This window comes from Gemmata obscuriglobus (assembly GCF_008065095.1).
GTDB lineage: Bacteria > Planctomycetota > Planctomycetia > Gemmatales > Gemmataceae > Gemmata > Gemmata obscuriglobus.
This window is the reverse complement of the sequence record NZ_CP042911.1, coordinates 283,077-339,526: the sequence shown is the minus strand read 5'-3', so window position 1 is coordinate 339,526 and position 56,450 is coordinate 283,077. Positions and strand designations below refer to the sequence as shown.

At 68.2% G+C, this 56,450-nt stretch carries 48 protein-coding genes (1 of these 48 only partly in view); 24 read left to right on the top strand and 24 right to left on the bottom strand.

Annotated elements, in window-relative coordinates:
• Positions 1–13 precede the first annotated feature (13 nt).
• Complete coding sequence (locus GobsT_RS01470; protein ID WP_109571352.1) at positions 14–3,112, bottom strand: sigma-70 family RNA polymerase sigma factor; 3,099 nt, start codon at positions 3,110–3,112, stop codon at positions 14–16.
• 691 nt (positions 3,113–3,803) lie between these two features.
• On the opposite strand from GobsT_RS01470, the gene GobsT_RS38575 reads away from it, so the two are divergent.
• Positions 3,804–3,965, top strand: a complete 162-nt coding sequence (locus tag GobsT_RS38575) for a hypothetical protein (RefSeq protein WP_157506887.1) — start codon at positions 3,804–3,806, stop codon at positions 3,963–3,965.
• A 432-nt stretch (positions 3,966–4,397) separates the two neighbouring features.
• On the opposite strand, the gene GobsT_RS01465 is transcribed toward GobsT_RS38575, so the two are convergent.
• Entirely contained in the window at positions 4,398–5,234 is an 837-nt protein-coding gene (locus GobsT_RS01465) for a polyprenol monophosphomannose synthase (protein WP_232068320.1), read from the bottom strand.
• A 223-nt stretch (positions 5,235–5,457) separates the two neighbouring features.
• Here GobsT_RS01465 and GobsT_RS01460 point away from each other — a divergent pair, with 223 nt between their 5' ends.
• A complete protein-coding gene (locus tag GobsT_RS01460; protein WP_029601122.1) occupies positions 5,458–6,186 on the top strand; it encodes a zinc ribbon domain-containing protein in 729 nt (242 codons plus the stop codon).
• 100 nt (positions 6,187–6,286) lie between these two features.
• Complete coding sequence (locus tag GobsT_RS01455; protein ID WP_010045214.1) at positions 6,287–7,825, top strand: YifB family Mg chelatase-like AAA ATPase; 1,539 nt, start codon at positions 6,287–6,289, stop codon at positions 7,823–7,825.
• Positions 7,826–8,656: 831 nt separating this feature from the next.
• Here the strand turns inward: GobsT_RS01455 and GobsT_RS01450 are convergent.
• From GobsT_RS01450 to GobsT_RS01435, 4 genes are all read right to left on the bottom strand, one after another.
• Positions 8,657–9,109: a DUF6428 family protein gene (locus GobsT_RS01450; protein WP_010045215.1), complete on the bottom strand. Its 453-nt coding sequence runs from the start codon at positions 9,107–9,109 to the stop codon at positions 8,657–8,659.
• 187 nt (positions 9,110–9,296) lie between these two features.
• Positions 9,297–10,847 (bottom strand): DUF11 domain-containing protein, encoded by a 1,551-nt coding sequence (locus GobsT_RS01445; protein WP_010045216.1) that lies wholly within the window; start codon positions 10,845–10,847, stop codon positions 9,297–9,299.
• 221 nt (positions 10,848–11,068) lie between these two features.
• On the bottom strand, positions 11,069–12,391 hold the full coding sequence (locus GobsT_RS01440; RefSeq protein ID WP_010045217.1) for a hypothetical protein: 1,323 nt from the start codon (positions 12,389–12,391) through the stop codon (positions 11,069–11,071).
• Positions 12,392–12,682: 291 nt separating this feature from the next.
• Entirely contained in the window at positions 12,683–12,865 is a 183-nt protein-coding gene (locus GobsT_RS01435) for a hypothetical protein (protein WP_010045219.1), read from the bottom strand.
• A 550-nt stretch (positions 12,866–13,415) separates the two neighbouring features.
• On the opposite strand from GobsT_RS01435, the gene GobsT_RS01430 reads away from it, so the two are divergent.
• Together GobsT_RS01430 and GobsT_RS01425 are read left to right on the top strand one after the other, a co-directional pair.
• Positions 13,416–14,411, top strand: a complete 996-nt coding sequence (locus GobsT_RS01430; RefSeq protein ID WP_010036248.1) for an IS701 family transposase — start codon at positions 13,416–13,418, stop codon at positions 14,409–14,411.
• A 260-nt stretch (positions 14,412–14,671) separates the two neighbouring features.
• On the top strand, positions 14,672–15,472 hold the full coding sequence (locus tag GobsT_RS01425; RefSeq protein ID WP_148087572.1) for a type VI secretion system accessory protein TagJ: 801 nt from the start codon (positions 14,672–14,674) through the stop codon (positions 15,470–15,472).
• 362 nt (positions 15,473–15,834) lie between these two features.
• Here the strand turns inward: GobsT_RS01425 and GobsT_RS01420 are convergent, their stop codons facing one another.
• Together GobsT_RS01420 and GobsT_RS01415 are read right to left on the bottom strand one after the other, a co-directional pair.
• The gene (locus GobsT_RS01420; protein ID WP_010045224.1) at positions 15,835–16,392 is read right to left on the bottom strand and encodes a DUF1802 family protein; all 558 of its coding nucleotides are present in this window, start codon (positions 16,390–16,392) and stop codon (positions 15,835–15,837) included.
• Complete coding sequence (locus GobsT_RS01415) at positions 16,389–17,387, bottom strand: NAD(P)H-dependent glycerol-3-phosphate dehydrogenase (RefSeq protein ID WP_010045225.1); 999 nt, start codon at positions 17,385–17,387, stop codon at positions 16,389–16,391. The genes GobsT_RS01420 and GobsT_RS01415 overlap by 4 nt, the downstream gene beginning before the upstream one ends.
• Before the next feature lie 230 nt (positions 17,388–17,617).
• Between GobsT_RS01415 and GobsT_RS01410 the strand changes: the two genes are divergently transcribed.
• Complete coding sequence (locus tag GobsT_RS01410) at positions 17,618–17,842, top strand: PIN domain-containing protein (protein ID WP_010045227.1); 225 nt, start codon at positions 17,618–17,620, stop codon at positions 17,840–17,842.
• 73 nt (positions 17,843–17,915) lie between these two features.
• On the opposite strand, the gene GobsT_RS01405 is transcribed toward GobsT_RS01410, so the two are convergent.
• Entirely contained in the window at positions 17,916–19,127 is a 1,212-nt protein-coding gene (locus GobsT_RS01405; protein WP_010045229.1) for a lysophospholipid acyltransferase family protein, read from the bottom strand.
• Positions 19,128–19,268: 141 nt separating this feature from the next.
• Between GobsT_RS01405 and rpmB the strand changes: the two genes are divergently transcribed.
• Positions 19,269–19,529, top strand: a complete 261-nt coding sequence (gene rpmB, locus GobsT_RS01400; RefSeq protein ID WP_010045232.1) for a 50S ribosomal protein L28 — start codon at positions 19,269–19,271, stop codon at positions 19,527–19,529.
• A gap of 216 nt (positions 19,530–19,745) precedes the next feature.
• On the opposite strand, the gene GobsT_RS01395 is transcribed toward rpmB, so the two are convergent.
• Positions 19,746–20,141, bottom strand: coding sequence for a hypothetical protein (locus tag GobsT_RS01395; protein ID WP_148087571.1), 396 nt, complete (start codon positions 20,139–20,141; stop codon positions 19,746–19,748).
• A gap of 194 nt (positions 20,142–20,335) precedes the next feature.
• Between GobsT_RS01395 and GobsT_RS01390 the strand changes: the two genes are divergently transcribed.
• Positions 20,336–23,359: a hypothetical protein gene (locus GobsT_RS01390; protein ID WP_010051194.1), complete on the top strand. Its 3,024-nt coding sequence runs from the start codon at positions 20,336–20,338 to the stop codon at positions 23,357–23,359.
• 378 nt (positions 23,360–23,737) lie between these two features.
• On the opposite strand, the gene GobsT_RS01385 is transcribed toward GobsT_RS01390, so the two are convergent.
• Entirely contained in the window at positions 23,738–25,915 is a 2,178-nt protein-coding gene (locus GobsT_RS01385) for a YXWGXW repeat-containing protein (RefSeq protein WP_010052155.1), read from the bottom strand.
• Between the two features lie 314 nt (positions 25,916–26,229).
• Between GobsT_RS01385 and GobsT_RS01380 the strand changes: the two genes are divergently transcribed.
• Both GobsT_RS01380 and GobsT_RS01375 read left to right on the top strand, forming a co-directional pair.
• A complete protein-coding gene (locus GobsT_RS01380; protein WP_010052158.1) occupies positions 26,230–26,472 on the top strand; it encodes a hypothetical protein in 243 nt (80 codons plus the stop codon).
• The gene (locus GobsT_RS01375) at positions 26,460–26,906 is read left to right on the top strand and encodes a hypothetical protein (protein ID WP_029601342.1); all 447 of its coding nucleotides are present in this window, start codon (positions 26,460–26,462) and stop codon (positions 26,904–26,906) included. Before GobsT_RS01380 ends, GobsT_RS01375 begins: the two co-directional genes overlap by 13 nt.
• A 77-nt stretch (positions 26,907–26,983) precedes the next feature.
• Here GobsT_RS01375 and GobsT_RS01370 read toward each other — a convergent pair whose 3' ends face one another.
• Positions 26,984–28,021 carry a hypothetical protein gene (locus tag GobsT_RS01370; RefSeq protein ID WP_109571354.1) on the bottom strand — a complete coding sequence of 346 codons (1,038 nt, stop codon included), beginning with the start codon at positions 28,019–28,021 and terminating at the stop codon, positions 26,984–26,986.
• A gap of 395 nt (positions 28,022–28,416) precedes the next feature.
• Here GobsT_RS01370 and GobsT_RS01365 point away from each other — a divergent pair, with 395 nt between their 5' ends.
• Both GobsT_RS01365 and GobsT_RS01360 read left to right on the top strand, forming a co-directional pair.
• Entirely contained in the window at positions 28,417–29,976 is a 1,560-nt protein-coding gene (locus GobsT_RS01365; RefSeq protein WP_010045552.1) for a DUF2271 domain-containing protein, read from the top strand.
• A gap of 171 nt (positions 29,977–30,147) precedes the next feature.
• Positions 30,148–30,831, top strand: a complete 684-nt coding sequence (locus tag GobsT_RS01360; RefSeq protein WP_010045553.1) for a PepSY-associated TM helix domain-containing protein — start codon at positions 30,148–30,150, stop codon at positions 30,829–30,831.
• On the opposite strand, the gene GobsT_RS01355 is transcribed toward GobsT_RS01360, so the two are convergent.
• From GobsT_RS01355 to GobsT_RS01345, 3 genes are all read right to left on the bottom strand, one after another.
• The gene (locus GobsT_RS01355; protein ID WP_010045555.1) at positions 30,813–31,472 is read right to left on the bottom strand and encodes a DUF4291 domain-containing protein; all 660 of its coding nucleotides are present in this window, start codon (positions 31,470–31,472) and stop codon (positions 30,813–30,815) included. The two genes, GobsT_RS01360 and GobsT_RS01355, sit on opposite strands and share 19 nt — an antisense overlap.
• Before the next feature lie 6 nt (positions 31,473–31,478).
• On the bottom strand, positions 31,479–31,901 hold the full coding sequence (locus tag GobsT_RS01350; protein ID WP_010045557.1) for a hypothetical protein: 423 nt from the start codon (positions 31,899–31,901) through the stop codon (positions 31,479–31,481).
• A gap of 336 nt (positions 31,902–32,237) precedes the next feature.
• Positions 32,238–33,374: a pyridoxal-phosphate-dependent aminotransferase family protein gene (locus tag GobsT_RS01345; RefSeq protein WP_010045561.1), complete on the bottom strand. Its 1,137-nt coding sequence runs from the start codon at positions 33,372–33,374 to the stop codon at positions 32,238–32,240.
• Between the two features lie 223 nt (positions 33,375–33,597).
• Here GobsT_RS01345 and GobsT_RS01340 point away from each other — a divergent pair, with 223 nt between their 5' ends.
• Entirely contained in the window at positions 33,598–33,999 is a 402-nt protein-coding gene (locus GobsT_RS01340) for a ribosome-binding factor A (protein WP_010045564.1), read from the top strand.
• Positions 34,000–34,116: 117 nt separating this feature from the next.
• On the opposite strand, the gene GobsT_RS01335 is transcribed toward GobsT_RS01340, so the two are convergent.
• Positions 34,117–34,761: an ABC transporter ATP-binding protein gene (locus GobsT_RS01335; protein ID WP_010045566.1), complete on the bottom strand. Its 645-nt coding sequence runs from the start codon at positions 34,759–34,761 to the stop codon at positions 34,117–34,119.
• An 80-nt stretch (positions 34,762–34,841) separates the two neighbouring features.
• Between GobsT_RS01335 and GobsT_RS01330 the strand changes: the two genes are divergently transcribed.
• Positions 34,842–35,999 (top strand): AAA family ATPase, encoded by a 1,158-nt coding sequence (locus tag GobsT_RS01330; protein ID WP_010045569.1) that lies wholly within the window; start codon positions 34,842–34,844, stop codon positions 35,997–35,999.
• A 65-nt stretch (positions 36,000–36,064) separates the two neighbouring features.
• Here the strand turns inward: GobsT_RS01330 and GobsT_RS01325 are convergent, their stop codons facing one another.
• Positions 36,065–36,511: a hypothetical protein gene (locus GobsT_RS01325; RefSeq protein WP_010045571.1), complete on the bottom strand. Its 447-nt coding sequence runs from the start codon at positions 36,509–36,511 to the stop codon at positions 36,065–36,067.
• A 201-nt stretch (positions 36,512–36,712) separates the two neighbouring features.
• Between GobsT_RS01325 and GobsT_RS01320 the strand changes: the two genes are divergently transcribed.
• The 3 genes from GobsT_RS01320 (at position 36,713) to GobsT_RS01310 (ending at position 40,620) form a co-directional block, all read left to right on the top strand.
• A complete protein-coding gene (locus GobsT_RS01320) occupies positions 36,713–37,318 on the top strand; it encodes an RNA polymerase sigma factor (protein ID WP_010045572.1) in 606 nt (201 codons plus the stop codon).
• A 70-nt stretch (positions 37,319–37,388) separates the two neighbouring features.
• Entirely contained in the window at positions 37,389–39,794 is a 2,406-nt protein-coding gene (locus tag GobsT_RS01315; protein WP_010045575.1) for a WD40 repeat domain-containing serine/threonine protein kinase, read from the top strand.
• 418 nt (positions 39,795–40,212) lie between these two features.
• Positions 40,213–40,620, top strand: a complete 408-nt coding sequence (locus GobsT_RS01310; protein WP_010045577.1) for an Ig-like domain-containing protein — start codon at positions 40,213–40,215, stop codon at positions 40,618–40,620.
• Positions 40,621–40,809: 189 nt separating this feature from the next.
• Here the strand turns inward: GobsT_RS01310 and GobsT_RS01305 are convergent, their stop codons facing one another.
• From GobsT_RS01305 to GobsT_RS01295, 3 genes are all read right to left on the bottom strand, one after another.
• Positions 40,810–41,805: an ABC transporter permease subunit gene (locus tag GobsT_RS01305; RefSeq protein WP_010045579.1), complete on the bottom strand. Its 996-nt coding sequence runs from the start codon at positions 41,803–41,805 to the stop codon at positions 40,810–40,812.
• A gap of 165 nt (positions 41,806–41,970) precedes the next feature.
• Positions 41,971–42,849 (bottom strand): ABC transporter ATP-binding protein, encoded by an 879-nt coding sequence (locus GobsT_RS01300; protein WP_010045582.1) that lies wholly within the window; start codon positions 42,847–42,849, stop codon positions 41,971–41,973.
• Between the two features lie 280 nt (positions 42,850–43,129).
• The gene (locus tag GobsT_RS01295; protein ID WP_010047062.1) at positions 43,130–44,695 is read right to left on the bottom strand and encodes an RNA polymerase sigma factor RpoD/SigA; all 1,566 of its coding nucleotides are present in this window, start codon (positions 44,693–44,695) and stop codon (positions 43,130–43,132) included.
• 554 nt (positions 44,696–45,249) lie between these two features.
• Here GobsT_RS01295 and GobsT_RS01290 point away from each other — a divergent pair.
• A complete protein-coding gene (locus GobsT_RS01290; RefSeq protein ID WP_010047063.1) occupies positions 45,250–46,014 on the top strand; it encodes a CE1 family esterase in 765 nt (254 codons plus the stop codon).
• A gap of 60 nt (positions 46,015–46,074) precedes the next feature.
• On the opposite strand, the gene GobsT_RS01285 is transcribed toward GobsT_RS01290, so the two are convergent.
• Together GobsT_RS01285 and GobsT_RS01280 are read right to left on the bottom strand one after the other, a co-directional pair.
• Positions 46,075–48,246 (bottom strand): protein kinase domain-containing protein, encoded by a 2,172-nt coding sequence (locus GobsT_RS01285; RefSeq protein WP_148087570.1) that lies wholly within the window; start codon positions 48,244–48,246, stop codon positions 46,075–46,077.
• Between the two features lie 237 nt (positions 48,247–48,483).
• The gene (locus GobsT_RS01280) at positions 48,484–49,068 is read right to left on the bottom strand and encodes an RNA polymerase sigma factor (RefSeq protein WP_010047068.1); all 585 of its coding nucleotides are present in this window, start codon (positions 49,066–49,068) and stop codon (positions 48,484–48,486) included.
• 199 nt (positions 49,069–49,267) lie between these two features.
• Between GobsT_RS01280 and GobsT_RS01275 the strand changes: the two genes are divergently transcribed.
• Together GobsT_RS01275 and GobsT_RS01270 are read left to right on the top strand one after the other, a co-directional pair.
• Complete coding sequence (locus GobsT_RS01275) at positions 49,268–51,013, top strand: GAF domain-containing protein (RefSeq protein ID WP_010047070.1); 1,746 nt, start codon at positions 49,268–49,270, stop codon at positions 51,011–51,013.
• Between the two features lie 30 nt (positions 51,014–51,043).
• A complete protein-coding gene (locus GobsT_RS01270; protein ID WP_010047072.1) occupies positions 51,044–51,703 on the top strand; it encodes a hypothetical protein in 660 nt (219 codons plus the stop codon).
• Positions 51,704–52,294: 591 nt separating this feature from the next.
• Here GobsT_RS01270 and GobsT_RS01265 read toward each other — a convergent pair.
• Entirely contained in the window at positions 52,295–53,698 is a 1,404-nt protein-coding gene (locus tag GobsT_RS01265; RefSeq protein ID WP_010034508.1) for an IS4 family transposase, read from the bottom strand.
• A gap of 292 nt (positions 53,699–53,990) precedes the next feature.
• Here GobsT_RS01265 and GobsT_RS01260 point away from each other — a divergent pair, with 292 nt between their 5' ends.
• From GobsT_RS01260 to GobsT_RS01245, 4 genes are all read left to right on the top strand, one after another.
• Positions 53,991–54,230 carry a hypothetical protein gene (locus GobsT_RS01260; RefSeq protein WP_010047074.1) on the top strand — a complete coding sequence of 80 codons (240 nt, stop codon included), beginning with the start codon at positions 53,991–53,993 and terminating at the stop codon, positions 54,228–54,230.
• A 43-nt stretch (positions 54,231–54,273) separates the two neighbouring features.
• The gene (locus GobsT_RS01255) at positions 54,274–54,459 is read left to right on the top strand and encodes a hypothetical protein (protein WP_010047076.1); all 186 of its coding nucleotides are present in this window, start codon (positions 54,274–54,276) and stop codon (positions 54,457–54,459) included.
• 164 nt (positions 54,460–54,623) lie between these two features.
• Positions 54,624–54,812 carry a hypothetical protein gene (locus GobsT_RS01250; RefSeq protein WP_010047077.1) on the top strand — a complete coding sequence of 63 codons (189 nt, stop codon included), beginning with the start codon at positions 54,624–54,626 and terminating at the stop codon, positions 54,810–54,812.
• 103 nt (positions 54,813–54,915) lie between these two features.
• A complete protein-coding gene (locus GobsT_RS01245) occupies positions 54,916–55,323 on the top strand; it encodes a DUF2171 domain-containing protein (RefSeq protein WP_010047078.1) in 408 nt (135 codons plus the stop codon).
• 236 nt (positions 55,324–55,559) lie between these two features.
• Here GobsT_RS01245 and GobsT_RS01240 read toward each other — a convergent pair whose 3' ends face one another.
• A protein-coding gene (locus tag GobsT_RS01240; RefSeq protein WP_010051049.1) for a HAMP domain-containing histidine kinase crosses the window boundary here: on the bottom strand, positions 55,560–56,450 show its 3' portion. 132 nt of this gene lie beyond the right edge of the window; the window shows 891 of its 1,023 coding nt (coding positions 133–1,023); its start codon lies beyond the right edge, outside the window — the gene reads right to left on this strand; it ends in the stop codon at positions 55,560–55,562.

The following is a 56,450-nucleotide window of genomic DNA, read 5'->3' as shown; positions in this document are numbered from 1 at the left end:
GGGGCCGCGGCGGTCAGTCGCCCGGCGGTGCCAGCCGCCGGAGCGCGGCGCGGGCCTCGGCGGCAGCGGGGGCGTGGTCCGGCCCCCGCGCCAGGTCTCGTAGCAGTTGCAGCGCCGCGGGGGCGGGGGCGAGCCGTTCGAGGGCCGCGACACACCGGACCGCCTCCAGACGCCGGCCACGGGCCGGGCCGTCGAACGGCGCGAGCCGGCCCGCCGGCCGCTCGGCGTCTTCGGGTCGGCTCATGAGGCGGTCACGCAGCGCCGGGACCGCGGCCCCCGGGGCGGCGCAGAGCTGGCCGGCGGCGCGGGCCGCGGGTGCGGGGGCGGCCGTCGCCAGCACCTCGACCAGAGCCCGGGCGCCGGCCCCCGGCGCGCCCGGCGGCAAGGAACGATCGGGGACGGCCCACACGAGCGCCGTACCGTCGGCGCTGCCGGACGCGAGTTGTCGCCCGTCCCGGGCGAAGGCCAGGGCCAGGGCCGGCCCGCGGTGCCCGCGGTACGTCGCGACCGCCCGCCCGGTCTCGGGGTCGAACACGCGCACCACCCCGTCCCGGCCGGCGGCCGCGAGCCGGCCGTCGGGGGCGAACGCCAGCACCGTCCGCTCGTCGGCCTCCGCGTCGAACGTCACCGCGGGCGCCCACGACGCCACCTCCCACGAGCGCAAGCGGAACCCGCCCGCGTCGGCCCGCTCGACGGCCGCAACCCAGCGCCCGTCGGCGGACAGGGCGAGCGGCGGCCGATCCGGGTTGTTCTGCGTGAACGCGGTTTCCAGCCAGCACCGCTTCTGCCCGGTCTCGCTCGCCCACACGCCCAACCCGTGCCGCCCCGGGCTGTATGCCAGTACCGACTGCCCGTCGGCCGAGAACGCGAGATACGACGCGCCGGGGCACTCCGGGATGCTGGCAACCTCCCGACCGGTCGCGCGATCAACGACCGTGACCCGGTCTGCGCCCCCCCAGGCTTGCCAGCGGCCGTCGGCGGACGCGGCATACGGACGCGCCGCAGACGGCGGCGGCAGGGGCACCGCCACCGGGAGCCCCTCGGAACTCGCGCCCCGCGCGTCGTACCGCGTTAGGGCCCAGCCCCCGGCCGCCGTGGTGCTGCGCTGGAGCAGGTCGAACCGCGCCGCGCGGTCGCTCGCCCACACGTCGGTCGCCAGCAGGCCGGGCCGGTCCACCCGGACCTCCCGGCCGGCCGCGGTCGCGTCGATCGGCGTGAGGTGCAGTTGACGCAGCCGCGAGACCGTCGCCAGGGTCGTGCCGTCGCCGGAAAAGGTCACACCCGTGACCGGCCCCCGGGGGCCGCCGGCCGGCCCGACCGGCCGCCCCGTGTCCACCTCCCACAGCCCGACGGCTCCGTCCGCGACGGCGGCCACGAGCCGCCCGTCCGGGGACACCCGCCGCCCGGCGATCGCGGGCAGCACTTGAACGGGCGACAGCCCCTCGGCGCGGGCGGCGGCGCGGCACTCGCGGCCGTCCGCGGCCGCGCGGAACCGGACCGCCTCGCCCCCGCACTCCAGCAGCGTCCGGCCGTCAGAGGAGAAAGAGACGAACGCGTCCGGCGCGGCCGGCTCGCGGCGCCACACCTCCGCACCGGTCGCTCGATCCCAGACGCCGATCCCCGCCGGGCCGGCGACCGCCAGTGAGCGCCCGTCGGGCGCGAAGGCCAGGCCCCGGACGACCGTCTCGGAACCGTCGAGTCGGCCCCGCAGTGCCCCGGTCGCCACGTCCCACAGTTCCACCCCGCCCCACCGCCCGCAGGCGGCCAGCGCGGAGCCGTCCGGAGAGAAGACGACCTTGTGGGCGCACCCAGAGAGATTCCGGAGCACTTGCCCGGACCCGGCGTCGAGAACGGCCACCGGGTGACCGCCCGTCGCCACGGCGACGAGCCGGCCGTCGGGCGACACGGCGACACAATAGGCCGGGTACAGTTCGGGGCCGGGCGGGAGCCGGTGCTTCCAGAGCGGGAAGGCCGCGGCCGGGGGCAGGCCGACCGCCCAGACCTCGCGCGTGCCCCCGACAACCAGCGCGGCACCGTCCGGCGTGGCGGACAAACTGACGGCCCCTTCCGGGCCTTCGAGGCGCTCCAGTTCCGCCCCCGTGGTCGCGTCCCACAGGCAGATATCGCGGGTGCCGTGAACGGAGGCCACCGCGCGACGGGCGGGCAGGAATGCCACGTCACCGCCCCACCCCCAGATGCCGTGCCGCAAACGCACCGTACCCACGCGCAACACGGCCCCGTCCGGCAGCGGGTCACCAAAGGCGTCGTGCCGGGGCGGTAGTGCGGCAGTCGGTTGCGGCGGCGGCGGCGGCGTGGTCGGAAGCGCGGCGACCGACAGGCCCGCGGCGACGGCGACCAGCCCGAGCACCCACGCGAAGGGGCGGACACCAGGGGCCACGGCCGCGACGAGCGCCGCGACCGCCGGGGCGACCGGCCCGCCGGCGGCCGCCCGCATCGTGTCCGCGACCGCCCGGGCCGGCACCTCGGCCTCTAAAAGGATGCCCAGAAAAATCGGCAGCGCGACGCCCCGGCGGGCCAGGCGCTCGCGGAGCAGGTTCCGCGCCGTCTCCAGCCGGCGCTTGAGTGTGGCGACCGAAAGGCCCAGGTCCCGGGCCGCCTGGTCCCGGGTCTTCCCCTCGAAGTAGCAAAGGACGACCGGCCCCCGGAGGCGCTCGGCCAGGGCGTTCACCTCCACGTTGACCAGGGAGAACACCTCCCGCGCGGTCACCGGGTCGTCGCCGGCCGAGTCGCTGACCTCGGCCGGCGACGACCCGCTCGGGGCGCGCGCGACGCGGTTGGTTTGGCGCGCCGCGAGGCGCACCGCGACCCCGTGCAGCCACGCCGCGATCGCCGCCGGCCGGCGGATGCGCCCGGCGTGGCGGGCCAGGGCCAGGAACGTGGCCTGAAACACGTCCTCCGCGGCGTGCGGGTCCGGGGCCTGCCGGGTGCAGACGTTCCAGACCATCCGCCCGTGCCGGCGGAGCAGCTCCTCGAACACCCTCTCGTCGTGAGTGCGCGCGTACTCGCCCAGCAGATCCGCGTCCGACCGACCGCAAAAGCTGTTCCCGCCGGAGAGCTTGCAGATGTGAGACAGGATCAAGTTCAGGGTCATCGTGCCCTCGGCCGGCCGTCGATGAACGATCGATTACCTTCAATAGTTCCGCGTGAGATCGACGCGGCTCATATTTTTGTTCCTCACGAGCATGAAAAATGGGCTCGGAGCGCAGTAAGGCATTGCTGGAAAACGCGTTGAGGAAATTTACAAATCCTGCACGCGGTGCGCACAAGGTCTTCTCTTCTTGCGCACAGGCTGGGCGGATGAGCAACACGTGAGCGAGTAACGCGGCAACGCCGAGATCTGAAGTCGGCTAAACAGCACCTTGTGAGTCGTAACGTTTTGCCTTGTAAGATACTTATCGCCTTAGTGGCCGGTTGGGACGTTTGCCCAATCTGTCAGGAGCTAACATCGCCCGGACCTGAGTGGTTGCGGCGCTTGTCTGGACACGCCGCGACCGCCAAAGGGCGAGAGATGTGGCACCGCTCCTGCCAAGATGTCGCCCCGCCAGCCGGGGCGCCGAAGCCGGTCCAGAAGTGGGCACCCACGGCGTTGTATGTCAGTACGGACGCACGAACCGATACCACGGTCCGAAAAGGTGTCGATAGTGTCGCTCGCCCGGACCGGGCGGGACTTCCCGGTGGGCCAACCCGACGGTGTCCAACATCTCACTGCCGGTAACGAAGCGAACCTCCGACCGGCCTTCCTCTACCCCCTGTATGAAGAACAATCCGGTCCGTCCCGACCGATGATCCACCTCACCCCGCCGCGCCGCCTCAGCGCGAGCGCGGAGCGGCGCCTCACTCAACCAGACGCGTGCGACGAGCCCCCATTCGGTCATGGCCAGCACTGCCACTACAAGGACGGCGGGCGGAAGCGACCACCACACCCGCCCGCGGCGGACCTGTGAGCGGAGCGTTACGGCCCCCCAGGCGACCGTAAGAGCGAAGCCCGTGAATAGAAGTGCGAAGCCGAGGTCCATACTCGTGTGCGTGTTACTCACGCCGGCGAGAGCCACGGCAACCCAAACACAGCCCGCAACCAGGATCACGACACGCAACGCCAATCTCCTTTGCGATGCAAAGTTGATAGCGTAATGCTCCGGCGTGGGCAAGTCCGTCCTGGCCCGCCCCCACGCTTATTTTGTTGCTCGCATCACAAGCTCAGTGCCGGCCCACCTCACAGATAGTTGGGGAGGGTGATACTTCACGTCCGGTAAGACGTGCCCCGCGTCCGGCGAACGACAAATTAATGACGTGATGCGCCGGCGAGTCGACAAAATGCCGAGCTGGCGCAAAGGTGGATGACAGAGGCCCGGTCCGGAAAAGGTCGCGTGCGGGGCTCAGCCCCGCCGCTGTTCGAGGCCGAAGACGTTCCGCAGCCCAATGTAGAGGATCATGCTGATCGAGCGGACCGCTTCCGCCTTGTTCACCTTACTCACGCCCGCCCGGCGGTTCTCGAACAGAATCGGGTACTCGCCCAGTTTGGCCCCGGACTTGTGGCACCGGAACAGCACTTCCTGCTGGAACGAGTACCCGCGGGACCGCACGCGATCCAGTTCGGCGTTGCGCAGCATGCTGACGCGGTAGCACCGGAACGCGCCGCTGGCGTCCTTCACCGGCATCCGGAACGTGAGCCGCACCAGCATGTTCACGCTCTGGCTGATGAGCCGGCGGGTCAGCGGCCAGTTCTCGGTCGCGCCGCCGCGGGTGTACCGCGAGCCGATCATGAGGTCGTGCTTGCTCATCCCGGCGAGGATGCCGGGCAGGTACCGCGGCGGGTGGCTGAAGTCCGCGTCCATGTTCAGCAGGAAATCGTAGTCGCGGGCCATCGCGAACTTCATCGCGGCCAGTGTCGCGGTGCCGAGCCCCAACTTCCCGGGCCGGTGGAGCACCTGCACCCGCGGGTCGGTCTCCGCGAGCCGGGCCGCGATCTGACCGGTGCCGTCGGGCGAGTTGTCGTCGATGACGAGCACGTCCGCGTGCGGGGCGACCTTGTGGATCTCCGCAATCAGGGCCTCGACGTTCCCCGCCTCGTTGTAAGTCGCGAGCGAAATGAGCAGTTTCGGTTCCCCCGGCCGCCGGGCCGGTCCCGCGTCGAGACGCACGGCCCGGGGAGGGGGCGTCTCAGGAGCCACCGGCCCCGGAAAAGACTCGTCGGGCGTGAGCGCGGAAATCACGGGGGGCTCGAGAGTGGCTTGCGGCACGACGGTCACCTGCCTCCGGTTGGCGGCACCGAATCCGGGCAGGACCCCTGGTGAAGTGCCGCGCGGATACGCTATTTTCTAGGATACTGATCCCGATGCGTCTGGTTTTATGCCCGGTCCGGCCGGGTTTTTGCCATTGATGCGCCGGAAAAAGGTGAACCACGACTCGCGTAGCGCCCCGAAAGGGATCGACCTTATGGCGACCGTTAACGAGATCGCGTGCCCGAGTTGCGACCTGACCCTCAAGGTGCCGGAAGCGGTTCTCGGCAAGAAAATCAAGTGCAAGCAGTGCGGGCACGCGTTCGTCGCGGAGGTGCGGGCCGCGAAGGGGGGCGGGCCGTCCAAGCCCAATGCGGCGCCGAAGTCGCCGAAGGCGGCGGCAAAACCCGAGCCCAAGAAAGAGGAGCCGGCGCCGGCGAGCGCCCCGTACAAGTTTCAGGACGACGATGACGACGGGGACGGCGGGGCCAAGCCCAAAGCGATGGGACTGATCGCGGAGGAGGACGTGCCCCGGTGCCCGTTCTGCGCCCAAGAGCTGGACCCGCCGGACGCGGTCGTGTGTCTGCACTGCGGGTTCAACAACGTGACCCGCACGCGGGCCGAGCAGAAGAAGGTGTGGGCGCCCGACGCGAGCGACTGGATGAACCACCTCGGCCCCGGGGTCATCGCGCTCGTGATCTGCGTCGGCCTGATCGTGCTCGACATCATCTGCCTGCTGAACATGCGCGAGTGGATGACCGGCACGTTCCTGGAGTCGGAGCAGCCCGACCCGACGGACCCGTCCCGGAAGGCGATGATGGTGAAGCCCGGCGCGTTCATCGTGCTGATCTGGGCGGCGACGATCATGCCGATGCTCCGGACCGGCCGGTTCGCCGTCAAACGACTGGCGATCGACAACAAGCCGCTGGAGAAGGTGAAGAAGTAGCGGGCGCTGGGCGGTGAACGGCGGGCAGAATACAGAACATGGGGGCGGGTGTTGCGCACGTTGCGCGCCCGCCCCGGCGACCGTCCGCCCGAGGTGCCCCATGCTCGCCCAACTGAACACCTTCGCCCTGCTCGGCATCGACGCCGTTCCGGTACAAGTCGAAGTCGACACCTCGCCGGCCCAGCAGCCGCGAACCGTGCTCGTCGGGCTCCCCGAGGCCGCGGTGCGCGAGAGCGTCCACCGCATCGAGCGGGCGCTGGTGAACCTCGGGTACCGGCTCCCGACCGGCCGCACGGTCATCAACCTCGCCCCGGCGGACCTCCGCAAGGACGCGGGCGCGTTCGACCTGCCCATCGCTCTCGGGCTGCTCGCTTCGATGGGCCAGATCGCGGCCGAACAATTGGAAACGTACGCGCTGGTGGGCGAACTCGCGCTCGACGGCATGGTGCGCCCGGTGGCCGGCGTGCTGTCGATGGCGATGGAGGCCCGGTCGCGCGGGCTCTCCCGGCTGATCGTGCCGGCGGGCAACGCCCGCGAGGCGTCGGTGGTGCGCGAGATCGAGGTGTACGGGGTCGGGTCGCTGGCGGAAGCCGTCGGCATCCTGACCGGGCAGGCGCCGCTGGACCCGTTCTCGCCACCCGTCGAGGACATTGAGGGGAAGCTCAACAAGTACGCCATCGACTTCGCGGACGTGAAGGGGCAGGAGTTCGCGAAGCGCGCGCTGGTGGTGGCCGCCGCCGGCGCGCACAACGTGCTGATGCTCGGCTCGCCCGGGTCGGGCAAAACGATGCTGGCGCGGCGGCTGCCCACCATTCTCCCACCGCTCACGCCCGACGAGAGCCTGGAAACCACCCGCATCTACTCCGCGATCGGCAAGCTCGCCCCCGGCGAATCGCTTCTGTGCACCCGGCCGTTCCGCAGCCCGCACCACTCGATCAGTAGCGCCGGCATGGTCGGCGGCGGCAGCGTGCCCCAGCCGGGCGAAATCTCACTCGCGCACCACGGGGTGCTGTTCCTCGACGAGCTGCCCGAGTTCAACCGCAATAGCCTGGAGGCGCTGCGGCAGCCGCTCGAAGAGGGGCGGGTGACCATCAGCCGCGCGGCCCATAGCACCACGTTCCCGGCGAACTTCGTCCTGTGCGCGGCGATGAACCCGTGCCCGTGCGGGTTCATGGGCGATCCGAAGAAGCCGTGCAAGTGCGCGCCGATGGCGGTGGAGAAGTACATGGGGCGGATCAGCGGCCCCCTCCTGGACCGCATCGACCTGCACATTGAGGTGCCGCCAGTCCCGTTCGAAGACCTGTCCAAGCCGAGCGACGGCACCAGTTCGGCGGCGATGCGCGAGCAGGTGTTCGCGGCCCGGGCGGTGCAGGCGGCGCGGTTCGGGGATAACGCCGGCGGACTGAACGGGCGCATGACCGCCAAGCAGATCCGCACCCACTGCGCACTGGACGCCGACGGTCAGGCCACGCTCAAGGAGGCGATGGACGCGCTGGGGCTGTCGGCCCGGGCGCACGACCGCATCCTGCGGGTGGCGCGCACGATCGCCGACCTGGCCGGCAGCGACCGCATCGGCCAGGACCACGTCGCCGAGGCCATCGGGTTCCGCGCCCTCGACCGCAAACTCTGGGAACGATAACCGGCGCCCAAATGCGAACCCGACAATCGCCTGAAAGCGACACCCACCGAGCCCACCACGACGAGCCGCCCCGCGCGGCTCACAGCACCGCGTTCCCGGCGGGCTTCGTCCTCTGCGCGGCGATGAACCCGTTTCCCGTGCGGGCTCATGGGCGAACGCAAGTGACTTAAACGTGTAGGTGCGTGAGGGCTGTTCCGGCGGGCCGCTCAAGGGGTATTATCAGGATTAATAAAAAATCTTCCCTGCTGGGACTTTCGACTTGGTTCATCTGTGAGGCCGATTTGTGAAGCCAACTCGATTTACAATCTGCGGTGCTGTTCGAATCAAGCGACTACGTGTCTGTATCGAGCCGAGGGACGAGTTTCTCTGGATTGAGTCGTTTGTTAATAATTGCAGGGCAATCTCGATTGTCGATGACGTAATCGACCACGTTAACGAAGGTATTGATGAAAAATCAGAATGATCATATAATTGCGACGATATAGTTGCATTTTATGCCCCTCTCACTTCGCTTGTTACAGCCTACGATTCATTCAGTGAGCTGACTCCTGAAACCCTGAGCAGAATACCGGTGGCCGATTTTCTACAAATACTAACCTGCTGGCGTAAAGAGCTTGCGAATTCGTGGAACCCCTGGGACACAGCGCAATTACGCCCACTACAAACATGAACCCCTGTGCGGAGACGTGCGTGATCCAAAGAAGGCATGCAAGTGTGCGTCGATGGCGGGCGCGTGCGAGCACGAACCCGGGACCGGTTACGGGCGGCCATTAAACGAGTGGTTGGCGCCCGCGATCGCACAACGTTTGCAGGCAGGACGCTACCGCAATCTCAACAGCACGCAGCACCGCCCGTTGCAGGCGCGCAACCGGTCACCCCGCACCGGTCCGGTGCGAGGCAGTCCGTGTGTTTGCTCCCGAGATGGAACAGCGTTCCCATCGGGGTCTGTTCCGCTGCCGCAACTGGGAACTGCGACACCGCGTCCCGCTCGTACTCGATCTCCACCGCCAAGTCGTCCGACTTCAGCAGGGGGGCGGCGAGCGCCAGAATGCCGGCGAGCTTCGCCGCGGTGAGGCGGTGCCCCGTATCACTGGCGACCCACACCTGAAGCAGGCACGTCGTCGCCGAGCGGGTGGTGCCGCCGCAGTCGATGAAGTCCTTTTGCACCCGGCCGACTTCGGTGACGTGGAAGTGCGCCGGAACGAAGTCGCCGTCGGGCAGCATCAGGTGGAGCGGTTGGTCCGGACTGGCAAGCAGCGCGGCGCGGAACTCGGCGACGGTCATTCGCGGTTCTCCGACGTGGTGGGGCACACCGTCACGATACCGGTGGCGCCTCAAGAGCCAAGCCGAGACCCGCCTCACAGTACTGCAAAGTCACAGCGGCTTGCCACGAGGCGGTGGGCTGGTGACCCGAGCCCGCCTCCCTCTCGCCACCCGCAGGGCGTCCTTTTCCCACGGGTGGCGTTTCGGCTCAGCGCACCTTCGCCCGGAACTTCACCATGCCGCTCTGGCCCGGCAGCAACGTGCCCGGCAGATCCCACCGCACCACCACCGAGCCGGCGTCGTTGTCCGCGGCCGCGAAGTTCGACGGCCGGTCCGACTGCGCCGAGCCCGCCACGTACTCCAGCCGCGGGCTCAGGCTGTCGCTGATGACCACGTCGTCGATCGCCTTCGCGCCGGTGTTGGCAAACTTGATCGTGATCGTCACGAACTCGCCCGGCTCCTTCGGCCCCGGCGGGTCCACGCTCTTGGTCACGGTGAGCGGGGCGAGGAACGGGAACGCGGTCAGTTGCTCCGGCTCCACCACCACGCCGACCACCTGCACGTTGTCCACCTTCGCGAACACCGCCGGGCGGCTGGTCCCGATGAAGAACGCAGTGCCCACCTTGCCCACGAACGCCGACGGCCGCACCCGGCCCTCGAACCCCGCCGGCTTGGTCAGCGCGACCTCGAGCATCGGCGTTTGGCGCTCGCGCAACTGGCCGGTGCCCTGGGCGGCGGTGTGAGCCACCAGCTTGTGCTGCTGGTCGAACCCGCTCGGCAGCACCTCGGTGCGCCGGATCATGAACCGCGGCGAGCAGATGCACACCACGTTCGAGGTCGTGACCTTGCGCCGGCCCCCGATCGTGTACTCGACGCCGACGTCCGTCGCGTCCAGCCCCCCGAGCCGACCGGCCGGGCCGATCCCCAGCGGGTCGCCCTTGTCGCCGCCGTCGACGAAGCACTCTTCCTTCGGCCCCTTGGGCCCCAGGAGCGGGTCGAACATCGGGTGGGCGTAGAACGGGAACACCGGCGGCGCGACCGGGGCACGCAAGTACTTCTCGCCCGGGAGCAGTACCGTGCCCTCGACCGCGTAAGGCTTGAGCTGGTCCGCGGTGGGCTTCAAGTTCCCCAGGCGCACGACCGCCATCAGCCGCCCGTTCTCGGTCGCGGCCTTGATCGCCGCGGCGTCGGTCGCGTCCGGCATCTCAACCGGGTTGTTCGGGCTCACTTCCGTCGGCAGCGCCTTCTCGGGGTCTTCGAGGTAGACCACCTTCGTGATCACCGCGCCCTTGAGCACGCGCTCGATGTCCGTCTGCGAGAAGGCGATCGGGAGCGGGTAGTCCATGTACTTCATGCCGGGGCGCGGCACGAGGGTCCCGCGGACCTCCACCTCCGGGTACAGCGTCTTCCCGGGCTGGTACGGCAGGTTCGAGAGTTCGAACCGGTACGCGTAGCCGGGGCGCAGCCCCATGACCGCCGGGGCGTCGTAGATGCGGCTGAGCGGCGTGCCCGGGAACGCGGTGACGCGCACGTCCTTCGGCACGAGGAACTTGACGGCCGCCAGCGGGGCGATGACGGGCGCGCCCGTCCCCGGTTCGAGCGGCCCCGCCATGCGAGGAGCACCCAGAGGACCGGCGGGCGGCACACCGACGCCGGCGACCCCGCCGACCGGACCCTGCGACGGCACCGGCACCGGCTGGGCGGTCAGCCCCTGACCGACCGCCAGCGCACCGACCAGCGTGAGCGCCTTGCCCTTCATGGCTACCTTCCGTGGATGTCCGTGTCGTCGGCACGGGGCCGCGCCCCGCACTACGGAAGCCGGCCCCTCGGGGGCGGAAGGACAAGCGCAAAGGCAAAAGTGCAAAGGCAAAAGGCAGCACCTCTTTTACCTTTTGCCTTTGCGCTTTACCTTGCGTCCCGCCCCGGAGGGGCCGGCGCGTTTGGCACGGGGCGGGAGCCCCGTGCGGAGTCAAGCGGTCGTTACTTCACCGGCGGCTTCGCCCCGGGACCGATCGGGGCCACCGGCAGCGCGGGCAGGTCAATCGGGGCCGCGATGCTCGCCCCGGAGGCCGGCGGCAGCGGTGCCAGCGGCAGGTTGACCGAGGCCGGCGGCAGGTCGGGCAGGGCCGCCGGCGGGCGGACGCTCGCGGCGCCCGGCGGCATGTCCGACTTCTTCGGCAGGGCCGGCGCGTCGGACTTCTTCGGCAGGGCCGGAACGCCCGGCGGCAGGGCGGGAGCGCCCGGGCCACCCGGCATGACCGGCACCGCGCCCGGCGGGATCGCGCCCGGGGGCAGCATACCGCCGCCCGGCACGGAGGTCATGGACGGAGACACGCGGTTCTCCAGGTCGATGTTACCCATGCGGACGATCGCCAGGATGGTGCCCATCCGCTGCGCCTCGGCCACCGGGTCGGCCCCCGGTTCGAGCTTGGTCGAGACCACTTCTTCGGCGTTCAGCACCGTGTTGAACGTCTGGTTGATCGGGTCCGGGAGGTACACCACCTTCACCACCAGGTTCCCGGCCTTCGCCTGGGCGAAGTCCTCGGCGGTGAACGTGAGCGGCACCGACGAGTGGCTCAGGAACACGAGGCTCTTCGGGTTCGCCGGCGCGATCTCGAGCGTCGGGTAGAACGACTTGCCCGGGAAGTCCGGGAGGATGCTGGTGAGCCGCAGCCGGTACACCGAGCCCTGAAGGAAGTTGTATTCCTTCGGGGCGGTCAGCGCGGTGGCCTCGTCGTTGAACGTGCCGTCCGGCAGTTGCCACGTCACCTTCATCCCGGCCGGGCCGGTGAAGTTGATCGAGGTGCGCCCGTTCGGCAGTCCCTGACGGGCCGCGGCCCCCGGCCCCATCGGGCCGACGTAGGCGACGGCGCCCGGAGGCCCCATCGTCGGCACCGGCACGATGCCCTTGTTGCTGTGCGGGCCGTACGGCCCCATCGCGCCGTACCCGTAGCCCGGGCCGGAGTCGCGGATCACGTTCCCGCCCACGCCCGGCACCGCGCAGTTGGTGCAGCCCTCGGCCGTGGTCACGACGTTCGGCCCGTCGCCCGACACCGGGCGGACGTACCCGTTGCTGCCGACCAGCGTGGTCGCCCCGGCCGGGCGCACGCCGCCCGGGGTGGGGCCGCGCATGGCCACCAACGGCTCGCCGCCCGGCCCCTGCACCCCGGGCACTTCCTTCGGGCGGGTGACCGTCCCGAACCCGCCCGGCCGTTGCGGCTGCTTGTTGGCCTGCGACTCGGGGCTCACGCACCCGCCGCCGAAGCCGGCCAGTAGCACTAGTGTGGTCGCGGTACGCTTCATGTTTCCCCCCGAAAGCCCAGCGACTCAATCCTGTTCAGAAAAGTCTTCGGCAAGGGCGCAACGCGAACTTTGATTAAACCCAGATTGTGCGGTGCAGACGCGATAACCGGATCGACCGGAGCGGTGAAGGTGGATACTCTGCGAAAGGGCGGGAAGTGAAGGAGCAGCAAAAAGAAGAAGCGGGCGGAACTCGCAACGGCGGGAGTAGACCGTTGGGTTCCGCCCGCTTCTCACGTTCCTCCTGTGTTACGAGGAAGTGCGGAGCGGATTGTGGGGGATCGGGCAGGACCGTCAGGCAACCAGAGCGCGGTCGGCGGTCGCGGGCTTGGGTTGGATCGGGGCGCGGTCGGCGGTCATCTCTTCCTTCACGCGACGGGTCAGCTTGAGGACGTAGGCCAGATCGCGGAGCAGCGTCTCGGCATCGGCGGTTTGGGCGATCGAGGCGGTGCGGGTGGCGGTGGTGTTCGGGGTCATCTTTATGCTTCCTTGCGGTTGAGTTTCGTTCGATGAGAGGTTGAAAAGCAGACCGCGTGCCACTCGCGACATTTTTCCGGCACCAAGACGCGAAGTGCTGGGATTTCAAGCCTTTTGTGGCTTCGAGGTGTGTCCGATGTGTGCCATCGCCACCCGCGAGACCGTTGTAACCGTTTCGACTTAACAGAAAGTCTACATTCGCACGGGGAGGGAATTACAACCGGCTGTGAAGGTGGAAAAGCATCGCGAACTGGGCGCTGGAAGCTTTTACACCGCAGGAGTGCGGCCGCAAAAAGTGCCCGCCCCAAGGCAGAACGGCGAGCCCAAAGTTCATTGCCGACTGCGCGTCGGCGCGGCGAGATGACGGGTTAAATTGCCGCTCTTGCCGCAGCGTGTTTAAAGCCGCCCGTTGGTGCAGTGTCACTTAAGAAACGGTGGCCGCAGCTTCGCCCCGTCCCACGCGGGCCTCGTGTACGAAGACATATAGGACTTACGCAGTTGCGCTGGCGCAGGATTTGCGCATGGTGTGTTGTTGGTCTATGATCGGGCCATGAACGCACCACGTGCGAGCGCCGAGGACTACATCCAATTCCTGATCGCCACCCCCAAGGTGGCGTCGGCCGCGGAAGCCGCGCGAGCCCAACCGGACCATCCGACGGCGCCCGCGCATGATGCGTTCACCCGACTGCTGCACCGGTTGGAACCGGACCCAGCGGCGTTGTGGGACGAAGCCCGGTCGTCGGTCCGCCCGGGCGGTGCCGTGGTGCTCGACGACTCGGTGCTGGACAAGCCGTTCGCCCGGCACATGGGGCTGGTGCGCCGGTGCTGGTCCGGGCGGCACCGCCGGGTGGTGAGCGGGATCGGGCTGGTGACCCTGCTGTGGACCGACGGGGCCGCCCTGGTACCGTGTGATTACCGGCTCGCCGACCCGGCCCGAGCCGAGACCAAGAACGACCACTTCCGAGCCATGCTGGCGGTCGCCAAGGGACGGGACCTGTCGCCCCGGGTGGTACTGTTCGACACCTGGTACTCGGGCAAGGACAACCGGAAGGCGGTGCGGGCCCTGGGGTGGCACTTCCTGACCCGGGTGCGGAGCAACCGGCGGGTGAACCCGGATCGCACGGGCAATCGGGCCATCGAGGGGTGCCCGATCGGGGCCGCCGGTACGGTGGTGCACCTGGAGGGGTTCGGATTGGTGAAGGCGTTCCGGATCGCCACCGGTGATGGGGGCACGGAGCATTGGATCACCAACGACCTCGACATGGACGAGGCCACTCGTGCGGTTCTGGCCGGGCACGCGTGGGGCATCGAGGAGTATCACCGGGGCCTCAAGCAGCATTGCCACGTGGACCGGTGCCAGGTGCGCATGAGCCGGGCCCAAGCGGTCCACATCGGGCTCGCGATCCGCGCGTTCCTGCGGCTCGAGTGGCACCGGCTCAAGTCCGGCGTCAGTTGGTTCGCGGCCAAGACGGCCATCGTGCGCGAAGCGGTGCGAACCTACCTCGCCGCACCTACATACCTACTTACCCAAAAGTCAACTACGTAAGTCCTAGACATATTTTGACAGGATCGACAGGATTCACCGGATGGAGACGGATCGATTTAAAATCCTGTCGATCCTGTCAATCCTGTCAAAATCGCTTTAACCCCATCCACCGCGTGTTGGTGCGACCCATCAGCGCCTCGGGCCGCCGTGTTAACCCGATCGGGGTTCATTCCGCCACCCGTTCGACATCCACTTGAGCGCCATTGGCGCCAGAGGCCGAAGCTCAGACCCGCCCTTCTTGTTGCGCGGGCGGAAGGGCGATGTACACTGTCGGTATGGAACCGACCGCACACGACCTGCTCACCGACGGCCGGCTCGCGGACGCGGTCGCGCTCCAGCAGGCCGCGGTGGCGAGCCGGCCGGACGACCCCGCCGCCCTCCGCCTGTTCGCGGACCTGCTCGCGTTCGCGGGGCGGCTCGACGAGGCGGGCGAACACATCGCCCGCGTCCACACCGACGCCCCTGAGTGGCCCGAGACCGAACGCGGCTTGCACCGGCTGTTTCGCAGCGAGCGGTTGCGCACGATCGAGGGGCGCGAGCCGACGATCGTTCCCGAACCGCCGCCGGACCACGCGGCGCGGCGCTGGAAAGCGGTGAAGCGGCTCCGGCGCGCCGAACCCGAGCGGGCGGTGCGGGCGGTCGACGCGGCCGACCGCGTGAGCCCGGTGGTGCGGGGGTTCATCGACGGGCGCGAGTTCGACGGGCTTCGCGACGCCGACGACCGGTTCGCGTCGGTGCTCGAAGCGTTCCGCGGGGGCGAATACCTGTGGGTGGCGTGGGAGGCGCTGCGGAAGGTGCGGCTCGCACCCGCCGAGGCGCTGCTCGACCAGCTCTACCGGCCCGCCACGCTGACGCTCCGGGACGGGACCACCTTCGACGTTCACCTGCCGCTCGTGTACCCCGCCTCGTACCGGGCGGACGGCACCTTCGCGCTCGGGCTCGAGACCGATCACGTCTGCCCGGACAACGGGCCGACGCGGTGCGTCGGGGCGAAGCTGCTGCTCGTCGGCGACGAGGACGAAATCCCGCTGTCCGAGTGCCGCCTCATTGAGGTGAAGTGAAGGGGCGAGTCGGCCGATGGGATGCGTTCCGCGATCCGCCGGTTGGGCGGGAGGACATCGGCGGAGCAGTTCCGCAACAACGTCGGCGGCGCGTTGGCCGGGAGCCGTTGGTAACGAGCGACCAGATGCCCCCCGGGGCGTGTCAACGGTCGCCGGCCCCATCGGCGGGCGCGCGTTGGATGCGTCCGGATCGAGCAGGTGACGGACGCGCTGGAGCACTTCGCGCCGGATCGGGCGTAGCGATAATCAGCGGTTCACACCGGGAGGAGTGAAGGCACTCAACCCGGCGCAAATCCCAAGCCCCAACCACACGCCCACCCCAGAATCAACTCAGTAAGTCCCATTGGGCCTCCCGCGCCGCGCTACCCCGCAACCGGTTCGGCCCCTTCGGTGCTCACCGGTGCGTCGAGTTGCACCCACGTCTTGCACCCCGCGTACTCGGGGCTCTCGAAGACTTCCGCCGGCCGCGCGAGCTTGAACGCGCGAACGCTCAGCACGTACAGCCCCGGCGCGCGGTAGTTGAACCGCTGCTTCACCACGTCGGGCGTCCAGGCGTGCCGAGGATCGAGCGCGAGGGCCGACTCCAGATCGGTGACGTGCGAAACGGACTCGACCTTCACGAAGTGTGTGAAGCGAACCGTACCGGCCTTGGGCTTTGCGGCCTCGGCGCGTCCGAGGAGGGGAAGGAACTCCGGCTTGATACCGGCGCGGTGCTCGTGGAAGTACGTGGGGTAGAGCAGGAATTCGGCGTGCTCCGGGCGGAACTCGCCGTTCTCTTCGGATATGCCCCCCTTCCGCAGGATCAGCGCCTGGCGCCCCTCCGCGAGCGCTTCGCAGATCACCGCCCACTCCTTGAACGCGATCGACAGCATCTCGAACGTCCCCGTAGTTTGGCCGGCCCCGCAGAGCGGACCGTTCACCCGCGTTCGTGCTTCAAGCTTCGCGACATGAGGTCTTGTACCGCGGCCAGCGGCGGCTTGCCGTTGTGCAGCACTTCGTACACCCCGGTCATGATCGGGGCCTCAATGCCGCTCCGCACGACCCGCTCGTGAACGCTTTTCGCGGTGAGCACGCCCTCCGCAACTTGCGGGCCGGCCAGCACCTCGGCGAGCGGCTCGCCCTTCCCGAGCCGATACCCCACGCGCCGGTTCCGCCCGTGCGGGCTGAAGCACGTGGTCATCAGGTCGCCGATCCCAGTCAGGCCCGAGAACGTTGCGGGCTCGGCGCCGTGGGCCACCCCGAACCGCGTCATCTCGACCAGCCCGCGGGTGAGCATCGCGGCCTTCGCGTTGTCCCCGAACCCGAGCCCGTCGCACACGCCGGCGGCGATCCCGATCACGTTCTTCAGCGCGCCGGCCAGTTCGACGCCGACCAGGTCGTTGTTCGTGTACACGCGGAACCGGTCCGTCCCGAACCGCTGCTGCACCCACATCGCGAGCCCGCCGTCGGGCGCCGCCACCGCCAGCGACGTGGGCATCCCGCGCGCGACCTCTTCCGCGTGGCTCGGGCCGCTCAGCACCGCCACCCTCTCGGTGCCCAGCACGTCGCAGATGATCTCCGACGGCCGGCGGAAGGTCGCGACCTCGAGCCCCTTCGTGAGGCTCACCACCGGCACGTCGGGGCGACACAGCCCCGAGAACCGGTGCAGCGTGGCGCGTAAGTAGGCCGTCGGGACCGCGCTGACCCAGCAGTCCGCACCCGCAACGGCTTCTGCCGCGTCGAACTCGACGCGGAGCGCGTCGGGCAGCTTCACGCCCGGGAGCAGCCGCGTGTTCTCGCGGGCCGCGTCCAGCAGCGCCGCGTGTTCCGGGTGCGCGCTCCACAGCCGCACCCGGTGGTTCGGGTGCTGGGCGAGCAGGCACGCGACGGCCGTCCCCCACCCGCCGCTACCGAGAACCGCAAACGTGATCGACATGGTACATATTTCCACCTACGGAGATGGCGCGGGCGTTCGCCCCGGTACATCTTATCTACTCGGGCACTCAATCCGCCGCCCTTCGCAGGTCGCGCTGAAGTTGCCCGCATTCGCTGGCCGATTAAACAGGCGAGAATCCGCTCGGGTTACCGGCGCGGGTTGTGCGGGTTGGGGAACCTGTGCGACCTACGGGGGGACCGGTACCGTGCTCTCTCGCTATGGAGGATGACATGGCAACCCGACTGAAACTCTACACTCCCGAGCCAGAAGAGACCGTCTGCACCACCGAGCCCGACGTGCGCGTGCGCCTCGGCGACCTGCTGCCCGTGATGGCTATGGCCCAGCGCATGAATTTCATATGGCTCAAAGACTTCCTCGACGACGAGGTGGTCGTGAGCACCGACCTGTACGAAGTGATGCAGGCGTTCCGCAGTAACCGCCCCACATCGGCATGAGCGGCGGGTTCAACGTTCAGGCGGACCCCGGCCGCACGGCCGGGGCGCCCGACCCCTTCAACCGCACAGCCCGTCACACTTCTCCCTCCGCTTCCACTTCTTCCGCTTTTGCCGGCAGGTCGAACGACGCGAGCGGTTCCACACCCGCGTGGCTCCGGGCGGCGCTGACCAGATTCATCAGGTGCGTGCGCGTTTGGAGGTGCCCTTCCAGCACTCCCGACGGAACCGTCACCGCGGCGAGCATCCCCACGTCAATGCGGCGCCGGACGTCCGGTTTCTTGTTCCGGGTCGGTGCGCCGTTGAAGTGCGAGGTGTAGCTGCCCCAGCCGCCCTCGATCCACGCGGCGAACACCGGCGTGTTCGGGCGCTCCTTCAGGATCTTCCACACCCCCTGGCCGAACCGGCGCAGCTCCCGGTCGTTCGACCGGCGCAAGTACCCCTCCGGGAAAATCACCACGCACTCGCCGCGGTCCAGAGCCGCGATCGCCTCCTGGAGTTCGGGCGCTTCCTTTTTCAGCGCCCGGTCCGGAACTCGGATCACGCCGAACTTAACCATCAACGCGCGGATGACCGGGAGGTCGTAGAACCCCGAGGTCATCATCGGGGTGAGGGGACGGGGCAGCACCTTTACAAGAAAGATGGGATCGAGCCAGCAGGCGTGGTTCGCGATCACCAGGCACGGCCCCGTTCGGGGGAACTGGGCAAACCCCGGCCCGCGCCACCGGATGCGGTACGCGAGCCAGCACACCGGCTCCAGTGACACCTCGAACGCCGGACGGAACAGCCGCACCCACGACCACCCCACGAGCGCGACCGCGGCCGCAAGTACGAACCACTCCACCACGTCGTACGGCCGGCCGCGCAAGTCGAACGCCCGCGACGCCCCCACGCCGACGAGAACCGCGCCGGCGAGCAGCGCGGCTTCGGCCACCGGCTGTTTCCCGCGCTGCCCCCTGGCACAGGCCCCGACGACCACCCCCAGCGGGAACCCGTGCGCCCAACCGGGCCACTCGTGCCAGTACACGCCGTGCGCCGCCGCCGCGAGCCACGCCAGTGCGGCCAGGGAAACGAAGCCGAGTGCCCGGTACGGGTTCCAGTACAGGAACGGGAGCGCCGCCCCGGCGACGGCGGTGCCGGCCAGCCAGAACAGTTGTTCGGTGTGGCGGCCGCCCGGGGCGACGGAAACGAGGAATGCCGCGCTCGGAAGCGCCAAACACACGACAATAACCGCAACGAGCAGACTGCGCCGGTCCCGCACGACCTGGGGCGACTCGGATTCCGGCATCGGTTGCTCCCGGAGATGGATGCGGGCACGGTATATCAACCGGCCGGAATCCTTGCCACTGTCGGAGCGACCGCTATAGTAAGATTTTCGATTTCGCGTTCGGTCCCGGTCCCCGGGCCGAGGTAACTGGGATCAACGGCCATGGCCAAGACGTGCATTTTCACCGGCAAGAAAGCGGTCTTCGGGAACCGCAAGAAGTACCGCGGTAAGGCGAAGTACTTGGGCGGCGTCGGTAAGAAGATCCTCGGCACAAGCCGCCGCAAGTTCAAACCGAACCTGCAGAAGGTGCTCTGCGTGGTGGACGGCGAGGCGAAGCGGGTGTGGGTGTCCGCCTCCGCCATTCGTAGCGGCCTGGTCGTGAAGCCCGTGAAGGTCCAGCCTTTCGAGAAGGTTAACGTCTAAGCGAGCGGACAAGCTCAACACCCGAAGTGCCGCGGCGACGAGGACTTTTCCTCGTCGCCGCGGCACTTCGGCCGTTTAGTCGCTCCTCTGTCACATCCGATCGAACCGAACACGCCGAGATGTCACCCGCCTGCTGACGCAGGCGGGTGGCGAACTACGCTGCGACGAACTGGAAACGACTGGAATCGGATGCGGCCGAGGGGCCGGAGATCGAGATCACTTCTTGACTTTGTACTCGCCTTCGAGCACGTCCTTCGCGTCGTCCGCCCCCTTGAGGTCGGACAGCTTCGCGGCGCCGTCCTTCTCGACCCACGTGAAGCTGATCTTGTCGCCCTTCTTCGGCTTGCTGGGGAAGTTACCCTTCTCTTCCACCTCGGTGAACTCGGCCGTCACCGTGTCCTTTTCCCGGGTCAGCTTGGCTTTGACGACGACCCCGTTCTCGCCGACGAACACGTTGAACGTGCCCGCGTCTTTCCCAAACTCGAACTTCAGATCCACGCCGTTGCTCTCGCGAACCCAGGTGGTCGTCGCCTTCGGATCCTTCTTCTCGTCGGCGCCCGCGACGAGCGCGGCGACCGTGAGGACGAACCCGCTCAGGAGCAGTCGGAACATCGGAAACTCCATTTGTGTGTCCGGGACGTGTGACGGCAGGCCGTCGGCGCCAGAGTAGCGGAACGGGGCGCGCCCGCCCACCGGTTCACACGAAACACGCATTTCGGGGCGTCGCGGTTGGTCTTCCGCACGCCCGGCGGGCGGGGTATACGCTCCGGGTGGCTGCGGACCCGAACGCAAGGAGCGAAATCGCGATGCCGACACCCACGCGCCGCTATGTGCTGATGGTCGCCGTGCTGGTGCTGCTCGGGGTGGGATTCGCGCTTGTGCCGGCACGGGGCGAATCGATCTACCGGTTCCAGTTCGGCGGCAAGAACGTCGCGCTCGTTCGCGGCGACGCGAACATGAAGGTCGAGGAGAAAGAGCACAACATCTCGGACCGGTTCTTCAAGAGCCAGCCCACCAGTGAGCACCTGAGGCTGACCGCCGACGCCGCGACCGGGGACGCCGCGTTCCTCCACTACCACTACGACACGCCCCCGGCCCTCATCACCCCGGCGCTGTCCGCGGGCGTTTGGGTGAGGTGCACGCGCCCGGGGGTGCAGCTCCGCGCGCGGGTGGTTTTCCCGAAGGAGCAGGACCCCGCCCGGCCCGAATCGCAGCTCACCGCGCTCATCGTGGGGGACACCCACAACGGGGAGAACTGGCAGAAGCTGACGCTCACGGACGTGCCCGCGCTGCTGGGCAAGCGCCTGCCCATCCTCCAGACGCAGATCGGCCGGGCGGTGAACGCGGACGGCGCCTACATCGACCGCATCGTGCTGAACCTGTACACCGGCCCCGGCACCGCCGACATCTGGATCGACGACCTCGACATCGGCCCCGTGAAGGCGACCGAAGCGCCGGGCGGCGCGGCCGGCGAGGTCGTGAAGCGTCCCAAGCCGGGCGCGGGGCAAAAGGGCGCCCGGGGGCGGCTCTCCCGGCAGGAGGGCGGGCAACTGTTCGTGGACAACAAGTCGTTCTTCTTCCGCGCGGTGCGCCACACCGGCGCGCCGCTGCACGTCCTCCGGCAGGCCGGCTTCGACGCGCTCTGGGTGCCCGCCGACGTGCCCGCCGACGTGCTGGAGGAGGCGAACCGTGAGGGCTGGCTGGTGGTGCCGTCGGTGCCCACGGCCCTGCCCGCGGCGCCCTCGGCCAACAGCACCGCGGAGGCCGCCGCGCTCGACAACTACTACCGCAAATTCGCCGACAGCGACGTCCTCTTCTACGACCTCGGCGGCGGGCGGCAGCAGGAGCAGACCGGCGCCGTCGAGCGCACCCGCGACTACCTCCGGCTGCGCGACCCGAAGCGCCCGTTCAGCGCCGGCGTGTGGGACGGGTTCAAGGGCTATTCCGCGTTCCTCGACGCGGTCGGCACGTACCGGTGGCCGCTGTTCACCAGCCTCGACATGGACGGCTACCGCGGGTGGCTCACGCAGCGCATGAACCTCAGCTCCAAGCGGGCCGTATTCTGGACCTGGATCCAGAACCACGCCCCGGACTGGTACGTCGAGAGCGTCGCGAGCGTGAGCCCGGGCGGCGGGTTCGCCGAGCCCATCGGGCCGCACCCGGAGCAGGTGCGCCTGTTGGCCTACATCAGCGTGGCGTGCGGGTGCCGGGGCCTCGGGTTCTGGTCCGACCAGTTCCTGGCGGACAGCCACCACGGGCGCGGGCGGCTCCAGGGCATGGCCATTCTGAACTCCGAACTGGAGATGCTGGCCCCGGTGCTGCTCGCCGGGGAGCGCCAGCAGCCGCTGTGGCTCGACACCAACCACGAGCACGTGAAGGCTGCACTGATCCGCGGGAACCTGCGGGGGAACTACGGCGCGGTGCTGCTGCCGATCTGGCTCGGGCCGGGCAGCCAGTACGTCCCGGAACAGGGCGCCGTGAAGGACCTTCAGGTGACGGTCCCGCTGGTGGCCGACGGCGCCGACCCGTGGCGCATCTCCCCGGCCGGCGTGACGTGCCTGCGCAACGACGCGCAGAAGGTGCCCGGCGGCACCAAGCTCACGATCCGGGAGTTCGACCTGGTGACGCCGATCGTGTTCACCAACGACGTGAGCCAGAACGGGCTGGTGGTGTGGTGGCAGGACTACAACCGCAAGTACGGCCGCGTGGCCGCCCGGTGGGCGATGGACCTCGCCGCGGAGGAGTACGACAAGACGCTCGCGACGTACCGGAAGCTGGCGGAGATGGGCGTCCAGACGCGCGGCGCCGACTCGCTGTTCAAGCAGGCGGCGAAGCTACACGCCGACGCGCAGCGCAACTTCGCGGCGGAACTGTACGCCCAGGCGTTCGCCGACGCGCAGCGGGCGCTCCGCCCCTTGCGTGTGGTGATGTGGGACCACTGGAAGAAGGCCACCGAGACGCTCGACGTGCCGAGCGCGAGCCCGTTCGCGGTGAGCTACTACAGCCTGCCGCGGCACTGGGAACTGTTCCGCGAGATCCAGTCGTGTCAGGTGGGCGTGTCCGCTCTGCCGGGCGGGACGTTCGAGCCGGTCGGCGGGGGGCCGCTGCCCAAGGACGGCGTCTCGGTGAGCGAGCAACCGGGGTGGAGCGCCCGGTTCGGTACGCTCGACCGGGTGAAGGTGGCCGCGGGCCTCGTTCCGGCGGACCGGCTCGCGGACAAACCGGAGTTGAAGATACCGGAATATCAGGGGCAAAGGATGTTCCGCCCGAGCCGGGAGATCACGCGCCCGGGCGACGGGTACGAACCGCCGGCGCCGGAACTCGGGCGCGGGGTGCTGAAGCTGGAGGTGCAGCGGCGCGGCAATATCGCACCGGACGGCAAGCCGGTGGAGCAGAGCACAATGCCGCTGGAGCGGACGTTCCTGGCGGTCGAAAGCCCGCCGGTGAAGCTCCCGCCCGGAACCCTGGTGCGCGTCAGCGGGTGGATCAAGGTCCCGGGGGGGATCACCCTGACGGCCGACGGCGCGATGCTTTACGACAGCGCGGGCGGCGAACCGCTCGCGGTGCGGGTGACGAACACGAAGGACAGATGGAAGCAGTTCCACCTGTACCGCCGGGTGCCGGCGTCGGGCCAGATCTCGCTCACGCTGGCGCTGACCGGCGTCGGCGTGGCGTACTTCGACGACATCCGTATTGAGCCCCTGTACCCGACGGCCCAGGGGGCCGGGTACGGCGCCCGCCCGGGGCCGCGGGGGGGGGCGGTGGTGCCCGCCGGCGCTGTGCGCCCGACGGCCCCGGTCGTACCGGCCGGCGGCGTTCGACCGAGGTAAACGGGGGCGTGACCTCACCGAGCGTTTCCAGAGCGCGCTCGACTCCTGCGGGATCGGCCAAGGGGCACCGCGCAGACGTGAAACGTACCGGCGGCGTGTGGTCGGCGACTCGCTGACCACACGCCATTTTCGTCATCGCTTCGGACATCGAGTCAAAAATCGTCAGGTCAGCAAGTCATAAAGTCGCAAGCCTGATTGCCACTAGATCTGTGGCTTTACGACTTTCGACGATCGGACTTTTGACCCGAAGCCCTTACCGCCCGTGTGTGGACCTGCGGACGGCGGACAACGAACCGGGCAACAGTCACTGTGCGACGAATGGGATGCAAAACCACTTCGGGCGGGACGCCTCTTGGCGTCCCGCCCGAAGTGGGCCTATCAGTCTTTCTTCGGTTCGCCCTTTGGCGGCGGTGACGGTGGCCCTTTGGACTCAGCCTTCGGGGGCGGTGCCGGTGTCTTGGGTTGCGGGGCCGGAATCGGGGCTGGGTCTTTCGGCTTTGGGTCTACTTTCGGCGGTTGCGGCGCCGGCGTTTTGGGCTCGACCTTGGGCGGCTCTCCTTTCGGTTTCGGCTGTGGGGTCGGGTCTTTGGGCTTCGGGTCCACCTTCGGCGGGAGCGGCGGCACCGGCGTTTTGGGTTCGACCTTAGGCGGTTCGGTCTTGGGCGTGGGGAGCGGCACCGGCTCCTTAGGCTTCGGGTCCGCTTTCGGATTCGGAACGGGCTCGCCCTTTTTCGGTTCAACCTTGGACTTCGGATCGGGAAGTTGCTCCTTCGGCTTCGGCTCGCCCTTCGGACTGGGGTCGGCTTTCGGTTTCGGTTCAGCCTTTGGGGCGGTTTTGGGTTTGGGCTCGGCCTTCGGGTCCGTCTTGGGCTTCGGCTCAATTTTCGGTTCAGGCTTGGGCTCGACCTTCGGCTCCATTTTCGGGTCGATCTTGGGGTTCGTCTTCGGTTCGACCTTCGGATTGGGGTCCGTTTTCGGCTCGACCTTCGGATTCAATTTCGGGGTCGGGTCGAGTTTCGGATTGCCCTTCGGCTCGGCCTTGAACGCGGGCGGTGGCGGCACTTTCTTTTCGTCCCTCGTTTGCGTCCGCGCAACCACCTCCTTCGGCACGTCCAGCTTCAGTGTGCGTGGTTGCACGGTTGAAGGGGCCTTGGGGTCCGCGACTTTCGGGGTCGGTTGCTTCGCAACCGCTGCGGTTTCCACCTTCGTGCGCTGGACCGCAAAGTCGCGTGTCAGTCTCGCCGCCTGCGCTTCGGTTTTGCGGACCTCGGCGCTGATCGGTCGGATGCGCGCCTCGGGTTGCAGATCTCTTGCCAACCGGGCCGGGGCCACCATCGCCACATCGGTCACGTTCTGCTTGTTCACCGTGACGTTGTTGTTCACGACCGTGACGTTGTTGGTCACGTTGGTGACGTTGGTCTGCGTGATCTGGTTAATGACGGTGTTTTGCTGCGTGAGGCTCACCGGCGGGCGCGCCACGTTCCCGGTGTAGCGCCCCGTGTACAGGTCGTTGACGCGCGTGTTCCAGGCGCGGTTGTTGCGGTTGGCGGCCGCGTAGTGCGCCCAGAGCGGATCGTAGCCCCAGTTGCGGCCGGCTCCGAACCCGATCGTGAACGTGGTGTTAACTACCCGTCCAGCCCACGGGTTGTAGCCGCGGGTGACGTACCGCGGTTCGAAGTAGTCGCCGAAATAGTAGTGCGTGTGCCCGCGGCGCACGAACAGCGCGCCGACCAGCGCCGGCTCACTGACCACGTACACCGGGGTGTAGACGAACCCGCGGCGGGTGAGGACCGCTCGCGGAAACGTAACCGGCGCGTACAGCACGCCGCGCTGGGCCAGCGTGTAGTCCCAGTAGCCGTCCACGAACACGAACCCGACGGGCGTGCGGCAGAAGTGCGCCGGCACCCACACCCAGTTGGGGCGGTACTCGATCCACACCCCGGGGCGCCACACGTACTTGTTGCGCCACACCCACGACCCCGGCACGTAGAAGCTCGTTGCCGTGGGGGCCGCGACGCTCGGTCCGGCTTCCAACGATACCGGCGGCTCGGGCAGGTACTCGATTTCGGGTTGCGTCGGCTGCTCTCGGTTCGGCTCTTGCCAGAACCCTGCGACCCACTGCCAGCCGCCCCGAACTTCACGCCACGACCCCGGCACCCAGAGGCGCCCGGGAGGGGGATCGCGCCAGAACCCGCTCACCCAGAGGAACTGCTCGTTGTCCTCGTCCCAGCCCCAGTACCCCGGAATCCACTGAACGTTCTCGCCCTCGGGCTTCTGATCCGGCGGCAGCTCTTCGATCGGTTCCGGCGGCTGCTTGGTTACCACCGCCGCCGCGGCGGGCGCCTCGGCGGTTGTGGCAAACGCCTCGTGGACCGGACCTTTCGCGAGCACCTCCGTGCCTTCGGGGAGGGCGTTCGGATCGGGTGGGGCGTTCGGTTGCGCTCCGGGTGTGCGGAGCGGGATCGGCTCCTGAGCGGGTGAGCCGGCGAGCGCGACACAGACCGTTAACCCGCCGAGGAGAGCGGCGGGGAAAAGTCTCGAACCGGGGTACGGCATGACATCACCAAAGAGGGCGTATGGGCATCAAATAGGCGCTTCAGCTCGCAAATCTTGCGCCGGGCGGCGCGGCTCGCATCGCATGAGGGGCGGGCGATGAGTTCCGATGCGGTGACACGGACTTGTGCGCGACTGGCCGCGATCCGTGTTCGCTTTGGCGCGCTCGTGCGAGTCGTTTCGCCTGGGCCGGGTGGGTGAGTGCGGCGGGCGGGTGAAGTTGGGAAGGCCCGGGGCGTGCTCTTTTGTGTTCTGCGACGTTCGGCGAGAATGTCGAAAGAGGTTCCGCACTCTCATCAGTGGTAAAGTGAGCGGCTGTGGCACTCGAAAACGAACTGGAAACGTTCCGGCGCGAACTGTCCGCGCTCCTCACCGTTCCCGGCAACCGGGGGGCGTTCGCACTGGTTCACGGTGCTGTTGTGGCCGGGTGCTACCCGACGTTTGAGGAAGCGCTTGCGGCCGGATATGATCAATTCGGGCTGACCCCGTTCCTGGTCAAGGAAGTCACCGACCGCGAAGAACCGCGGTACTTCTCGCGGGCGCTGCGATGCCGTATGTGAGCGGGGCGCTGACCGACGGGTGGGCGATCGTGGACGTGCGCGTGGCCGTGAGCGACCGGCGCCGCGTCCTGCTCGAACGGAACGGGTTCCCGGTGCCCGCGCCGGTGTTCGTTCGCGCGCTGCTCGACACCGGCGCCTCGATCTCCGGGTTCGCCCCGCGCGTGTTCCGGGCGCTCGACCTGGCGCCCGTCTCGACCCTTGAGGTGGTGACGCCTTCGACGCCCGCACACGCCCCGCACGCGAGCGACATTTACGACGTGTCGCTCGCGCTGGTCGCGAACGGCTCGGCGCACCCGCTCGCGGACATGCGGGTCATGGCGGCGGACTGCTGGCACGCGGACGAGGGGCTCGAAGCGCTCCTCGGCGTGGACGTTCTGAGCCGCTGCTTCTTTCAACTCTTGGGGCCGGAGCGCCAGTTCGTGTGCGCCTTTTGAACGCCCCACTGCAAACGCGAGCCGGCCCGGAGTAACCTCCGGGCCGGCTCGCGTTTGATGCTACTTCGGACGTTGGCTTACGGCGAAACCGGACGCGGGAGTTCCGGCGGGAGCAATTCCGGGACCGGCAGGTTCGGCGTGGCCGGCTTCGCCACTGGCGTGCTGCCGTGTTCGGGCAGGTACGACGGGCGACTCGGCTCGCGGTCCGGCGTTGCGCCGCGGACCCGCACCGGCGCTTCCAGCACCGGCACCGCCGGCGCCGCCGACGTGCGGAGTTCGGTCCGCGGGCTCCGGGCGCTGGTCGGTTGGCCCGCGGGCGGGGTCGTGTCGCGAGCGACGACCCGCGTGGGCGGGGTCTTCAGGGACGTCAGCCACGCCTCTTCGAGTTCGTCCACCGACTCGAACCCGTACACCTTGTGAGCCGCGGCGTTCCAGCTCTCCGCGCTGTTGCCCTGCATCCCCGTGCCGAGGAACTGGAGGAGCTTCAGCCGCCCCTCGCGGCCGTCGCCGCCCTTGGCAACGAGGAAGTGCGAGACCGAGTAGCCCTGGGCGTACAGGACGATCATGTCCTTCGGGTACTCGGTCATGCGGAACAGCACCCGGCACCGGATGCCGCGGCCCGCGTTCAGCAGCTCCCGGCAGCGGACGTTGTGGTTGAACCGCTCGTCGTCGTTTTCGGAGAGCACGCTACCGCCCTCGTCGGCCCAGCGGGGCACCGGGCGCCCGAAGTAGTTCGCGAGGACCGTGTGGGTGACTTCGTGCGGCAGCACGCTGTTGAGGAGCTGGGTCGCGTCGCCGCGGATCTCCATGCGGATGCTCGTGACGACCGACCGGCCGCCTTCTTGACCGAAGGTGAACGTGGTCGCACCGCCCGCAGAGCCCTGGGTGATTTGCACCTGGAGCGGACAGCGGCTGGGCCACTGGGGCATCTCGCGCCCGGTCCACTCGAGCGCCTTTTCCCGGCGGTACTCCTCGGCTTTATCACCGAACTCCTTCGCCAGCCGCGCGGTCGGGGCTTCGGTGCGGAAGTTCACGGTGTCGTAGGTCGCGGCGGACGCGAATGCGGGTACGAAGAGCACCGCAACGAGCGCGCTGAGCTGCCGACGAAGAGTCATTCCCTTGACCTCCGTTGATAATGACGACCGGCCGTTCTCGTCTTGAGTCCGGCCGAAAAGCGAGCGAAGCAAGGGTCGTCAGAAGTCTAACCGCAACCGGTGTGCCGGGAATGTTCGGTGGCCGGTGAGTCGCGAAATGTCCGGGCGCAAAGTCCGGCCGTGACGGTGCTTCGGGATTCGGCACTTGGTGGGATTTGGTACGAGAGCCGCGCGTCCGGTGTAATAAGTACAAGCGGACCTCCCCAACAGCGGGGTGTAAAACTTACACACGTGACCGGCAGAGCAACACGAGCAGTTTGACCGGTGCGGCAATGAAACTTCGCTGAGAGTCTTCACCTCAAGCGAGGCGTCGTTTAAAAGAGACTATCCTCCACTTTTACCCGAGGGCATTCGCCATGAGCGTCGTCGCGCCGCGCGCCCGCGTGCTTCTACTACTGACCGCCGTGGCGGTTTGTGTTGCGCCGGGCGGTCACGGAGCCGACACCCGCCCCCGCGCCGCCGACGCACAGAACGTGATCGAGTTCGAGTTCCACCGCGACCACGTCATCGGCACGTCGCTCGACTTGTGCGTGGTCGCGCCGGACGAGCCGACGGCAGAAGCCGCAGAGCTGACGGTACTCAACGAGGTCGAGCGGCTGCGCACGATCCTGAGTACCTACGACCCCGCGACCGAAATCAGCAAGGTGAACCGCACCCGCGAGCCCGTGCCGGTGTCGCACGAACTGATCGAGGTGCTGAGGGCTTACGAGCAGTGGCAGTTGAAGTCCGGCGGCGCGTTTCACGGGCAGGTGGGTGACCTCGTGCGCGTGTGGAAGGAGGGCGAGCGGGCGGGGCGCGTTCCCGAAGCGGTCGTGCTCGATCGCATCGCTGCCGACCTCAAGAGGCCGGGTTTCAAGCTCGACACCGACGCGAGCACCGTAACGCGGCTCACCGACCAGCCGCTCAACCTGAACGCGGTGGGCAAAGGGTACATCATCGCGAAGGCCGCGGACGCGGTGCGAAAGGCGCACCCGGCGGTCACGGCGCTGCTGATCAACCTTGGCGGCGACATCCTCGCGTTCGGCTCGCCCCCGGGCGGCACGGGCTGGGCGGTGGGGGTGCAGAACCCGTTTATGGCGTTCGACAACGCCGCGCCGGTCGCGGGCCTCCGGGTGACGAATCAGGCGGTCGCTACCAGCGGCGACTACCAGCGGTTCTACACGATCGACGGGAAGCGGTACTCGCACATATTCGACCCGCGCACCGGACGCCCCGCGGAGGGCGTGAGCAGCGCGACCGTGGTTGCGAACAACAACGTGACCGCGAACGCGCTGGCCACGACCCTTTGCGTGCTGAAGCCGGAAGAGGGGCTGAAACTGGTGGCCGGTGTGCCCGGCGCGGCGTGCCTCATCATCACGTCGGATGGCAAACAGATCCGCAGCCCGGGGCTGAAGCTGTTCGAGCCGGCTCCGGCCCGCTTCGCGCTCCCGCAAGATAAGAAGGACGAGAAGAAGGCCGATCCGTGGCCCGCGGGTTTCCAGGTGACGGTTGCGGTGGAACTGCCCAAGGTCGAGGCGAAGCGCTACCGCAAGCCGTACACCGCGATCTGGATCGAGGACGATCAGGGCAAGGCCGTGAAGACGCTCGCGGTGTGGGGGAACGCACCGAAGTACCTGAAGACCCTGCGCGACTGGTGGAAGATCGGGAAAGGCGACGGCGATCTGGTGAAGGCGGTGGCGCGTGCGACCCGCGGCCCCGGGAAGTACGACCTGGCGTGGGACGGCAAGGACGACAAGGGCAACCCGGTGTCGCAGGGCAAGTACGTGGTGCGGGTGGAGGTCCACCGCGAGTTCGGAGACGACGTCACCCAGCGCGGCGAGATCGAGTGCAAGGACAAGCCGGCGGTGGTGAAACTGGACAAGAACACCGAGGCCGCGGAGACGGTGGTGGAGTTCAAGAAGGTCGGAAAGAAATAAACACGCGATGAAATGGCCGCGGCGAAGCACAAAAGGTGCAAAAAGAGGCAGAGAACGAAAGAGTGAGTTCAACCCAACTCTGTTGTCTTCGTCTTCTGCTCCCTTGTGTGCTTTTGTGCTTCGTTGCGGCCATTGTTCTTGTTGTCTTCCTGCCCCACCGACGCATCACACATGTCGCGATTCCAACGCTGGCTGCTCAAGACCGCGCGCACGATCCACGTGTACCTCACGCTGTTCGGCTTAACGCTGATCCTCTTTTTCGCGGTCACGGGCTTCATGCTGAACCACACGGAGTGGTTCCTGCCGAGCGACGCGCGGCTCGAGGCGCAGACCCGGCGCGAGACCCGCACGCTCCCGCTCGACAAGATGCCCGGCGGGAAGATGCCGGCTCCGTCCGAGGACCGCGACGAGGCGACCGGGGACGAGAAACTCGCGGTGGTGGAGGCGCTGCGCAAGGAGTTCGGCATCAGCGGCGAGATGAGTTCGTTCCTGTTCACGAAGGACGACGACAACAGGCCTCAAATCAAGGTGGAGTTCAAGCGGGCCGGCGGGGAGGCGGTTGCGACGATCGACGCGGAGACCGCCCGGACCGAGGTGGTGTCGGTGTACCAGGGGTGGGCCGTCCTGCTGACCGACCTGCACCGCGGCAACCGCGGCAACATGAGCAACGAGGTGAAGCGCACCGGGATGGTGTGGAGCTTCGTGATCGACGGCACCTGCGTGATGCTGCTCGTCATCTCCGCGACCGGGCTCATCATGTGGTGGTCGCTGAAGAGCCGCGGCAAGAAGGGCGCGGTCCTCTTTGTGCTGGGCACCCTGCTGACGGTCGGGGTGTACTACTGGTTCGTGCCGTGAGGCGGAACCGCGAGTCGTAACTGCGCGGCAATCGCCGGATCCGTCGGCGAGTACACCCGCTCGCGGGGTGTTATTAGCGCGGACGTGCCCCGCGCCGCGAGTAGCTCGCGTTGCTGGGCAACGAACTCGGACAGGTCGATCACTTCGAGCAGTTCCGTCGTTCCGAACGCTTCGAGTACGCGCCCGCGCAGGCCGAGTTGGATCGCCCGGCGGTCGAGCTTCGCGCCCGACGGGTGGTGGTCCGGGTCCCACTGGAGCCGCACCGCCGAGCGGCCCACCGCCCGCGACCACTCTTCGAACGTGGCGAACAGGTCGCGGTCCCAGGTCGAAGGAACCGCTTCCGCGAGGAGCGACTCAAAGAAGGCCCGCCGCAACCGGAGCGCGAGGGTGACTTCCTGGTTTTCTTTCGTGCCCCAACCGGAGCGGTACATCATCCACAGGAAGTTCGGCTTGATCCAGCTCATGCGCTCGAAGCTGAAGGCACCGCCGAAGCGCCCGTGCTCGATCGCGTACCGGCCGATGGCGGGGCTGTACGCCTGGTACACGACGACGCTGTCGTGGTCGAACTGCGCGAGAATGTGACGGCCGTCCTTGGGCCACACCTTAACCTGCTCGGGGTAGGGTTCGAAGACGAGGGGCATTGCACGTCAACTCGTGTGCGCCGCGGAAACCGTCTCGGTGAGATCGGTCGCAGCAACTCGCCAAGACGGTTTACCGTTCGCGACGAGCGCACGATCGAGGGCCGCTTCCGTTGCGGCTTGCGCGTCACCGGACGGGAACGTCCAGACCGGTACCCAGTACGGCCGCCGCGGGCCGAGGTGCCGTTCGAGCAACTCTGTGACCTGGTCGAACGTGTCGGCGGGCAGCGGCGTCAGCTCGTATGTGCGGAAGTCGAGACCGTCCGGGTTGCGCTCCTCTTCGACCATCTCGAACGTGTAAGCCGAGCCGTCAACCGTTTTCAGCAGACCGGAAACAAGACCGTCGCAGTAATCCAGCCCGATGACGTGCGTGACCGGCGAGGGGTAATTTTCACCTTCAACGAAGTTCTTAGGTCGTGTGGCGGTTTCCATGTCACTCGCTCCGGCCGAAAAGCCTGTTGAATCGGTCCGCAACCTCCGGCGTTACCGGCTTCGGTAATTCTACCGTTCGGTGCTGCGGGTCTCTGCGCGAAGGCGTGTTGTGTACCGGGAAGTGCTTTTCGACTTCCGACCGGGGAGCGACCCCGGCCGGGGCATTCGTATCGCGTGCCGTCACCGAAACGCCGTGAATACCGAGTACCGTTTCGGCCGCTGCGGCCTGCTGTGCGAGCCGTTCCGCTGACTCGGCGGTCGTACCGAAGCGCTTGAGTTGTTCGTCGGCCATCGGCGGGCGCCCGTGGGTCGAAATTCAAGCGTTCGGCGCCACGGTCACTTCCCAGCGGCGTAGGCCTTCTGGAACGCGGCCACGCCGGCGCCGACCTCCAGTTTGAACCCGGCTTCGGACAGCACCAGTTCCAGCGCGCTCAGCGCGCCGAGCACGTCGAAGGCGTCCGTGTAGCCCATGTGCGACAGCCGCCAGATCTGCCCCTTCATCGCGTCCTGGCCGTCGGCCCACTTGTAGCCGTACTTCTTCTCCAGCGTCTTCAGGGTGCCGCTGCCGTCAACGCCCTCCGGCACCTTGATGACGGTCAGGGCGCTGTTGGGGCGCTCGGCGAAGAGTTTCAGCCCCATCGCCTGAACCCCGGCGCGGCACGCCGCCGCGATCCGGTTGTGGCGCGCCCACAGGTTCTCGATGCCCTCTGCCCGGATGCGCTTCAGGCTCGCACGCTGGGCTTTGATCAGCGTGTTACCCGGGGTGAACGGCGTGTCGCTCTCCGCCAACGATTTCTTGTAGCGCCGGACGTCCAGGTAGAAGCTCCGGACGGGCGTGGCGTCCACCTTCTTCCACGCCTTCTCGCTCAGCGAGATGAAGGCCAGACCGGGGGGCATCATGAGCGCCTTCTGCGAGCCGGTGACGACGATGTCGAGGCCCCAGGCGTCCATCCGGCACTCCATCGCGCCGACGCCGCTGATCCCGTCCACCGCGAGCAGCGCGTCGGTCTTGGCGACCACTTTCCCGTAGCCTTCGAGGTCGTGCCCGACGCCGGTGCTGGTTTCGCTCAGGGTGGAGAACACCACCTTCGCGTCCGGGTTCGCCTTGAGCGCGTTCTCCAGCATCTCCGGGGTGACGGCTTGGCCGTAAGGCACTTCCACGGCGACGATGTTGGCCGCGAACGCCTTCAAGACGCCGCGCCACCGCTCGCCCCAGCGCCCGGCGGTGCAAAGAATCGCCTTCTCGCCCGCCGCCAGCGTGTTACTGACCGCCGCCTCCATCCCGCCCGTGCCCGAGCAAGTCAGCGTGAAGACCGGCTGCGCGGTCTGGAACACGTACTTGAGGTCTTCGGTCACCTCTCCGAGGATCGCCTTTGCCTCCGAGGACCGGTGGTACGTTACCGGCTTCGCGAGTTCCAGCAGCGTTTCCTCGGGGACCGGGGTCGGGCCGGGCGTGAACAGACGCGGTTTCATCGCTTACTTCCTTCATGTCCGCACTGGGGAGGGTCGCGGGTTGTTGTATTCGCGGCGCGACACCCCGGCGCGCCGCGAACCTCTTCGCTTCCCACACGTCTTTCAAAGAACCCCGGGCGCAGAGCGCCGGGAATTCCTCGGAAGGAGGGCCAACCCATGCGTGCATTCGTCTCCTCGTCGGCATGGCGTTCCGATCTCTCAATTTCCTTCCGAGAAGGCTCTCATGAGCAGGCGGCGACAGAAGGCGGACCAGTTCCGCCACCTTGCAGATGACATCAGCCCCGAAGACGGCACCGATCCAAAGGACTTCCACGCGAAGCCGTGGAACGCGCCGAAGCAGGCCAGTCGCAAGGAAAAGCAGCTCTGTACGCAAGTGCGCCAGGCGCTGGACGGCGCGTTCGCGGCAGCCCGTGATCCCGTGATCCAAGCGACGAGCGTGGTGGGGGTCGAACCGGCTCCGCACTCGGGGCGGTTACGAGTGCTGGTCGCGGTTCCGCCGGACGTGATCGCTCAACACGCCGTGGAAGCCCTGGCGCGAGCGGCCGGGTTCCTGCGGAGCGAAGTGGCTGCTGCGATCAGCCGCCGGTACGCGCCCGAATTGGTGTTCGAGGTGGTACCGAACTGACCTGTCGGGTTGCAGAGAACGGCCGCAAAGAAGCACAGACGGCACAAAACGAGAAGCGCGATCGCCCCCGCATCTTCTCTTGCTTGCGCCTCGTGTGCTTCTTTGCGGCCGTTCATTTTAGCCGCTCGTTTCCAGTACCGTTCCGCCGTCGAGGCGGAACACCACGTCTGCGAGCCGGTCCGCTTCCGAGCGGTTGTGCGTGACGTGCAGCACGGTCACTTCACGCCGCTCACGGAGCCGCGCGAGTACGGTGACGAGGTGGTCGCGGGTGTCGTCGTCGAGCGACGCGAGCGGCTCGTCGAGCAGCAGCACCGGCGGCCGGTTCGCGAGCGCCCGGCCGAGCGCGACGCGGTTCTTCTCGCCCCCGCTCAAGAACCGTGGGTAGCGGTCCAGCAGGTGCGTCACTTCGAGCCAATCGGCCAGTTCCGCCACACGCCTTGCGGTGTCGACCAGGGGGGCGCCGCGAACGTCCAGCGCGAAGCCGATGTTCTGGCGCACGGTCATGGTCGAGAAGAGCACGCCGTCTTGCGGGACGTACCCGACGTGCCGCGCCGCCGGGCGCAACCGCGTTACGTCGCGCCCGGCGAGCGCGATCGTGCCCGCGTGCGGGGCACGCAGACCGGCGATCGTTTCGAGGAGCGTGGTTTTTCCGCACCCGCTGCGGCCCATTAACACCGCGTAGCGGCCCGGCGGCACTTCCAGCGACACACCGAACAGCGCGAACGTGCCCTGACGGATCGATAAGTTCTGAATCTGGATCACAACCGGATTTTAGGCGCGGTGAACCTTCGCGGGGTTGCGCCCTCCGTTCAGAGCGCGTTATTTCTCGCGAGGTGGATGTCATGAGCGGTATCTGGCACATCCCGGGTTGCCCGGAACCGCCCGAGTGGCGAGTGGATTTGTCCGCCCTCTGCGAACGGTACCCGTGGCTGGAGCCGCTCGCCGAGTGTCCTCAGGACCCCATTTTCCACGCAGAGGGTGACGTCCTCACGCACCTCGGTATGGTGCTCACGGAACTCGCGGCGCTGCCCGAGTTCCGTGAGCTTTCGGAGCAGGACCGGCACATCGTTTTCGCGGGCACGCTCCTGCACGACATCTCGAAACCCGAATGCACGAAGGTCGAAGAAGACGGGCGCGTGCGCTCGCCCGGCCACGCGGTGAAGGGCGTGTACAAGGCGCGCCGCATCCTCACCGACGACGAAACGTTCGCCCCGCTCGGAACGCCGTTCGAGATCCGCGAACAGGTGCTGGCGCTCGTCCGGTGGCACGGGTTGCCGGCCAACTACCTCGAAAAGCCGGACCCGCAGCGGGCAGTAATCCTGACCAGCCTGACCACGCGGATGGACCTGCTCACGATCCTCGCCGAAGCCGACCACCGCGGGCGCGTTGTGAAAAAGGAAGACGACACGCGCACGCGGGTCGCGCTGTTCCCCGATTTCTGCACCGAGTGCGAGTGCTGGGACGGTCCCCGCGCGTTCGCCAACGATCACTCCCGCGTCCATTACTTTCGCACGCCGGGCGAGCACCCGACCCTTCACCTGTACGACGACACGAAGTGCGAAGTGACGGTGCTGAGCGGGTTGCCGGGTAGCGGAAAAGACACCTGGGTGGCCGAACACGCCGGCGACCGGGAGGTGATTTCGCTCGACGACATCCGGCGCGAACTGGACGTGGACCCGGGCGACAACCAGAGCGAAGTGGTCGCCGCGGCCTACGATCGCGCGAAGGGTCTGTTGCGGCGCGGTGAATCGTTCGTGTGGAACGCGACCAACGTGTCGCGCGTCCTGCGTGGCAAAGTCATTGATCTCAGTATCGCGTACAAGGCGCGGGTGAAGGTGGTGTACTTGGAACCGCCAATTCCGCTGGTCCGACAGCGGAACACGGGGCGCGTGAAGCGCGTGCCCGAACGCGTCTGGGAGCGGTTGTTCGACAAACTGGACGTGCCCACGCCCACCGAGGCCCACGAAGTCGAGCGTTTGGTGCCCGGCGACGTGGAGTGACCGAATCCGGTGTAACGCGCGAGCTCGGCGACCGGGCGCGGGGCAAAGCGGCGGGCGCACCGGTGCTACTTCTTGCCGAACTCCTTGAAGCGGATTGTGACCTCACGCGGGTGACCGTCGGTCAGCACCTTGTTGAACGGCTCCTTGGCGTGGTCCGCCTGCCCTAAATGGGTGCGTTCGTCGCCTTTCAGCACGAACGCAGTGACGTAATAGCGGGCATTCGGGTCCAATTTGCCCTTCGCGCCGACGGTGAAGGCTTTCTTCGTTTCCTTGCCCGTTACGTGGCTAAAATCCTTCAACTCGATCTTCTCGATCAGGTCCGCCGACTTATCCGCGAGCTGCTTGTTGATGCCGTACAGCCGTAACTCCACCACCCGGTTGTCGAACGATGCGACGTCCTTCGGGATGATGACGGTTCCGGTTACTTTGGTGGTGGGGTCCTTATCTTCGGCCAGAACCGCACTGGTAACAACGGTCGCGAGCAGGACAATCGCAACTGCACGTGCAATCATGACTTAACTCCGCGGGCGGGGTCGCATTGGGGGAAACGATGGGTTGCAAAAGTGGAGCCGACGACTGCGGCCATCGCAAACGTTTGCCCCGGCACGTAAAATGAGGACTGATTTAGTGCAATCCTCTCCGCAAGCGGTTCCCTCTACCGGCGCGTAAGCGGCCGCTCGCGGAACTGGTATCACCTGTTGGGAAGCCTACGAATGTCCGAGCCGCCGCTCACGCGGGTCACGTTGCTCGCCCGTCTCAAGGACGGGCGCGACACCGGGGCGTGGAGCGAGTTCGTTCAGTTGTACGGCCCGGTTGTGTACCGGTTCGCGCGGAACCGCGGGCTACAGGACGCCGACGCCGCGGACCTCATGCAGGATGTGATGCGGAGCGTGGCCCGGAACGCCCACCGCATGGAGTACGACCCGAAACGCGGGACCTTCCGCGGATGGTTGTACACGGTCACGCGGAACAAGATTTACAACTTCCTGAGCAGTCAGAAGAACCGGCCGCGCGGCACCGGCGACGCGGACGCCCAGGAGCGACTCGACGCCACGCCGGCGCGCGAAGAGGAAGGTCCCGACGCCGATTGGGAAAAAGAGTACCAGCGCGGGCTGAGTGCCCGCGCGATGGAACTGGTCCGGAGCGAGTTTCAGCCGAACACGTGGGCGGCGTTCTGGCAGACGGCGGTCGAGGGAAAGAGTGCCGCGGAGGTCGGGACCGGCCTTAAAATGAGTTCCGGGGCGGTGTACGTGGCCAAGAGCCGCGTGCTCGCGCGGCTCCGCGACGAAGTGCAGAAGATGATTGCCGAAGAGAGTTAGTTCCGAACCGGAACGGCACCTTCACGACTCTACAACTTGGAACGTGGCCCGGAACCGGGAACTAACTTCCATGACTCACGAAGTGACGACCACCACCGAGTGCCCGCCGCTGAGCGAGCTGCAACGGCTCATGCACGGGCGCTGCACCGAGGCCCGCTCGTCGGCGCTGTGCGACCACGTCGGGGCGTGCCCCGACTGTCAGAAGCGGCTCGACAGCCTCACCGGCTCCGGGACCGACCTCGCCGAGCACCTCCGCGAGGCCACTCAAGAGACCCCGGCCCAGAACTCCGCGTACTGGCGTGCGCTGCGCGACGCCGAAGACGAGCTGCGCCGCACGGCGTTTTTCGCGACCGGTGGCCTGGCCGACACCCCCGCGCCGGAAAACGACCTCAAGCTCGAGTTCCTCCAACCGCCGGACAAGGCGGACCAGCTCGGCAAGCTCGCGCAGTTCGAGATCGTTCGGGTCGTCGGCCGGGGCGGGATGGGCGTGGTGCTCCAGGCCTACGACCCGTCCCTCGACCGCAACGTCGCCATCAAGGTGATCGACCCGCAACTGGCCAACAACGAGGTCGCGCGGCAGCGGTTCTGCCGCGAGGCCCGCGCCGCCGCGGCGGTCACCCACGACAACCTCGTCGCGGTCCACCAGGTCAACGAGGACGAGCCGTCGGGGCTCCCGTACCTCGTGATGCAGTTGATCCAGGGCGAGTCGCTCGAGCAGCGCATCAAGCGGGGCGGCAAGCTGTCCGCCGGGGAGGTCGCGCGGCTCGGGATGCAGGCGGCGGCGGGGCTCGCGGCCGCGCACGCCGGCGGGCTCATCCACCGCGACATCAAGCCCGGCAACATTCTGCTCGAAGCGCCCGTCGACCGCGTGAAGCTGACCGACTTCGGTCTCGCGCGGGCGGCGGAGGACGTGAAGCTCACCCGCACCGGGTTCGTGGCCGGGTCGCCGCTGTACATGGCCCCCGAGCAGGCCCGGGGCGAGCCGGTGGACACCCGGGCCGACCTGTTCTCGCTCGGGACGGTGCTGTACGAAGCGGCCACGGGCGTCGCCCCGTTCGACGCGAAGACCCCGCTGGCGGTGCTGCGGCGCGTCTCGGACGAGACGCAGATGCCGCTGGTGCGGATCAACCCCGACATCCCGAAGTGGCTGTCCGACGCCGTGGACCGGCTCCTCCAGAAAGAGCCCGCGGAGCGGTTCCAGAGCGCCGCCGAGGTGGCGGAGGTGTTCGCCGAGGGGCTGGCCGAGATGCACATGCTCTCGCCGCTCGACGTGCCGGCCGAGGTGTGCGCGGGGTCGCGCTCCAGCACCCGGCTGCGGAGGCAACCGATCTGCTGGAAGGCGGTCGCGCACCGGTCGAAGGCGTGGGCCGGCGGGTCGGCGCTCGGCGCCATCGCGGTCGGCGCACTCTGGTTCTCGCTGGGTGGGAACGGCAAGCCCGTGAACGCCGAACCGGTTCTTCCGCCGGACCTCGTTGCGCCGGCGCCGGTCGCGGCCGACCTGACGCAGCTCGTTACGCTCCGCGGCATCGACGTGGCCAGCGGCGCGGCCCGCCGGACGACCACGAACCCCGAGCCGAAAATCGTCCTCCGGGGCGAGTCCGGGGCGGTGTGGGCCATCACGTTCCTGGACAACAACCAGCTCGTGATGGGCATGGAGTCCGGCACGGTCAAAATCTGGGACTGGCAGCGGGGGACGGTGCGGAACGAGCTGAACCACCCGGACGGCAACAGCGGGAACATCTGGGCCGCGGACGCGTGCCTGAAGTGTAAGTACCTGATGGTGGCGTCCGACGACTCGGCGGTCACCTTCTGGAACCTGCAAAACGTGCAGCGGCCCGAGTTCTCGTTCCCCGAATCGACCTCGACCAAAACCGCGGCCTTCAGCCCGAACGGGAAGTACCTCGCGACCGGGAGCCGGAACTCGCAGGTCAAGATCTGGGACTGGGCGAACAACATCGCGGTGGTGAAGCTCCAGCACCGCGGCACCGTCCACTCGGTGGCGTACAACCCGGACGGCACCCAGCTCGCGAGTGCCGGCTCGGACGGCAAGGTGAAAGTGTGGAACCTGAAGAACGTGAACTGGATCAACGGTGAGGGGGCGGTGGAGTCGGTGGACCTGGCCCAGCACAAAGGCGGGGTGTATTCGGTGGTGTTCAGCCCCGACGGGTCGCGGATCGCCAGCGCCGGGTGGGACGGTTACGTCCGCATCTGGGACGCGGTCAACGGCACGCAGCTCCAGCCGATCAAGGCCCACGACCTCGACGCCTGGTCGGTGAGTTTCGGGAACAACGGGAAGTGGGTCGCCAGTGCCGGGTCCGACGGGTTCGTGAAGGTGTGGGACGTGGAGACCGGCGCCGAGGTGTTCTCCTTCCACGGCCCGACGGCGTACCACGTGGTCCGGTTCGCCCGGGACGGCACGACGCTCGCCGCCGGCGGGCGCGACGGCACCGTGAAGGTGTGGGAGATCAAGAAGTAGTATGAAGCGGTCGGCCCGCGGCCTTGGCCCCGCGCCTGTGGTGGGGCCAAGGCCGCGGACGGACCGCGAGTGGCCGCTTTTTGACGGCCCGTAGCCGCAACAGTACTTTCAAGTTCGTCTCGCTTCGGCCAATCGCCCCAGCTTTATCCACCGCACAGCCGATTCGCGAACGCGAGGCCCCCTCCAAGTGGAAGGGGCTTTTTCACGCGCCGGGCAACGCGATCCGGTACCGGCCGGAGTCGGATCGATTCCAGTAGCTTCAAGTTGACGCTGGCCGAGATAACATCACTTGCGGAACCCAACACGCTACACCCGCCTGCTTAAGGGGCGTTGGCTGAATTGGGGGGCGTGCGCCGTCGTTTCAGTAGCGGCCGGACCGGCAAGCGCCCCGCTTGCCGGCCGGCGGAGGTGCAACCACATGAATTGCGTGACGGCTATCCTTGTGGCTCTGGCGAGCGGTCTCGGCGGGACCGCCGCACGGGCGGACGACGTGACCCTCGGTTCCGTTCCCCCAGTGGTCGTGAAGACGGTTCCCGAAGCCGGGGCCGGAGAGGTCGATCCGAAGGTGACCGAAATTCGGGTCACGTTCAGCAAGGACATGCAGGACAAATCCTGGTCGTGGGCCACCGTGTCCGAGGAGAGCTTCCCGAAGCTGGACGGCAAACCAAAGTACCTCGCGGACAAGCGGACCTGCGTGCTGCCGGTGAAACTGGAACCCGGCAAGACCTATGCGATCTGGGTGAACAGCGAGAAGTTCGGAAACTTCAAAGACGCCGACGACCGCTCGGCGGTCCCGTACCTGCTGGTGTTCAAGACCAAGAAGTGAGTGTGGGGTCGCGGCTGCGGGGGAACGCAACCGGTGCCGTGTGCAATGCCGCCCGCTCGCTCTGCGAGCGGTGCCTCGGGTGTCAGATCGCTGTTACGGATTGCAGCACCGGCCGTTGCGCAGCCGCTCCGTGAGCGGGCCACACGCCGGGGACCGCACGCCCCTCCGGCGCGATTGAACGGCCGCGGATCACAGCGGGGCCGGCAGGTCGCGCCGGGTGAAGGCCCGCAGCGCCAGCGCGTACCCGGCCGCCCCGACCGCCAGCAGCACCCCGACCGCCGGCACCGGCACCGGGCGGCCGAGTTCCCACGTCTTGCCCAGGTCGACGCACCACGCCCCCTCGATCATCGCGCGCTGCGGCTGGTAGTAGTAGAACAGCGTGAACGGCCGCACCCAGCCCGCCGGCTCCCACAACTGGCCGATCGTGTTCGCCAGGAACATCACGACCAGTACCAGCACCGCATAGCCGATCACCCGCCACCGGCTGCGGCCCAGGGCGGAGAGCGCCAGCGTCATCCCACTAATGGCGAACAGCAGCCCGAGCGTGTTCACCAGCCCGAGGAGTTCGCCCTGCGCGTTCACGGCGAGCGGGGTGCGGTCGAGCGGGATCAGGTCGAGCAGCGACGCGAGCTTCGGCGACTCCTTGGCGGCCTCGTCGAGCAGGGCGTAATCGGGCACGAAGTCGCCCGCCGCCCACAGCCCGAACTGCGTGCCCGCGAAGAAGCTCAGGCACAGCAGCGGCAGCACCACCGCATCGACCGCGAGGTGCGCGAGGACGAGTTGGTGTCGCGGCACCGGTTGCGAGAGCAGCAGTTCCATCGTCCCCCGGTCCAACTCGCCCGCGACCGCCCCGGCCGCCCGGCCCACCCCCCACACGAGGCACACGACCAGCACCACCGGGTGCAGCAGGCCGATGGCCAGGAAGTCGACCGGCTGGTTGAAGTTCACCTCGCCCCAGCCGAGTGCCGCCTGCGACACCTTGCTCGGCCCGCGGACGAACACCTTCTCCAGCGTCTTCTCGTTGCCGAACGGCTGCGACACCAGCCGGGCCACCGGAACGATCTGCGTCGTGACGCGCTGGGTGATCTTCACCCAGAAGGCGGCGAACACGAACAGCAGCAGGCACACCACGATCAGCGCGGCCCGCGCGTCGCGCAGCAGCTTGCGAACGAGAATGAACGTCATAGCGCCTCGCGCGACCCACAGGGCTGAAATCACCACTTCAAGACGGCGGCTGCGACGCCGCACCGGACGCACCACATGGCCGATCCGATTCCCGAAGCACCGCTCGGGGAGCGAGCGGCCACGCTCAAGACCAGAACCACACCTCCACGCCTCGCGGCGCCGACCTCACCCGTGGTACTTCTTGTAGATCGGCGTCAGCCCTTGCGGCTCGACGACGAGGTCCGTGAGCGGTTGGTTCGCGAGCCACTCCAGTAGGACCGGCAGCGGGCCGCGGAACGTGAGCTGCAACCGCCCGTCGCCGGTCAGCTCGTCGGGACCGAGTTCCGTACCGCCGGGGCCGCGCGCCGGGGCCGGACCGGTGAGCCGCGCGCGGACCGCGCGGCCCTCGCGCAACTCGCTCATGTGCTGCACGTGGACCAGCTCGCCCCGGCGCAGCACCGCCACCCGGTCGCACACCGCTTCCACCTCTTGCAGCACGTGCGACGAGAACAGCACCGCCTGGCCACGGGCTTTGGCCGACTTCAACTGGTCCAACAGTTCGTCACGCATGGTGGGGTCGAGCGTGTTGGTCGGCTCGTCCAGGATGATGAGCGGCACCCGGGGCACGAGCACCGCGAGCAGCGCGACCTTGCGCTTCATCCCGCTCGACATCTGCGTCAGCGGCCGGTCGATGTCGATGTCCAGCTTCTTGGCCAGCGCCTCGACTTCCGGCCCGGCCGTGTCGCCGCGGAGCCGGGCGAGGAACGAGACGAGCCGGCGCCCGGTCATCGTCTCGTAGAGCCGCAGTTCGCCGGGCAGGTACGCGACCCGCTTGCGTGCCTCGACGCTCTGGGACCAACAGTCGAAACCCGCGAGGGTAGCGCGGCCCGCGGTGGGCCGAATGAAGCCGAGCATGAGCCGCAGCGCGGTGGACTTGCCGGACCCGTTCGGGCCGAGCAGCCCCACCACCTCGCCGGGTTGCACCGACAGCGTGAGCGCGCGGAGCGCGCGGAACGAGCCGTAGTCTTTGGTCAGGTTCTCGGTGGCCAGTACCGGCTCGGTCATGCCGCGTCCCTGTGTGCGTCGTGCGGGAGGAGGCATTGTCGGGCGCGACCGCACCAAAGGCGAGCGGGGGCGAAGTAACCTCTCGTTACCAACGGTCGCCCTTCCAGGGCTCAGGGACCGAACGTAACCGGTCGAACCGCCTGCGTCAGCAGACGGGTGCTGCGCGACGCAAGCGCGGCCCCGGGGGTGAGAGCCCCCGGCGAGAGCGTGACTACCAAACGCCGCCGGCCGGTCCCTTCTCTGAAGGGACCGGCCGGCGGCGCGGAAAACACAGATCGCTTTACTCTTCGTCGGCGTCAGCGAACTCTTCGAGCCGGCAGGAGCGGGTCGGCTGGCGCAGCTTCAACAGGCCGCGGGCCTCGATCTGGCGGATGCGCTCGCGGGTGATCCCGTACTGCTTCGCCACCTCGTCGAGCGTCTTCGGGGTGCCGTCCTTCAGCCCGAACCGCAGCTCGATCACCTCACGCTCACGCGGCGCAAGGCTCTTCAGCACCTCGCCGATGCGTTCCTTCAACAGGTTCGCGTCCACGTGCTCGCCGGGCGGGGAGATGTGCGTGTCGCTGAGGAAGTCCTCCAGCGCACGCTCCCCATCTCCGCCCACCGAGTCGTTCAGGCTGACCGGGTGCCGGCCGACGATGCGCAGGCTCCGCGCCTCCTCGGGCTTCACCCCCAGCGCCTCCGCCAGTTCCTCGGAGGTGGGCTCGCGGCCGGTCGCTACCGTCAGTTCGCCGCGCAACTTCTCCATGCGCGACAGCAGGCTGATCTGGTGGCACGGCACGCGCACGGTGCGGGCGTTGTCGTGCAGCGCCCGGGTGATGCCCTGCCGCACCCACCACGTCGCGTAGGTGCCGAACTTGAACTCCAGCCGCCACTCGTACTTGTCGACGGCCCGCATCAGCCCGCGGTTGCCCTCCTGGATCAGGTCCGAGAACGGCAGCCCGCGGTTGCGGTAGTTCTTCGCGATCGACACCACCAGCCGCAGGTTCGCCTCGGCCAGTTCCTTGCGCACCGCCTGATAGGCCAGCCGGCGCTTACGGAGCACCCGGACCAGCGCGGCCAGTTCGTCGGCGGTCATGCAGGCGCGGCACTCGGCGTCGCGGAGCTGCCGGCCGAGCCGGGCGCGGTCCGCAGGCGAGGCCGCCGCAGCGTGCGCGATCGCCAAATGCTTCAGTTCATCGGCCAGGTCGTTCAGCTCGTCCGTCCAGCGCTCCAGGATCTCCGTGCGCGGCGACAGCTCGTGGACCAGCCGGCGGCACTTCGCGAGCCGCAGGAACCGGTCCCGCTGCCAGTCGCTGCGGGAGCCCCGATACTCGTCCCGGGCGCCGGCGGCGAACACCTCGGCGTCCTGCTGGAGGAGCACGCCGAGGGTCGGCAGGTCGGTCGCGAGGCGGGCGTGGATCTGCGCGCGGGTGAGCCGCAGGTCGGCCGACGAGTAGGCGTCGATGTTGGGATCGATCGGCGTTTGCCCGGCGGCGATCTGCTCGAACTTCTCCCGCGCCCGGTCCAGCAGCCGCGGGCACAGCAGGGCCGCGGCGCGGAAGCGGTTGCGGTGGTGCTCCAGCCGCTTGGCGAGCGCCAGTTCCTTCTCGCGGTTCAGCAACGGGATGGAGCCCATCTGGCGCAGGTACAGCCCGAGCGCGTCGTCCGGGCCGCTCGCGTACTCGTCCTCCGCGGCGCCCTCGTCCTCCCCGCGGGCCGGTTCGAGCGCGGTGTCCTCGTCCTCGTCGGACTCGTCGGCCAGGTCGTCCTCGTCCTCGTCGCGCCCGTGGGCCTTCTCGTCGAGATCCTCGCGGGTCTCGTCGTCCGGGCGGTCGGTGAAGCCGTCGTTGTGCGTCATCCGGTTCATGTTCCTGTTCGCTCTCCACCCTCGGGGCTCGAGACCGCGTTGTAGCTCGCCAGGGTCGTTCGCGTCGCGGTACGGGCCGCCGGAGCATGTGCCCCGGGTCGGCGCCCGTGTCAGGGTCGTTGGTGTCGTGAGGGGGTGCCCCGGGTCGGAGGTTCCTGGCCGACCCGCGCGAGAAAACAGTTCCGGTCACGGCGGGAGTTCCCGCCCTTAGTTCGACGCATTCGGCAAACGAAAGGTTCACCGCGTGCGTAGAATCCCCTGAAATCAGGGGCTCTCTATTATACCCGACCATCCGCACCCGGGCGCGGAATCGCACGGCAAACTTTTCCGCCCTTCACCAGTTGCATTCGGGCGCAAACGGCGCCCCTCATTTTTCCGCGCAACTGGCTCCAGGTGGCGCAATTTGGCACACTTCTGAAGTCTGGTCTGTGAGCGAATCCCCTTCCGACTCAGACGGCACTCACTAAAACGCCCTGGTGGAACGAAATCAGTCAGAAATCGGCGGATTTTCTCGGGAATGGCTCATTTTCCCGGCTGCCCCGGGCGCCCCTCTCGTGGTCTTCCTGACCGGCACCGGCGGAACGGCGGAGTGGGCCGATCGGGAAACTGGTTGGTCCGAACTCGCTCGCCAGGAAGGTTTTGCGCTTGCGGTGCCGGAGGCACTCCCGCCCGACCCGGCGGCACCGCCCACCTTCCTCACAAACCCGCCGCGGTGGAACGACGGCTCGCCGCCGCTGTTCCAACAGCCACAACAAAACGACGTCGAGTTTCTGACCGCGGTTATCGATGACGCGGCCGTTCGTTACGAAGTCGATCCGCGGCACGTGTTTGTAACAGGGTTCTCGAACGGCGCCGGAATGGCGTTCCGGTTGGCCGCTGAGGCCGCCGATCGGGTGGCCGCGATCGCGCCGGTCGCCGGTTACTGTTGGGTTGGTGACCTGCAACTTTTGCGCCCGGTGCCCACGCTCTACACAGTCGGCACACGAGACCTGCTGATCCCGCTCCGCGGCGGGGACGTGCGCTTGCCCTGGAACCAGCGCCTCGTGCGGCGGCCGCCGGTCACCGACACGCTCGAACGCTGGGCGCAGGCGCTCGGGTGTGCGGCCGCACCGGTCGTCCGGAGCGACGATCCGGCGGTCCGGGTAGACACGTACCCCGGCCCGGTCACGTTCGACGCGGTAACGATTGAAGGGCTCGGGCACCACTGGCCCGGCGGCCGGGCGCTGCTGAACCCGCGGCTCGCCGGCCCGCCCTCGACCGCGGTCCGCGCCACCGAAATGATTTGGGAGTTCTTCCGGCGTTCCATGCTTGGCGCATGAACGCTTACAGCGAAACAAGCACTCGCGCAGCCCAGCGCGCAAACATGTCCCTGGGCCGCTTTACTTCTCGCCGATCAGCTTGAGCACGGCGTCGGCGAACTCGGCGGCCTCGCGCGGCCCGCCGGCGGTCACGATCTTGTCGTCCACCACCACCCGCCCCTTCTCTCCTCGTTCCCAGTTAATGTTCAACTTGTCCCAGTGTCCGTTGGGGTAAGTGCTCACGAGGGGCCAACTGTGCGCCGCACGTTTACCTTTGAGCGTCCCGTGCGTGGCGAGTACCGCCAGCCCCGAGGCGATGGCGCCCACCGGTTTACCGGTCGCCTGCATCCGCTGAATCACCGCGCCCGCCGCTTGCGCGCCGCGCCCGCCGGGCACGTACTCATCCACCCGGTCGCCACAGAAGAGCACCGCGGCGAAGTCGGAGAGGTCCATTTCCGCCCGGAGCGCCTTGTCGACGGGAACGGGGGGAAGAGGCGGCGCGGCCGGCCGCCGCCCCGGCCGGGCCAGATCGCCCGAGAACGACGCGGTCACGACCGTGACGCCGTTCTTCACGAGGTGGTCCCGCACCTCACCGAACTCCTTCAGGCTGACCCCGTCGCTCGGGAGCACGTACAGGACCTGCGGCCTCTTTTGCGGAGCGATCACCAGCGGCGGAACCGGCGTCGGGGGAGCCGGCGGTTTCTCGTCCCTGGGCTTGTCGGGCTTTTCGCCCTGGTCGATTTTGTCTGTTTTTTCGTTCCGGACATCGGGCCGGGGCTGCGCATCGGCCGCCCGGGGCGGCGCGTCGCCTGCGGCCGGTTTCAGCGCAGCGGTCGTGTCGGGCGCCGGGTCCGCCAGCTTCTTCCGGACCGTGTTGGCAACCGCGCCGCCGACGAGCAGCAGCACGGCCGCCAGCGTGCCGGTGACCACGGTGCCCTTGCGCCGCTTCCACCACGTCGGCTTCTTCTTGCGCGGCCGCCGCGGGCGGGCCGGGGTGTCGATCAGGGTCCGCTGCTGCGCGGCCGGGGTCGTGTCGGACAGCGGCCCCGAGAGGGCGATGCTCGCGGCCCGCGCGGGCGCCACCACGACCGCATCGACCACCTCGAAGACGGGCTCGCGGGCCACGTCGGCCCGGGTGAACGGGAGCAGCGCGGCGGCCACCTCGGCGGCCGTCTGGTACCGCTCCTCGGGGCGCTTCGCCATCATCCGGTTCAGGATCGAGTCGAGCCCGGCGGGCACCTCGGGCCGCACGTCGCACGGCGACGGGGGCGCCTCGTGGGTGTGAGCCAGGAGCTTGTCCAGTAGCGCCTCGGCGCCTCCGAACGGGGGGACCCCGGTGAGCAGGAAGTACAGCGTGCAGCCGAGCGAGTAGATGTCGCTGCGGTGGTCCACGTCGTGCGAGTTCTTGGCCTGCTCGGGCGACAGGTAGTCCGGGGTGCCCATCAGCATGTGCGGGTTCGTCAGCCCCTCGCCGCCCAGCGCCTTGCCGGCCCCGAACGGCAGCCGCCCGCCCGCCCCGCCCTCGTCGGCCTCCGAGTGCGCGAACCGCGCCAGCCCGAAGTCCAGGATTTTAAGCTGCCCCTTGCGCGTGACCATCAGGTTCTGGGGCTTGATGTCCCGGTGGACCATCCCCTTCTCGGCCGCGTGCTGGAGCCCGAGGGCCGCGGACCGGGTGAGCGCGCACGCGGTGTGGACCGGGAGCGGCCCCTTCCTGGCGACCAGCCGGTCCAGGCTGAACCCGTCCACGTACTCCATCACGAGGAACTGGCACCCGCCGGCCTCGCCGGTGTCGTGGGCGATGACCATGCGCGGGTCGTTGAGCTGGGCGGCGACCCGGATCTCCTTCCGGAACCGCTCGATCGCCGACGCCTTGGCGGTGAGGTGGGGCGACACGATCTTGAGCGCGATGACCCGCCCCATCCACAGGTCTTCGGCCTTGTACACGGTGCCCATGCCGCCGGCCCCGAGCCGGCCGACGATCCGGTACCGCGGGTGGTCCGCGAACCCCTCGGGGGCGCTCGCCGGCGCGCCCGGGGCGATGGCCGTCGCGCCGCCCGCCGACCGGGGCACCGTGTCCGCGGCGACGGCGGCGCGGGCTAGGCCCGCGAGCGAGTCTTCCGGTACGAACTGTAGCGCCCGGCCGCACGCCGCGCACCCGTCCACGTGGTCGGCGACCGCGCCCAGTTCGTCGGGCGGCAGGTCCCCCCGGACGAACGCAGCCAGCGTTTCCGTTGTGGGGCAGCGGTGGGGCATCAGCTCGAACCTCATCGATCAGGGGCGCGTTGGCGGTCCCGGGCGCCGGCGGCGCTCGGCCCGGGAACCTCGAACGGTTGGGCGCTCGACGTTCGATCAAAAGATGGCACGTGATCCGGACCACCTGTCAGCGTTTCGGGCCGTCGCTCGGCGGATAATCGGCGAATTTTGTACCGTTCGTGCGGGGCGCGAACGGCCCTTCTGGTTAAACGCGAAATGCTGCGGGCGGCCCCGAACTCACCCGAGGAGCCCGCCCGCCTCCTGCCGGAGCCGGGCCAGGACGCGCGACTTGGCAATGTACACCGCGTTCGCGGTCACCCCGGCCTCGGCGGCCACCTCCTCGGCGGGCACCCCGTCCAGCACGAACCGCCCGAACAGCTCCCAGGTGCGGGTCTCGAAGTCCGGGCGGATGCGGTCGAGCAGCTTGCGCGTCACGAACAGGTCGTGCTCCCGCTCCCACGCGCGGGCGAAGTCGTCGGTCGGGTCCTCGAGCCGGTTCAGGTAGCTCCCGAAGTCCGACCCGCCCGGGACGGTGGGGCGCACCCGGCGTGCCTTCCACATCGAGCGGGCGCAGTTCGCCGCGATCGCCCGGAGCCAGCCCCGGAACGCCCCCGGCTTCTCCGGGTGAACGAACTCCGGGAACCGCCGCACCACCACCGCCATGACCTCCTGGACCAGGTCGTCGGCGTCGGCCCCGTGCACGTTGAGCCGCTCGGCCCACACCCGTATGAGGGGGGCGTACAAGTCGACGAGCCGGCCCCACGCGTCCGCGTCGCGCGGGTCGCGGAGCCGTTCCAGGAGTGTGGCCGACGTGACCGACATTGGGTTCACCTCGCGGTAAGTCTATTCTACCGGACGCGGGAAGGGTAACCGGGTATGACGTTTGGCGCGGGGAAATCCGCGCCGGGCGCGAAATCCGGGCCGCCCGCCCGCCGGCGCGACGAACTCGGACGTGTCTGCTTGTGGGTGCGCGCCGCCGGTCGCTATAATTCGACACCACCCGCCCGCTCCCGGAGGTGTTGTGACCGAGCGCCCCCGCCTGTTGCTGATCGGCCCGTCCGCCGGGCCACTCGATGGCGCGCTCGCGGCGACCGCCGACGTCGACCCGGTGTCGCCCGACGCCGGCGAGGTCGCCCGGCGGCTCCGCGCCGGCGGGTACGCGGCCGTCGTCGCCGCGCCGGACGTGGTCGCGGGGCTGATCGACCGGGTGCGCCGCGACGAGCTCATCATCAGCCACATCGAGCGGGGGCTCGCGATCCTCGACCCGCTGGGCGTGGTGCAGTGGGCCAACCCGGTGTTCCGGGCCGCCGCCGCGGTCGAGCCGGTCGGCCGCCCGCTGCTCGACTCGCTGGGCAGCGACCGCGTGTCGATCGAGAACCTCGAGAGCCCGGTCGGCTCGCGGGTCGTCCCCCCGGGCGCACCCGACGACCTGGCCGACCCGCTCAGCCCGGCCCGCCGCGGGGCCGCCACGGCCCTCCGGGTCCACCGGCCCGACCGCGCCGACCAGCCGTTCCTGGAGATCGACGTCCGCCCGGTGTTCGGCCCCGACGGCGGGGTGTCCGGGCTGACCGCGGTGGTCCGCGACGTGACCGCGATGGTGGCCCAGCAGCAGAAGCTCGACGCGCTCCACACGGCCGGCCGCGAGCTCGCCGGGCTCGACGCCGACCAGCTCACCGAGATGAACGTCGAGGCCCGGGTCGAGCTGCTCAAGGCGAACCTGCGGCGCACCATCCGCGACCTGCTCCACTACGACACGATCGAGGTGCGACTGCTCGACCGCTCGACGGGCGAGCTGAAGCCCCTGCTGGAAGACGGGATGCTGCCGGAGGCGGCGCAGCGGGTGCTGTACGCGCGGCGCACCGACAACGGGGTGACCGGGTTCGTCGCGGCCACCGGGGTCAGCTACCTGTGCCGCGACACGGCCCACGACCCGCACTACATCGCCGGCGCCGCCGGCGCCCGCAGCTCGATGACCATCCCCCTGAAGTTCCAGGACGAGGTGATCGGCACGCTGAACGTCGAGAGCCCGCGGGCGGACGGGTTCGGCCCCGACGACCTCCAGTTCACGGAGCTGTTCAGCAAGGAGGTGGCGGCGGCGCTGCACACGCTGGACCTGCTCAGCGCGCAGCAGTTCTGCACCGCCGGGCAGTCGATCGAGTCGGTGAACAAGGAGGTCGCGCTGCCGCTCGACGAGATCCTGACCGGGGCGAGCGTCCTGCTGGAGCGGGCCGGGGGCGCCCCCGAAGACGCGGACCGGCTGCGGCGCATCCTGACCGCGGCGCGGCGGGTGAAGGACAGCATCGCGCAGGTGGGCCGCGACATGACCGACGCGCCGGCCCCGGGGAGCCAGCCGCTGCTCGGCAAGCGGGTGCTGGTGGTGGAGTCGGACGAGCGGATCCGGCGGGCGGCGCACCTGATGCTCGGGCGGCTCGGCGCGACCGTGGAGACGGCCGCGACCGGCGCCGACGGGGTCGCGCTGGCGGCGGACGGGCGGTACGACGCGATCTTCCAGGAGGTGAAGCCGCCGGACCTGGGCGGGTACGAGTGCTACCGCCGCCTGAAGGCCGCGTCCCCCGGGGCGACGATCGCGCTCACCACCGGCTTCGGGTACGACGTGGCGCACTCCATCGTGAAGGCCCGGGCCGACGGGATGCGGCACGTGCTGTTCAAGCCGTTCCGCCAGGACCAGGTGGTCCGCGCCGTGATCGAGGGCGACGGCGCCTCCCCGTCCGCCAGCGCGTTCGAAGAGATCAAGCTCCGGGTGTGAGCCCTTCCGCCTCCTACTGTTGGTGGCGCGATGCGCATCGACCACCGCACACATCGCCAGGGCGCGTGGAACAACTGCTGGTTCCGCGCGGCCCTCGACGGGCTGGCGTTCCAGCGCCCCGAAGCGCTCACCAGTATGCTGCAAGAAGGTCCGGCCCGAACGTTCGTGGTGACGTTCCCGGGCCGCGAGCCGCACGCGGTCACGCCGGACCGCGCGGACGACGCGCCGTACGCGGCGGCGCTGGAGGCCGCCGCGCACGCGGAGCTGGGCGACGCCCGGACGCCGCGGATGCTGTCTTACGGCCTCGGCATCGGGCTGCTGACGGGCCACAACCGCGCGGGCTACACGAACGCCCTGGGAGCCGGCTTCGCCCCGCTCTACATCACCTCGAAGCGGCGCTGGCTGCGGCGCCAGTTGGAGAACGCGACCGCGCAGCGGCGGCTGATGGTGCTGGGCGGGTCGGACGGAAAGTGGACGACGCCGAAGTTGAACTGGGTTCCGCCGCAGCACTGCTTCGGGCTACTGGAATACGAACCTTCCGTCGGGACGGCGCGGGTCCGGAACCCATACGGCAACAACGACGGCATCCCCGCAGAGCGCCAGCGCGACGGGTACGGGCCGGGTGAGTTTTGGGTTACGCTCGACGAGCTGGAAAACTCGTGGTGCGGCCTGACGATCGAAGACGAGTGAACGCCGACCTGCGCCGGAACCCACGCGTATCACCAAGAAATGGCGCGTGCCCCTCGGGTTGTATCAAAGGCTTCCGCCTTACCTGCCTCTCGGTACTTCATCCAGTCACATCGGGGTGCGACTCGGCACCACTTACCATCCGAGTTCGAGACAGCGATTGGGGTGATCTACAATCGCGCTGAAAAGACGCGAACCGTCGCGTGAGGTGACAAAGTGAATATTGTGAATTTTGTTAGTAGTAATTAAGCATTGACTCCTTACGTTCGCAACCCATAATATCCTCATCGCGACAGGTCGTCTTACACGACGAGTTCCCCTGTCAGCGCAGCGGTGTGATCACCGACCGACGAATCGCGTTGAGGGGAGAGGCGGCGCGAGCGAACTCGGGCGGACAGACACACCGCTGAACCCATCCGGGTGGGTTGCCAGTTCGGGAGGCTGGCAACTCATCCGGATGAGCGTTTTCCACAGCTCACTTCCAAATCACGCGCTCGTGCGGGTGCTCACGTAGCCCCCGGTTCTTGTAGCACCGACGGGTCAATCAACCGGTCGGAACCGCCAGTCGGGCACACCCAGGCCATTCACGGTGGGCTACTCTTGTTTACGTGCCTTAATTTTTGTCCGGCTGCTCTTCCGTTCGTCTTCGAGTAACCGGGCGGTCGAGACATGCGGGCTATTGTCGTTGATGCGCGGGGGCTTCTGTTTCGTCGGTTTACGAGGCGGTGCCTTCTGGACCTTCTTCAGGTTGATCTTCGCGGCCCAGTCCCGAAGCTGCGGGGCCAGTTGGTCGGCCGAGAGGGTACCGAACACGACCCACTCGGCCGGAGGGAGGGCGATCATCATGCCCGGGTACACGGTGGCCCATTCCAAGGCCACGTAGTACCCGGATACATCCTTCTGCACCGTGTCCGCTCCGTGTACCGCTCGCATTGCGGCCTTGAGCACCGCGAGCACGTTGTACCCCACCACCGCCACCGCGAACCCGAACAGGGCCGCCTTCGGATACCCGAGCGTGTTCACCTCGCACCGCAGCGCCACGGTCAGCTCGTGGAACGCGCCTTCGATGGCCCACCGCCCCCGATACACGACGGCCACCACCACCGCGTCCGCCTCGTCCTCCGGCAGGTTGGTCAGGATCTCGATCTCCGCGTCCCCGTCTCCGGTCGGATGATCCAACCGCACGCGCACGCACCGTACCCGCAGCACCGGCTCACCGCCCACGCACACCCACACCGGTCGCTCGCTCACCCACCCGGTCGCGGTGCGCACGTCCGGGGTCCATTCCCCGGCCGGGTCGAGTGTGGTGTTCCCGTGTCGGCGGATCGCGAAGAACGCGCCCCGCTGATCGATCCGGGACACGAACTCGGCGGTGCAGAAGTTCCGATCCGCGACCCACACCTGGTCCGGTTGCACCAGCGGCACCACCTGATCCAAAAGAGCCCGCTCCTGGGTGTGACCGTCCTCGCATGGGATCAGGTCCGTGATCCGCATCTGGGCCGGATCCAGAACCGCAAGGACCAGCCCCGGGAGCGGTCCGGCGGTGCGCCCGCGGGTCACCCGGAGCCGCTTCTGGGTGGCCCCCAAGTGATTCCCGTCCAGAACCCGAACGGCCCGGCCGGACAGCACCGGCGAGCGCTCCCCACCCAACTGCTGGATCAGCTCGTGGCACCGATCCGCCACGTGCCGCACCAACGCGGCCGACACCGCCGGCTCAAGATGTTGCAGCTTCTCGTACACCGACTTCAGGGACACCGGGATCCGGTCCGCCATCTGCTGATACGCCGATTGCACATGGTGCGCCTTACCGCACACCACCGCGCTCATCAGCTCCACCACCGTGGAGAACAACAGCTCCCGAGTGTACCCGCGCTCCGCCACCCGTGCGAACAACGCATCCAGAGCCGAAGCCGACAGCGCGTGTTCGATCGTGGCACGGGACATGACGCTTAATGGGCTCTCGTTCATGAATCGCTCGAACACGGCGCCAAGAATCATGAGCCCGTCCGTCCGTAGAGCACACTAATCGTTCCCTGGAAACACCTTACAATTACGGACGGCACCGTGAATGGCCTGGTCGGGCACACCCTCCGACCTCTTCAACGTGGCTGTAAGTGGCAAACGCAGGCGTGCAACCGGCTGCGCACGTTAAAACAACTATTTTTTCCCGATCGCCAAGCTAAATCGAATAGAGTGGTCGCCCATTTCCTTTTGAGCCGGTGATCGACGGCGCTTGGCACACCACTTGCGGCTCCACGTTCGCCATTCGCCCGCATCGTGGAGACGCGCCATGAGCAAGAAAAACCATAGCACAGGTCCCGTTCCGGCCGGCAACCGCCCGCAATCAGGCACGGCCTTCAGGCCACAAGACGACGACGTGCCGGGCGCCGTCGCCGATCAAGGGGAGGGCTTCCAGGAGGAAGACCCGAAGCGGCGGCTCGGTGACTTCACCGGAACGGGCGAGCACGCCCGGCAACAGCCCGGCCCCAAGAACGACGGCGGCACGCGCCACGGCGAAGACGCCGGCTGAGTCGCGCACCACCCTTCCTGGTTTTACATCACAGGAGACAGGTATGGCCGAGCGCACCAAACGCGGCGACGAAGACCGCAAGCGTGAAGACGAGGACATGAAAGGTGAACCCGTGGGCACAGCCGCACCGGACGGCTCGGGCGCGCCAACGGCCAGCACGACCCGCGACAAGGGGCAAGAGCCTGTGAAAGACGTGCGTCGCGAAGGTCGAGGGGCGGAGGAGGATTGAGCCGCCCTCGGCGGACAAGATCAAGCCGCGGGCGATCGCCCGCGGCTTTGCCCGTTAATGAGCCGGTGGACCACGCGGCACGGCACGGGTGATCGGCACGGCGGTTGCAAATAACAGCTTCGCCAAGCCGACCGGGTAGCCCGGCCAAACCAGGAGACGAGCAAATGGCGGACACCATCAAGGAAAAGATCCAAACCGCCGGTGAAGCCGTGAAGGACGCGGCCAAGAAGACCGGGGAAAAGATTCAGGACGGGGCCGAGGTGGTGGCCGAAAAGACCGCCGACGCGGTCAAGTCGGCGGGCCAGGCGGCAAAAGACGCCGGCCAGAAGCTGAAGGACAAGAGCGGCACGTGAGCCGCGTAACACCGGTCCGCCCGCGTGCGGGCGAGTCACCCTCTTACCGCCCGCACCGGGCGCTTCACATAGCCTCCCCCAACTGAAACTGAGGAGAACGATCATGTCGAACATCAAAGACAAAGTGACCGACGCCGGCCAAACGGTGGTCGATGCGGCGAAGAACGTCGGGCACAAGATCGCCGAATGCGCGTCCGAGACGGCGGCCTACGTGAAGGAGAAGGCCAAGTTCGGGTGCGCCGACAAGGGTGAGAACCAGGGCGTGGCCGGGATCAAGGAGCACATGGAGGTGTACGCCTCCTGCGGCAAGAAGGTCGGCGTCGTCGATCACCTTGAAGGGAACGCCATCAAGTTGACCCGGAGCGACAGCCCGGACGGTCAGCACCACTTCGTGCCGACCGCGTGGGTCGGCCGGGTCCACGAGGATCACGTCCACCTGACCAAGAACTCGGCCGAGACCGAGAAGGGCTGGAAGTCGGACGCCGCGTCCTGTTCGAGTTGTGGCGCCTGATACGTGAACCCACCTGCGGTGTCGCGTTCTTGACGAGCCGCGACCGCCAGGGAGCGGTGTACGTGGCACCGCTCCCTGGCGGTCGCGGCTCGTCAAGAACGCGGCAGTATTACCGGGTACGTGTATGAGTTCTCAGAGCCAAGCGGGTCGCCTCAGTGAGGCGGCCCGCTTTTTTGTTACCACCCCGCGCGGTCCGGTGATGAGCGAATCACGACGCCGCACTTCAGAGCCCGAGTTCACACCGCCATGGCGGTGTGAACCGCGCCCGGCGTGTAGGCCGGCCAGTGGAACCAGGTGAAGTAGTCGCCCGCCCTCGTTGCCGCACCCAAATACCCGCGGGATACGGCCTCGGCCGGGGAGGCCAGCCCGAAGCAGTCGGCCACGATCTCGGCGCAGTTGGCCAGTCCCACCCCGGTGCCGCCGCGGGTGATCCCGCCCGCGAACAACCGCCCCAGGTCCCCCACTCGCTCGGCCAGGAACGCCTCCTGGTCGGCGCCGATGGCGTTCTGCACCACCCACCGGGTGAGCCCGGACGTTACCGGGAAGATCCACACCGTGACGGCCCCGCCGGCCGCGAACCGTACTGCGTTGTTCACGTAGTTGTAAACGACGCGGTCGATTGAGGAGGTCTCCAGACACCGGGCCGAGATGGCCCCGGTGAACAAGCACCGCATGCTTACCAACACCGGCCCGGTCTGGCCGCGCGTCGCCATGCCGTCCCATTTGGACGTGAAGTGATCGATCGTGTGCGCCTTCGTGGCCTCGTCCGCCGCCCGCACCACCGGGTCGATGTCCGGAAGCAGGTTGCGCATAATCTTGGCGTGATCCCGGGCGGCGTCCACGCACTTGCGGACGACGTTCCGGTTCCCGGGCATGATGTCGAGCAGGTCGGCCGTGCCGAGCAGTAGGGTGAGCCCGCCCCCGCGGATGTCGTGAACCGCCTTGCGGATTGCGGGATCAGACGCGCCGGCGGCCAGTGTCGCCTCCCCGAGGTGGCCCACTTCGGCCAGCAACGCGCCGCCGCCGCCGACCCGGCGGATGTACGCTTCCAGAACCGAGTAATCCGCGTCATGCCGCATCGGGTGCCAAAGCTGCGGCAGCCCGTTGACGCTCTGGTACACGCGACC

What these genes read in the sequence shown, in the direction of transcription:
- GobsT_RS01455 (WP_010045214.1), top strand. Translation starts at nt 6,287, where the DNA reads ATGCTCGCCCAACTGAACACCTTCGCCCTGCTCGGCATCGACGCCGTT.
- GobsT_RS01320 (WP_010045572.1), top strand. Translation starts at nt 36,713, where the DNA reads ATGTCCGAGCCGCCGCTCACGCGGGTCACGTTGCTCGCCCGTCTCAAG.
- GobsT_RS01405 (WP_010045229.1), bottom strand. Translation starts at nt 19,127, where the DNA reads ATGCCGGAATCCGAGTCGCCCCAGGTCGTGCGGGACCGGCGCAGTCTG.
- GobsT_RS01245 (WP_010047078.1), top strand. Translation starts at nt 54,916, where the DNA reads ATGTCGAACATCAAAGACAAAGTGACCGACGCCGGCCAAACGGTGGTC.
- GobsT_RS01460 (WP_029601122.1), top strand. Translation starts at nt 5,458, where the DNA reads ATGGCGACCGTTAACGAGATCGCGTGCCCGAGTTGCGACCTGACCCTC.
- GobsT_RS01325 (WP_010045571.1), bottom strand. Translation starts at nt 36,511, where the DNA reads ATGATTGCACGTGCAGTTGCGATTGTCCTGCTCGCGACCGTTGTTACC.
- GobsT_RS01280 (WP_010047068.1), bottom strand. Translation starts at nt 49,068, where the DNA reads ATGTCGGTCACGTCGGCCACACTCCTGGAACGGCTCCGCGACCCGCGC.
- GobsT_RS01365 (WP_010045552.1), top strand. Translation starts at nt 28,417, where the DNA reads ATGAGCGTCGTCGCGCCGCGCGCCCGCGTGCTTCTACTACTGACCGCC.
- GobsT_RS01425 (WP_148087572.1), top strand. Translation starts at nt 14,672, where the DNA reads ATGTACACTGTCGGTATGGAACCGACCGCACACGACCTGCTCACCGAC.
- GobsT_RS01295 (WP_010047062.1), bottom strand. Translation starts at nt 44,695, where the DNA reads ATGAACCGGATGACGCACAACGACGGCTTCACCGACCGCCCGGACGAC.
- GobsT_RS01250 (WP_010047077.1), top strand. Translation starts at nt 54,624, where the DNA reads ATGGCGGACACCATCAAGGAAAAGATCCAAACCGCCGGTGAAGCCGTG.
- GobsT_RS01360 (WP_010045553.1), top strand. Translation starts at nt 30,148, where the DNA reads ATGTCGCGATTCCAACGCTGGCTGCTCAAGACCGCGCGCACGATCCAC.
- GobsT_RS01315 (WP_010045575.1), top strand. Translation starts at nt 37,389, where the DNA reads ATGACTCACGAAGTGACGACCACCACCGAGTGCCCGCCGCTGAGCGAG.
- rpmB (WP_010045232.1), top strand. Translation starts at nt 19,269, where the DNA reads ATGGCCAAGACGTGCATTTTCACCGGCAAGAAAGCGGTCTTCGGGAAC.
- GobsT_RS01260 (WP_010047074.1), top strand. Translation starts at nt 53,991, where the DNA reads ATGAGCAAGAAAAACCATAGCACAGGTCCCGTTCCGGCCGGCAACCGC.
- GobsT_RS01470 (WP_109571352.1), bottom strand. Translation starts at nt 3,112, where the DNA reads ATGACCCTGAACTTGATCCTGTCTCACATCTGCAAGCTCTCCGGCGGG.
- GobsT_RS01345 (WP_010045561.1), bottom strand. Translation starts at nt 33,374, where the DNA reads ATGAAACCGCGTCTGTTCACGCCCGGCCCGACCCCGGTCCCCGAGGAA.
- GobsT_RS01385 (WP_010052155.1), bottom strand. Translation starts at nt 25,915, where the DNA reads ATGCCGTACCCCGGTTCGAGACTTTTCCCCGCCGCTCTCCTCGGCGGG.
- GobsT_RS01340 (WP_010045564.1), top strand. Translation starts at nt 33,598, where the DNA reads ATGAGCAGGCGGCGACAGAAGGCGGACCAGTTCCGCCACCTTGCAGAT.
- GobsT_RS01370 (WP_109571354.1), bottom strand. Translation starts at nt 28,021, where the DNA reads ATGACTCTTCGTCGGCAGCTCAGCGCGCTCGTTGCGGTGCTCTTCGTA.
- GobsT_RS01375 (WP_029601342.1), top strand. Translation starts at nt 26,460, where the DNA reads ATGCCGTATGTGAGCGGGGCGCTGACCGACGGGTGGGCGATCGTGGAC.
- GobsT_RS01300 (WP_010045582.1), bottom strand. Translation starts at nt 42,849, where the DNA reads ATGACCGAGCCGGTACTGGCCACCGAGAACCTGACCAAAGACTACGGC.
- GobsT_RS01440 (WP_010045217.1), bottom strand. Translation starts at nt 12,391, where the DNA reads ATGAAGCGTACCGCGACCACACTAGTGCTACTGGCCGGCTTCGGCGGC.
- GobsT_RS38575 (WP_157506887.1), top strand. Translation starts at nt 3,804, where the DNA reads ATGATCCACCTCACCCCGCCGCGCCGCCTCAGCGCGAGCGCGGAGCGG.
- GobsT_RS01435 (WP_010045219.1), bottom strand. Translation starts at nt 12,865, where the DNA reads ATGACCCCGAACACCACCGCCACCCGCACCGCCTCGATCGCCCAAACC.
- GobsT_RS01270 (WP_010047072.1), top strand. Translation starts at nt 51,044, where the DNA reads ATGCGCATCGACCACCGCACACATCGCCAGGGCGCGTGGAACAACTGC.
- GobsT_RS01330 (WP_010045569.1), top strand. Translation starts at nt 34,842, where the DNA reads ATGAGCGGTATCTGGCACATCCCGGGTTGCCCGGAACCGCCCGAGTGG.
- GobsT_RS01410 (WP_010045227.1), top strand. Translation starts at nt 17,618, where the DNA reads ATGGCAACCCGACTGAAACTCTACACTCCCGAGCCAGAAGAGACCGTC.
- GobsT_RS01285 (WP_148087570.1), bottom strand. Translation starts at nt 48,246, where the DNA reads ATGCCCCACCGCTGCCCCACAACGGAAACGCTGGCTGCGTTCGTCCGG.
- GobsT_RS01390 (WP_010051194.1), top strand. Translation starts at nt 20,336, where the DNA reads ATGCCGACACCCACGCGCCGCTATGTGCTGATGGTCGCCGTGCTGGTG.
- GobsT_RS01355 (WP_010045555.1), bottom strand. Translation starts at nt 31,472, where the DNA reads ATGCCCCTCGTCTTCGAACCCTACCCCGAGCAGGTTAAGGTGTGGCCC.
- GobsT_RS01265 (WP_010034508.1), bottom strand. Translation starts at nt 53,698, where the DNA reads ATGATTCTTGGCGCCGTGTTCGAGCGATTCATGAACGAGAGCCCATTA.
- GobsT_RS01430 (WP_010036248.1), top strand. Translation starts at nt 13,416, where the DNA reads ATGAACGCACCACGTGCGAGCGCCGAGGACTACATCCAATTCCTGATC.
- GobsT_RS01415 (WP_010045225.1), bottom strand. Translation starts at nt 17,387, where the DNA reads ATGTCGATCACGTTTGCGGTTCTCGGTAGCGGCGGGTGGGGGACGGCC.
- GobsT_RS01350 (WP_010045557.1), bottom strand. Translation starts at nt 31,901, where the DNA reads ATGGAAACCGCCACACGACCTAAGAACTTCGTTGAAGGTGAAAATTAC.
- GobsT_RS01255 (WP_010047076.1), top strand. Translation starts at nt 54,274, where the DNA reads ATGGCCGAGCGCACCAAACGCGGCGACGAAGACCGCAAGCGTGAAGAC.
- GobsT_RS01450 (WP_010045215.1), bottom strand. Translation starts at nt 9,109, where the DNA reads ATGACCGTCGCCGAGTTCCGCGCCGCGCTGCTTGCCAGTCCGGACCAA.
- GobsT_RS01445 (WP_010045216.1), bottom strand. Translation starts at nt 10,847, where the DNA reads ATGAAGGGCAAGGCGCTCACGCTGGTCGGTGCGCTGGCGGTCGGTCAG.
- GobsT_RS01305 (WP_010045579.1), bottom strand. Translation starts at nt 41,805, where the DNA reads ATGACGTTCATTCTCGTTCGCAAGCTGCTGCGCGACGCGCGGGCCGCG.
- GobsT_RS01310 (WP_010045577.1), top strand. Translation starts at nt 40,213, where the DNA reads ATGAATTGCGTGACGGCTATCCTTGTGGCTCTGGCGAGCGGTCTCGGC.
- GobsT_RS01395 (WP_148087571.1), bottom strand. Translation starts at nt 20,141, where the DNA reads ATGTTCCGACTGCTCCTGAGCGGGTTCGTCCTCACGGTCGCCGCGCTC.